Origin of the sequence: Sellimonas caecigallum (assembly GCF_019754295.1) — a bacterium.
Classification (GTDB): domain Bacteria; phylum Bacillota; class Clostridia; order Lachnospirales; family Lachnospiraceae; genus Sellimonas; species Sellimonas caecigallum.
The window spans coordinates 1-47,784 of the sequence record NZ_VIRV01000017.1 but is presented as its reverse complement, the minus strand read 5'-3'; the positions used below and the strand labels follow the sequence as shown (position 1 = coordinate 47,784).

The following is a 47,784-nucleotide window of genomic DNA, read 5'->3' as shown; positions in this document are numbered from 1 at the left end:
GTAATAAAAAGGAGTATCCTTTCTTTTCAGAAAGAATGCTCCTTTTTATTTCGCCATATTTCTTTTCTAAGATAAGCCAATGTCGTCTTCTCGCCCTTTTCTGCCAACATGATCAGAAGATGCTCAAGGACTTCTTTTGTGTGAGGATGCATAAACGAATCTGCCATTCCTTTGCGGTAATATTCCAGAGGACTCCGATCCGTATACTTTTCCTTCTTATAGATTTTGGAGGCAGCGATCCGATCCAGGAACATTTCGTAAATGTACCGGTCCGGCATCCTCATCCCGCAAAGCCCCTGCCCTGGTTCAAGCCCATAGTCAATCCAGTATTCGTAGTGGTGTTTATTGCGTCCTTTGTGGTGCAGCCACGCGCTGGAATATCCCTTTTTCTCTCGTTCCGCGTTATTTGGACTCCGATTTCCCTGATAATATTTGCAGCCCACAAGAAATTCTGTGGGGCTATATTTGGACAGGTCATGAAGAAGCCCCTGCTTGTAAAGGCCGACCCGGAAACAATATTTCATAACAAGATATTTGTGACGTGTAATTGTACAAAAATGTTTCCATACTTTCATTTTCTCACAATCCTCATTCCTGTCTTCTTTTCTGATTTCCATCGCTATCTCAGAATCGCCTCACGTATCACGATCAGACACAAAAGATGTAGCGGATACATAGAATAAAACAACCATTTCATCTTTCTTCCCTGCTCTCCTTTATATAGACTGATCGGTATCAGTGCTAACGCTCCAAACATCTGTATCCTTCCCATCAGAAGAATATTCACAGCAGCCACCAGGATGTTCTGTTTCATATTCTCATTGTTGAAACAATAAAAAATTAAAATCATCAGAAGTCCCATAGAATTATAATCTGTTGCAAGCGTTTCGGAAATAAGCATAATCAGAATAACCGCGATCCATCTCACTGCCAGATTGTTCACACTGATCCATAAGTAAAGCATCCACACTGCAAGCGTCAGAGTAAAAAACACATTCTGCCTGTCCGGATAAAAGAACGTGCCAAAGAATGCATAATCAAAAATGGGTTCCGACAAAAGAGCCAGAAGAAAAAGTCTGATTCCATACCGGAAAATGTTTGCCGTGTACATGAATCCTACTGCCGTCAAAAAGGCAAAAATCGGAAATGCCAGACGTCCAATTGCGGTAAAAACCCATATATCAGGGAAAAACATACGTCCTATGTGATCCACAATCATGGATACAATCCCGATCCATTTCAGGGCGAAACTTGTTATTTCCATCTTACTCCACTGTCTTTTCAGATTGTCCATCCTTCACTCCTCTGAAAACTGCAATGGAGCGTTCTGAAACCTCTGCTTTACGCTCCTGTTTCTTATCGATCGGCTCATTCAGGAAACCTTCTCGTTCTTCCGTCGAAAAAATCTGTTCCCAATGTTTTCCTTTTGAGAGCGAAGGAAGGGCAAACGAATGGCATTCCCAGTGCATATTGTACGCAATGTAGAGATCCTCTTCCCCATCTGCAGCTCCGCTGTAGTAGATGCCAATCTGACGGCTTGCAATGCCATCCGGCACCTGCCAAGCATTTTCTCCGTGATAGGAAACATCTGGTACACCGCAATGTGTTAAGTCAATACCACTGAACTCCCTTTTCGGATGAAAAATACGGTGCTCTTTACGAAAACGGATGAGTTCTTTTACGTATTCAAAGAGCCACTGCTCTTTTTCCAGTTTCTTCCAGTTCAGCCATGCTGTATCGTTGTCTTGGCAGTATACGTTGTTATTTCCGTTCTGAGAATTGGCAAACTCATCCCCCGCCAGTATACATGGTGTCCCTTGCGCAAGCAGAAGCAAGAAAAATGCGTTCCGCATCTGTTTTTCACGCAGTTTTATGACTGCTTTCTTTCTCGTCGCGCCTTCCACACCACAGTTCCAGCTATAATTGTAATCTGGCCCGTCCTGATTGTTTTCTCCATTTGCCTCATTGTGTTTTCCATCGTAAGAGACAAGATCGCACAATGTAAAACCTGTATGGTCAGTAATATAGTTATAAGAGGACTCATTCTGGGAAAGGTGCCTAAGCTGCCAGATCACGGATCCTACCATTCCCTCGTCACTTTTCAAAAATCTCCGCATTACATTTTGAAACTCATCCTTTTTGACGATCAGCTTTATGTTTGTCAGATATGCATCGCTGCGAATGACTTCCAGTGGCACAACAAATGGATTAACAATAAATCCATCTATATGATAGTCCTGACGATAATATTTCAGACATTCGATCATTTTCTGCTTAGACATCTTCTCAAAAAACGGAAGGTGCAGCACAACCTCGATTCCTGCCTTGTGGCACTCTTTTACCATCCGTTTCAATTCAGTAACCGGGTTCACATGGGCATACCTCTTTTTAGGTGCAAAGCAGTAGGCGCTTCCATATCCCCAGTAATTGGATACCAAGCGGATATGGTCTTCAAACTCATACACTGGCATACACTGTATCTGATTGATCCCAAGCTCAAGGAGATAGGGGATTTTTTCGATTATTCCTTCAAATGTTCCCTTATGCTTAACCTTGGATGCCGAATTTTTCGTAAAACCGCGGACATGAAGGCTGTATGCCACCACATCTTCATCCGGTAAGCAAAGCGGCCTGTCCCCCTCCCAGTCGAAGTCCGGGGACACGAGCACTCCGCGCTCTTTTGACTGTGTACTTCCGGACGTGTCGTCTTTGTAACGGCAGACCATATGTGCATATGGATCCACAACATCCTCTCCATCTATCAGATACAGATACTCGTCCCCTTCTCGGATTCCTTTCTGCAGACCTGAGGATCGGATATCTCCGTATAAAATATCCTCCTTCATCTCAATGGAACGGTATGGTCTTTCCTTTTTACTCCTGTACAGATTCAGAACACATCGTTTCCCTCTGGGTATCGCTACCGAAAACTCCACCCCTTCGTCCAGCCACACGACTCCAGCCGGTGCCGGTTTTTCTGTTGTATGATTCATTTTCCCATCCTTTCTGATTGACAGCTACTGCCATCCATCCACGCCGTACATATCTATATTGCTCTGATCGATAAACAATACATCTTCCAGCGTTTCTTCTTCATAGTCTTCTCCATTCATGATCTGGAGAGCCACTTTGGCCGCAGCTTTCCCGATGTTGATGGGCGATTGTGCAGCGCTTCCTGCGATCAGCGTATTTTTCTCTTTCAGCTCTCTTTTCAGATCCGGGGATCCGTCCACCCCGTAAATCTTCAAATCTGTTCTCTTCATCTCTTCTGCGGCTTCCATAGCGCCCAAAGCCATCTGATCATTTCCACACATGACGGCTGTGATTTCAGGCTGATTACGCAGGATCTTGGCCATTTCCGTCTTGGCATTTTCTTTTGACCCGGAAGCATCTGCCCGGGCCACTACCTCAAACCCTTTGCCAGCTATCGTCTCCTCAAATCCGGTAATTCGGCTGTTGATGGAATTCTGTGTCGTACATTCCAATATCACAACTTTTCCGCCTTCAGGGTAAGTCTCGATCAGTTTCTCCCCGCAGATCTGTCCTGCCTTGTAATTATCCGATCCCACATAGGCATCTACATCATCAATATTTTGTACCTGTGTGTCCAGATTAATAATTCGAATATCCGCCTCTCTCAATTCTTTCACAACCGGTGTAATGACCTCCCAGTCCACCGGACAGAGAAAAATGGCCTGGATCCCGTCTGATATCATTTCACGGATCTGCTGGATCTGTTTATTGGCATCTCCTCTTGGATCCTTTGTGATCAAAGTGCTGCCTTCCCCTTCGATATCTTCTCTGATAGAAGCTTCCAGCGTAGTATAATACGGATTCTCCATTGTGATACCCGAAAATCCGAATTTATATGCGGTCATCTCAGTCTCTTCTTCCTCGGACTCTTCCTTTACCGGATTGTCTTCCGGGCTCCCTCCTGCCGGCTTTTTACAGGCCGCAAGACTAAACATAAGGAGTATCACAAGGAATACAGCCGTCAATCTTTTGAATTTCATTCTGATTTCCTCCCGTTTCTGTCTGTCATATTTTAATTTTAACTTTTCTGCACACACTATGTCAATAGTTTTCCAAACCTCCTGCTTTTCCATGATTCTGCTTGCTTTTTTTGCCGTAGTCTGCTAGAGTAAAATTAGCATCTGTAACAATCAGTACAGAAGGCGTATGAACACAAAGGAGAGTATCATTATGGACGAACAGAATGTAACCGTTACCCTTACACTGGACAATGACGAAGAGCTGGAGTGTGAAGTTCTCACTATCTATTCTGTTGGAGAGCAGGAATACATTGCTCTTCTTCCATTAACTGAAGACGGAGAGGCAAACGAGGACGGCGAAGTTTATATCTACCGATATGAAGAGATTGACGACGAGCCAAGCCTTTCCAACATCGAAGATGATGATGAGTACGATGCAACGGCAGAAGCATTTGACGAATGGCTTGATGAGCAGGAATTTAACGAGATGCTCGAGGATGAAGAGGAGTAAAGAGTTCTTGGACAAAGCGGGAAGGATGGACATCTTTCCCGTTTTTTTGTCTGACATAAGATATTGTAAGCTGCTCTTTTGCCCTTGTCATGGCCACATAAAAAAGCCGCCTCTCCTCTTCCGTCTCCCCATCCCTGATGGCCTTCCGGTGTGGTACGATCCCTTCTTCTGCTTCAATGAGATAGACAAACCGGTATTCAAGTCCTTTTGCACCGTGCATCGTGAGAAAGGCTACCTTCCCTTCTGTAAAGCGATCTTCTTTTTCCATTTCTTTCAGATGGTTTGTATAGACATCTGTATACTTGATCCATTCCTGCAAAGATTCTTTTTTCTTCATACTCTCGGCAATCTCGTCCATAATTCCCAGAAGATCGCTCTGTTCCAGATTTTTTTCTTTTGCATACTCACACAAAAATTCCTGGTAACCTGTTTTCTTTCTCAGATACTGAAAGGCCGCATAAGGCGTCATCTTAGCTATCTCTCGGATATCTTCCTCCATCTGATCGATCCGGTCGATCATCCACTCCTTATCACAGTAAAACGTCCTTAAGTCCTCAAAATCTGTCCGCTCCTTTTCTAACGCTGTCCTGCTGATATAGCGATTTGGCCTGTTTATGACTCGGAGGAAGTCGTTCCTTTGCCGAATTCCCTGGGCGATGCGGAAATATGCTTTTATATCTTCCGCAATGAAATGTTCATATAGGTGGAATGCTTTCTCTTTCATAAAAAAAGGAATGCTGTAGTTCATAAAAGCAGACATGGTCATGGCAGCATCCTGTGTTGTCCGAAAGATCACAGCAATCTCCTCCGGCAATACTCCGGATTTTAGTTTTTCTTTTACCGCAGCTGCAACATAGTCCGCTTCCTCCGCCATATCGTACACTTCCTGCACATGAACCGGTTTACCCTTGTCGTGTACTGCCCGCAGATCTTTTGGAAACCGATTTTTATTGTTCTTGATTACTTTTCCAGATGCAGCTACAATGTGGGCGGCACTTCGGTAATTGATCTCCAGACGTACAATCTTCGCTTCCGGATAATCTTCGGAAAAATGTTTCATGATAGCCGGAGATGCCCCCCGGAATCCGTAGATAGACTGGTCGTCGTCTCCGACTACAAAAATATTCCTCCTTTGTCCGGCCAGCATCTTCACAATTTCATACTGAATCCTGCTGCAATCCTGAAATTCATCGATAAGAATATATCGGTATCGTTCCTGCCATTTTTTCAGAATATCCGGCCGCTTTTGAAACAGCTGATAGATCAAAAGCAGCATATCGTCAAAATCAATCTTTCCGGCCGCTTTTTTTCTCTTTTCATACGCGTGATAAACCTGACGGTCTTCCGGATCCTGCGTTATACCCTGGAATCCGCCATTATTCTTGACTTTCCCGATCATCAGCAGTACATCTTTATCGCCTATCCTTGTTCCGTTTGTCCGTTCCACATCTTTCACAGCTGCTTCTGCGATAGTACTTTGCTCATCTTCCCTCAAAATCTGCTCCGCGCACAAATCATAGACCTGCCGGAGCATACCGTAATAAATCCCGTGGAATGTGCCGAATGTTACTGATCCCGCCCCATGGATTCCTGTCTTTCGGAAACGTTCCTTCATTTCCTTTACGGCATATTTCGTAAATGTGATCACGAGGATTTCTTCCGGCGGTATGTGATGTGTCTCGATCATTTCGCAGATTCTGCCGGCAATAACTGTTGTCTTTCCGGAACCAGGACCTGCCAAAACCATACACGGTCCGTTTTTGTGGGCAATCGCCCGCCTTTGTTCTTCGTTATAAGTGGAAAGCGGGGGTTTTGTTCCCCCGCCGATTTTTTCTGTCATATATTATTTCTCCAACAATTCGATTCCCTTTCGGATTCTTCTTAGAGATTCTTCTTTTCCGATGATTTCCATGATTTCTGTGGCTCCTCCCGGTGTATTTTGCTTTCCGGACACCGCAGTACGAACCGGCCACATCACATATCCATTTTTGCATGCTTTGTCCGCCACATAGTCTTTCAGCACGGCAAACAGCGCATCATTGCTGTAATCTTCCTGCTTTTCCAGTATTGGGAGCAGTTCTTTTAACACTTCAAGTGATGTCTCCTCTGTCGTTTTCATCTTTTTGTGAGTGTACATGGCTGTATCGTATTCTGGAAGTTCCTCAAAGAAATCAATCTGTTCTCTGATATCAGGGAACACTTCTATCCTCGTCTTTACGAGGGCAGCAATTTTCTTCAGATCATAGTCTTTTGTCACTACTTCGCGGATATATGGCTCAGCCATCTCAAAGAAACAGTCGAACTCCATCATCTTCATATATTCCCCGTTCATCCATTTCAGTTTCTGAACATCAAATACCGCCGGGGATTTGCTCATATGATGATAGTCGAAAGCCTTTACAAGCTCCTCCAGGCTGAAAATTTCCTGGTTATCAGATGGACACCATCCAAGAAGCGCCACATAATTAACGATAGCCTCGGAAATAAAACCCTGTTCCAGCAGATCCTCATATGAAGAATGGCCGCAGCGTTTGCTGAGCTTTTTGTGATTTTCATCTGTAATGAGCGGACAGTGCACATACACCGGAGGCTCCCATCCAAATGCTTCATACAGGCGATTGTACTTTGGCGCAGAAGAAAGATATTCATTTCCTCTTACGACATGTGTGATATTCATCAGATGGTCGTCTACGACATTCGCAAAATTGTATGTCGGATATCCGTCGGATTTGATGAGGATCATATCATCCAGCTCTGCATTGTCTACAGTGATATCTCCATAGATATCATCGTGGAATGTTGTCGTGCCTTCTGTCGGCATGTTGATACGGATGACATACGGTTTCCCAGCTGCCAGATTCGCTTCCACTTCTTCTTTGCTAAGATGCAGGCAATGTTTATCGTATACACGGATCTCCGTTCCACTTTCTGACACAGATGTTTTTAAGGAATCCAAGCGTTCCTTGTCACAGAAGCAATAGTATGCGTCGCCTTGCTCGATAAGCTGTTTTGCGTATTTCAGATACAGGCCATTCTTATTTCGCTCGCTCTGCACATATGGCCCGTAACCGCCGTCCTTGTCCGGCCCCTCGTCGTGGATAAGGCCTGTCTTTTCCAAAGTACGGTAAATAATCTCCAGAGCGCCCTCCACAAAACGTTCCTGATCTGTATCTTCAATACGAAGCATGAAATCTCCGTCTTCGTGTTTCGCTATCAGATACGCATACAGTGCTGTTCTTAAATTCCCGACATGCATTCTTCCTGTCGGACTTGGTGCAAATCTTGTTCTCACTTTACTCATATCTCTTTTCTCCTGTTTCTATATTTTTTTATCATAACCGCTGTTTAGCGTCTCTTTCCATTATCCGTAAATTTTGTAAAATCTCTTATGATCAGACTTACAAACAGCACGACTAACATGCCGTATCCAGCATATGATTTGAGAGTCTCAGAATCTGAAAAAAAGGAAATGCTAAGCAGTACGATCATAACAATGTCTACGACAGCCATCGGAATGCCGAGCTTTCTCCCAAATTTCTTTTTGTCCAGGTTTTCTTTTTCTTTTTTGCTCATCTCACTGTATCCGGGTACCAGATCCAATGCTTTTCCGTTTATCAGCATGACCGTGGCAACTGTAAAAACTACAATGGACAAAATACCAAAAATGATGCTTACACCCATAGCTTACTTCTTCCTTTCTCCTTTTCGTATATATCTAAGGGAATCCTGCTTCCAGTCTCCTCTGCGGAATATTCTGAAAAATGTATCCATCAGAAAAATAGCAAGTGCGATCGCACCTGCGATTTCAAGCGTCTGAGCCAAATAATAGCTTGCCATCGCCCTGTCATTTTCCAGTATATGGTGCATGATCTGATAGATCCCGTTGCCTGGTACAGTAGGAAGTATCCCACCGATCAAAAACATTGTTACCGGCGTCTTCAAGATCCTGGCGAAAATATGGGAGATCAAACCTGCTGTAAGTGCGGACCAAAATGTGGCAATTACAACGTCTATCTGGCCAGCCGTGCAGATAAAATATACAAATCCAGATACAGCGCCGGATACTCCGGCCCAGATGAGATATTTTGTGGGCGAATTAATCATAATAGCATATGAATACACGGCTACGAAAACACCGATCGTTTTTATAAATACTTCCGTCATACGATTCCTCCTGTTATGAATTCTCCAAAAACAGACAAGGCAATCCCAATTCCCAGGGCAACAAAGGCCGCCTTCAGAAATGCTTCCAAAAGTCTGGCACATCCCGATATATAATCTCCCTGGAAGGTATCTCTTACCGCATTTGTAATAGCTACGCCAGGCACAAGGGGCATGATAGAACCGATAATGACGGTATCCAGATTCATTACATCCCCCATAATGCGTTTCATCACGAGAGCCGCAATCCCCACACTGACGGCATTTAAAATGTCAAGAATCAAATCCGGTATTCCGGCTCCTTTCCCGGCCAGCATAATCCCGGAAAGAAAAATTCCTACAATAATAGTAGCCAGCACATCATAGTATGTGCCGTCAAAAAAGACAGTAAATCCAATCGCTACTCCCGTGGGAGCAAGGATCGAAACCCACCTTGGATATGTAACCGACTTCACATCGTTTAAAAGACAATATGCCTCGTCCAGAGAAAGCTCCCCAGCACAGTATCTTCTTGAAATGTGATTGATCTGCTCGATCACGCTGAGATTTGTACTTCTTGTGTCCACACGCTGCGCCATACTGATCGGGGCCACATCTTCCCCACTGATTGATGCGCTGATCCCTGTCATAATGACAAGTATCTCTGTCTTTTCCAGGTTGGATGTCTTCAGAATATGGTGCATAGTATCCTCCACGCGATATGTCTCCGCCCCACTTTGAAGCATCAGTTTTCCGGCCAGCATGGCCGTATCCATCAGCAATTTATAGTCCATCCCTCTCATACCTTTTCCTAGTATATCATATTTCCATGAGACATCATACTATTTCTTCCGCAAAAAATCAACCCACTTGTTCAATCTTCTTTGAAGCAGTCTCGCTGCTTCATACAATAGTATAATTCCCAAAACGCAATCTCCCCGGCCAGGTGTATTCCTGTGCCGGGGAGATTGTGGATCTTCTCTTAATCCTCTTGCGGATTAGTTGATATATCCAGCTTTCTTTAATTCTTCTTCTGCTTTGGAAAGGTTTGCTTCAGATACACGAATGATCGGTCCTGTACATCCCATTCCGCTTTCAGCATAGATATTGATCTTCCAAAGTACACGTACCGCATCATCAAGATCCATAACTTCGATACCTGCAATCTGTGCTGTCACGATTTCCTTTGGAGGTTCTTTTACTTCTTCTTCAGCTGCAGCCGGTTTTGCAACCGTCTTATATGCAGCCAGAACTTCACTGAATCCAGCTTTCTTTACTTCTGCGAATTCTGCTTTTGCCACTTCAAACACCTTGTTGCGAACAAGTTCTGCTGCATAGCAAATTGCATTTGCGATGACCGGTGCTCCGGAAGCACGGGAGACGATCATAACTAATTCTTCGTAGCCTTCGCCGATTCCAGGTCCGTATCCGTAACCTGTTGCTTCAAAACTTCCTCCAGTGTTGAAAGAAGAAAGCATCTTTACAAGAATGTTTCCTGTCAGGGAATCCGTTACAAGGATATCCGGAGATGCCTGAAGCACATCATTTCCACGCATTACACATCCGCCGTCCGCACGTCCGGATTCAGCGAATTCAATATCATAACCTTTTTCTTTCAGTTCTTTCAGGGCTTTTTCTGTCTGACGGGCACCATCCACATTCAAAATACCTACTGTAGGTTTTTTGATTCCGCATGCCTTTGCTGTGATTACCCCGTAAACAGCATTTTTGATCATTCCTTCGATACGATCTGTACTGGATGTACCAGTCGTATTTGCGATGAACATTTCTTTGCCCCTTGCTGGTGTAACAACGCGTCCTACTGTTGACACGCCGATCGGGAATGGGAAATGCATTGTTACAGCTCCGTCTACTTCCTTATTTTTCAGCATGTCTTCCATCTTTTTATGGCCTTCTTCATCGTCAGCCACTTTGATCGTTGTTACTCCTTCTGCTTCCAGTGTACCGATGTAGTATACATCAACACCCTGTTTTGCAGCCATTACCGCTGCCTGCATGGAATTTTCTTCGCCATGTTCGCTTCCCATTCCGGTAAGAGCGATCTTCGGGCGCTTTCCATACTGTCCGCTTTCCAGACCCTGCGCCATTTCCATGAAGGTAGAGGCAATCATTTTTTCGATACTACTTGCCATTTTCTCCACCTCACTATTCTGCCATCAGAGTTTCAGCGAATTCTTTCATTGCTTTTGCGATCAGGCCTTTTACTTCTTCTTCAGATACTGTTCCAGCAGCATCGTTTCCTTCGTTTGCCTGGATCACAAAAGATACACCATCGAACAGGTTTGTCATACGTCCAAGGAAGAGACTTCCTTTACCGATGATCATTGCTTTCTTAATGTTTCCAGCCAGGATATCTTCACGTGCAACTCCGATGTACGGAACACCTGAAGGAATATGTCCCTGTGTCGGAGCCCATCCTGTAAGTCCGTGTTTCTGAATGAAATCCGGGAGTTCTTTTCTGTCGATATCACCGCGTTTTACTGCGAGAGCACCGATCATCTTGTAGTTAGCAAGCGGAACATCTCCTGCTCCAGCCGGTTTTGTGATATCCGGATTCTGCATTTCCGGTGAGAATTTATCGATATCTGTTACTTTCCAGCCTACTCTGTCAAGAGGATCTGTAACAAGACTTCCGATTACAGCCTGCGGAGCAGATCCTGTACCTACAGTATGACGTCCAAGTACATCCAGGTTGATTTCCGGGTTTACTCCGTCATTTTCAGAGATAACTACTGCAAATCCACCAAGGCAGTCTTCCAGGATCGGAAGGCCTTTCTTTACGTGGTCTTTACCGTTCATACCTAATTTTGCTGTACATCCTCCAGCAGTTACGACAACTGTCTTGTAAGCACCAGATTTTACGAGTGCAGCTGCTTCGATCAGAGCGTGTGTAGGTCCGGCACAGAATCCTCTGGAGTCAGAACCTGTAGCAGACACGAGTCCAGCTACTTCTGCGGCAGCTTTTGCGAAGTTACCGCCACCTCTCTGGTTCATATCTCCACATGCTTCTTCTGCACAGTCGATTACGTATTCTACGTCTTCTTTATTGATACCTGCATTTCTTACGGCATATAAAAGAGCAAGTACGCTGGAAGCTTTGCTCATCAGGTTTTCATGCATTACATGAGCGGAAAGGTTTACGTCGATATCATGAGCTGTTCTCACACATCCAACAAGCTCATTGTTGTGATATAATCCTTCTGCATGTTCATTTTCGATAAAATGCTTAATTTCATCAAGTTCATATCCTTCTTCAATCTTGGAGACGATATCTTCCGTGATGATCGGATCTGCAGCAAATGCATCTTTATGTGCACTTACGAAATTCTTGTCCAGTTTTACAACTTCGAACATGTCGCAAGCCTGAACTAAAAGAAGGAATTCTTCTTCAGGCATAATTTCGCCGTATTTTCCGTATCTTTCTGCTCCTTCTTTTTTCTTATCAAAATAAGGGAATTCTACCTGTGCCAGTTCATCCGGATGGGCATTTCCGATGTATACCTGGTTCGGCCAATAATTTACGCAATCCTCATAAGAGCGAAGATGGCCTCTTAATTCTTTCAAATATTCTGATTCCGGATTAACAACTCTTTCTGTTGTCTGTGTTGTTCCGTTGTATACTACCATTTCAGGAGTATGTACTAATACATAGCTTGCTCCTTTGATTACACTGTTCATTGTTAGTGTCCACCCTTTCTTTGAAGATAAAAGGCGGCGGACTCATTCCGCCCACCGCCTCATGGAATCCGAAATCTTCAGATTCTTCTTATAAGTATTTGCAGAATTCGTCACGGATAGCGGACATTTCGCTGACGATATCATCAACGTCCAGTACCATTTCCATCATTCCTACCTGTTCATCATAAACAGCTTCATCAAACTCTGCTTTTAATTCTGGTTCACATACGTGATATGTCGTGAGTCCAAGCTGGACCCCTGTCAATGGACCTGCGAATGTCGGGTCACCTGCTGTTACAGTTTCAGCTGCAAGACCAGCAGCTTCACCTTCAGCAGCACCAAGTACTACTACAAGGTTTTCTGCGCCGAATTCATCTGCGAATTCTTTAACCCTCTTCTGATTCTCAAGATCCATTGCGCCTGCGCTCGTTCAGACGAAACATTCTGTTGAAGAAAAAACAATTTCTCCTCCGGCTGTCTTTACGCATTCTGCGATAGCCGGTCCCGGAACACCATCACGGTCGCCAATAATAATGACTTTTTTACCTTCTAAAATTGCCATGATGTTTTTCCTCCTTCCCTTCATTTTAATAATATATGTTTTCAGATACTTTTATCCGAGGACACTGGCATGCCCTCCGTAAAGCCCATAGGGCAATTACGCATTGTTATGCTTTTCCTTAAGCGTAGTATTTTTTGATCATTTCTTCTACTGCTTCCGGAGTAGCGTCTTCTTTAACCAGTTCTTCTACCTTTTCGCCGCCTTTGTAGATAGCGATAACCGGAAGACCTAAGATCTTCTGTCCGATAGCAAGACGACGTGCTTTTGTTGTGTTTAAGGATGTGAATTTGATCTTATCGCCGTATTTTTCAGCGTATGCATGAATGTGCGGCATCAGAGCCTGACACGGAACGCATCCGTCTCCGAAAAAGTCAACTAAAACATATCCTTCAGCTTCCAGAACTTCTGGTCCAAATGTATTCTTATCTACTTCTAACATTGTTAAAAACTCCTCCTTATAAAAGATTATTCGTTAATATATTTTTCTGCCTGTGTAGCAGCGATCGCTCCGTCTGCAGCTGCTGTTACAACCTGGCGTAAGCTCTTGATACGTACATCTCCGGCAACAAATACACCTGGGATGTTTGTGTGCATATTTTCATCGCCTTTGATATATCCTCTTTCATCCATGTCGATGATTCCTTCGAAAATTTTGGAATTCGGGATTGTTCCGATAAATCCAAACACACCGAACATCCCGTCTTCTTCGTCAGCTTCAATCGTTGTAAGTTCGCCTGTCTTCACGTTCTTAACAACCATGGAAGAAAGAATTCCGTCTCCGTCGAGTTCTTCTACTACTGTATCCCATAAGAAATGGAGTTTGTCATTTTTAAACGCTTTTTCCTGAATGGACTTCGCTGCACGAAGTTCGTCACGTCTGTGGATAATTGTGACTTTTCTTGCGAATTTTGTCAGATACATAGCTTCCTCAACAGCAGAATCTCCGCCGCCGACTACAAACACTTCGAAGTCTTCAAAGAAGTTTGCATCGCATGTTGCGCAATAGGAAACACCTTTGCCCATAAATTCTTTTTCGCCTTTACATCCAATCGGACGTGCAAAAGCACCTGTTGCGATAATAACTGTCTTTCCAAGATATTCTGCCTTGGCACTTTTCAGTTTCTTTACTTCGCCTTCCAGCTCAACAGAATTGATTACATCTGTCACTCTTTCAGCTCCGAATTTTTCAACCTGTTCTGTCATTCTCGCAATTAAAGAAGGTCCGCTTTCACCTTCTACAATCTGTCCCGGATAGTTTTCGATTTCATCCGTGATTGCAATCTGTCCGCCGTCTTTACCTTTTTCGATGATGAGGGTAGACAGACGGCTTCTTCCTGCATACAGTCCTGCAGCCAAACCTGCCGGTCCTGCTCCCAGGATAATTACGTCATAAATTTTGCTCATAACGCTTTACTCCTTCTTTCTTTTTAGTCTTTATCTTCAGCATACAGGCAGGGGTTCCGCCTGTATGCCTATTTCCACATGACGTCAGAAAAGAGTCCTCTTTGGCTTAGTTATCGAAGATTGTCTGATCTTCTACTTCTGTAGTCAAAGCATTCAGTGCTTTTTCTACGATGCCTTTACGAAGCTCGTATTCTTCTTCTTTTGTAAGTGCCGGATTACCAAGCGGATGAGGGATGGCAATAGCCGGTACGATTCTGTTGGCACCAACTGTCATGGAGATTGGTGTTACAGTACAGATATGAACAACCGGAAGTCCAGCTGCTTCGATACCTTTAACGAGCGTTGCACCGCAACGCGTACAGGTACCTCATGTAGAGGTTAAGATAACTGCATCTACTCCGTCTGCTTTCATCTTCGGAGCAAATTCTTCAGCAAATGCTTTCGCAGAAGCAACGGCTGTTCCGTTACCTACTGTTGTATAGAATTTGTCATACAGTTTTCCGATCTTTCCTTCTTTTTCCATTTCACGGAGAACGTCTACCGGAAGTACGCGGTCTGCATCTTCGTTTGCATATACCGGGTCATATCCACCGTGAGCTGTTTCAAATGTTTCTTCTGTAAGATCATCCACACCAGCGATGCTGTATTCGCCGTATTTGGAAGCGTTGGAGCTTTCGATGTGGTCCGGATTTCCTTTCGGTACGATACCGCCAGATGTAACAAGAGCGATCGTAGCTTTGGAGAGATCTTTTACAGCCGGGTTCGGAGCAACTCTGTCGAATGTCGGCATCGGGTACTCTGTCTCGAACGGCTTGTCTGCTAATTTCTTAAGAAGCATCTTAACAGCACGTTTGGATCCTCTTTCTTCTTCGAAGAAGTTCACACGAACACCATTCGGCATATATCCTTCCTGGCAGGAAGCGCCGATTGCTTCTTTCTTAGCAAGTTTGAGAGCTAATGGAGCCATCTTGGAAACCGCGCCTCTCATACCTGCTGCAGAGTTCTTTGTAGATACTGTGTAGACTTTGTTCTTGAACATGTCTGCACCTGGGTTTTCTGTGTACATACCTGTAACAGCCGGAATACCAAGTTCTTCCTGAACTGCGTCGCAGATTGTTCCACATGCCACTCCGTAACGTCCAGCGTTGAATGCCGGTCCAGCTACGAATACGTCCGGGCTGTATTTCTTTACAACTTCAAGAATTTCAGCTTTTGCTTTGTCAAGGTTTTCGTTGAAATAAGAGTCACCGCAGATGATTGTTGCAACGATTTCTGCTTCTTCTCCGAATGCCTGTTTAAATGCCATACCTGGTCCGACAACTTCGCCTTCGCGAACTTCTACCGGGTAATCAGCTTTTTCTTCTCCACCAATATTAGCGAAGAACTGATTGATATAATGAACTACTTTTAACATCCTTTTCTTCCTCCTTCACTATCTGGCGCTTAAGTAACCAAATCCTGTTTCGTTTGTTGCACCTGTAATTGCCTGGATTTCTACTTCGATCGTTCCGTCTTCACGTAAGCTGTGTTCGTTACCACCAGCGATCGTGTTTACATAATCCAGTGTTCCGATGACTTTGTCAAGCTTCGGAAGTACGATTACCTGGTTTGCATTACCACCTGTTACAACAGCGTCAGCGGCTGCATCAGCGTCAGCAAGTGACTGGGATTTTCCATCGCGTCCTGCATATTCGTCTGTGATGATGACAGTCTTCACACCTTCTGCTTCGATCTTCTTGCAGTTCATGATAAGGTCTGTATCCGGGTTACCGAATCCTTCCTGAGATACGATGACAGCATCCAGATCAAGAAGACGGCAAAGTTTTGCTGTCCAGTCTGAGGAGCGCTGTTTATCTGCAAGATAAACGTTTTCGTTTGTAAGAATCTGACATACAAAGTTGATTGTCTTTCCATGTTCTTCGAACAGATCGTGAACAACCGGATTGTTTTCGTGAACATATGTAGGGTTCTTATCACATGCAGATACACAGTTACCGGAAACGATTGCTCCGTCCATTACTTCTGTCGGATTGATGATCGTAGAAAGAGTTTTCTTTGCATCCACTCCGTAAACATATGTATCATGCAGAAGTCCCTGACTCTGAAGCATCTGAACATATGCTACTCTCGGAAGTCCCGGAAGTTTTTCCATTCCTTCTTTGATTCCGTATGTTTCGTATACTTTTGTTTCATCCGGTGTGAGATTTCTTGCAAGTTCTCCAAGATATACAGCTACACGGAAACCAGCAAAGCGAACTGCTTTTTCATAGTCGTGCTGTTTGATTCCTTCAACCGGTTCACATACAACAACAAGGTTATTCAGTTTGGAGAATGGTGTGTAGTCTGCTCCAGGACCTGTCATATCAATGATACCTTCCTGGAATCCGACGATCTTACCTGCTGTAACAACAGCCATTCCTTTTAACGCATATGTTTTTCCTTCTCCTACTGTGTCAACTTTAGAGATAACGCCCGGGAAAACTCCTCCTCTTCCTTCTACTTTGACACGAGGTTCAATAACGTCTTTAACCGGAGTGATTCTTACACTTTCTCCTGGTCTTGCGATATCAAATTTTACACTTGCAATGTGCTCGTCCTCAAGGACAACTTCTTTTACAGCTTCTTCGGATACATAAAGAACACCGTCTTCGATTTTGGATTCAGCACCAAACTGGATGTCCTTAATAAAAATGTGACCCACTTCTAATTTCACTGTAATTCCCTCCTTCTAAAATGTGAATTGTATGCCCCAAAGTACACCTTGTACTTTATAGCCGTTGTCTTACCACGCTTCCGCTGACGGGAGCGCGCTGGATATCAGTGTATAATCAATCAGTCTGAAATCCTCATAAACCTGCGGTTTGTATTTATCCGACTTAAACTCGAACTTTTTGCAGGCTGCAATCGCATTTTCAATAATTTTCATTCCATCCGGATCTGCCCCGCTCTTAGAAACCGATACCATGACCGATTTGTAAGGCGTCTCATTTGGTTTTACGCTTCCGGATAACGGATGGGTAAGGAGACGATACCCCTTGTACACCTCATCTCTGACTTTTTTCAAAACATCTTCATAGGAAATTTCATAATATTCCACTTGATACTCATCCCCAAGTTTTTCCAGGACAAGCGGATTGTTTGTAATGATTCTAAAATCTTTCTTCATACTCTCTTCCTGTAAAAAAGGCGGCTTTGGTTCCGCAAACTGCTGAACTCAAGGCCGCCCTTCTGTCTTATGTACGTTCTGATTTAATGAAACTATACATGATTCAGAGTGTGGTCCTTTCCCCGATCCTTTTGCCTGAAAGTTTCACCTTTTCATACAAAGGCTTGCATCTTCGGCGGTTCTTGAAGTGAACTCTCTCGCAGGAAAAATCATCCCACTATTCATTTTTTATAATCATATGTGTCCTTCACAAATCTGTTTAAAGTATATCATAATTATTTATAGATTGCCAGCTTTTTATCAAAATTGCACATAGTTTTTTTCTATAAGTAATCACGCCTCGTCATACTGATTGCTTAGACTTATTTTCTTTTCTTTTTCTGTAACTCCGGATGCTTCGGCAGGAAGTTCTTAAAGTAATCATCATGAACTTTCTTGATCATACCGCTAAGAGCAAACAGAGCAATAATATTCGGTACAACCATCATACTGTTGAAGCAGTCTGCCATATTCCATACAAGGTCTACCTGTGCAAGTGATCCGAGCACTACACAGACGCACACAAGCACTGCATAAATCGGAACCGCTTTTGGTCCAAACAGATATTTGATGTTTGCTTCGCCAAAGAAATACCATCCAATGATCGTGGAGGATGCGAAGAAGAACATACAGATCGCTATAAAGATCTCTCCAAATTTCCCATACACCAGAGAATAAGCAAACTGGCTCAGTTCGGCTCCAGTGTAACCTCCATCGACAACAGCGTATGATTCCGGAAGTGCACGTGTCGTCACGATAACAAGCGCTGTCATTGTTAAAACGATGAATGTATCGATAAATACGCCAGTCATGGCTACAAATCCCTGTTGTACTGGATGATCTACTTTTGCAACTGCGTGTGCGTGCGGAGTGGAACCCATACCAGCTTCATTGGAGAAAAGTCCTCTTGCAACACCTTTTGTGATGGCAAGCTTGATCGTTGCTCCGACTGCTCCTCCGGCAATTGCGGACGGTGCAAATGCTCCTACAAAAATTTCATAGAAAGCTGTCGGGATGTTCCTCCAGTTGTAGAAAATAATGATCAGGGAGCCGACAATATACAATGCCGCCATAATCGGAACCATCCATTCTGTTACCTTCGCGATTCTCTTCATACCGCCTGTGAAGATGAAGAGACAGACAACAGCTACCACAACGCCTGTAATCCACTGCGGGATGCCGAATGCCGTGTGGAAGGAAGAAGCGATGGAGTTGGACTGTACCGCATTCCCCATGAACCCAAGTGCAAAAATCAGAAGCACAGCAAAAATTGCCGCCAGTACTTTCCCGAATGCGCCTTTAAAAGCTGCACGGATATAGTATACCGGACCTCCGGTTACTACTCCATCGGAACCTACTTTTTTGTATTTCTGTGCCATGATAGCTTCACAGTAGATCGTTGCCATTCCAAGGAATGCAGCAACCCACATCCAGAAAATCGCGCCAGGTCCACCGATTGCGATCGCCGTTGCAGCCCCTGCAATATTTCCTGTACCTACCTGTGCAGCGATTGCCGTTGCAAGCGCCTGGAAAGAACTCATACCGTCTTTTCCAGCTTCGCCTTTTTTAGAAAAGAGACCGCCGAATGTTCTCCTCATTCCTTCTGTGAAGCCACGAACCTGGATAAAACCAGTTCGGATAGAGAACCAGATGCCTCCAAAAACAAGCGCTACGATCAGGATGTAGTTTGAAAGATAATTTTGAATTGTAAGTACGATATTATTTAACGTATCCACAACAATCCCTCCTTTTCCTATAGATGTTTTGAATATTTATTCCTGACATATTAATGATACCACTTTTTCATCTATTTCACAAGAATCTTTCGAATTTCATATGTATTTTGTTGGAATTGCACAATTTTATCCTGTAACATATTTGTAAAAAATAAAACAAGCCCGGAAACGCCCTGTTATCGAGCATCCGCGCCTGTTTTACTTATTCAAATCTTTGCAACATATTTTTCTTTTATGCAATTTGCTATTTTTTTATCAATTTGTTCTGTGACACGTCCGCGATGCATTATACATTGATCTCTGCTTTCATTCCAAGTGTGTCTTTGTACTTGTCAAGAACCGGATTTACAACCTTTGATAGGAATGCATCCACCTGTTCTTTGGAGCGGCCAGTGTATCTTGCAGGATCCATGGTCTTTTTCAATTCATCCAGGCTGAGGTTAAATGCAGGGTCGGCAGCGATAAGCTCCAGAAGGTTATTGTCAAGACCTTTTTCTTTCACATTGCGGCCCGCTTCCATGGAAAGCTCTCGAATTCTTTCATGAAGTTCCTGTCTGTCTCCTCCCGCCTTCACTGCATCCATCATGATATTTTCCGTAGCCATAAACGGAAGCTCAGACATAAGACGTTTTTCAATTACCTTCGGATAAACAACGAGACCATCTACAACGTTCAGACAAAGATCCAGAATACCATCGATGGCAAGGAAACCTTCCGGGACGGAAAGACGCTTGTTCGCGGAATCGTCCAACGTTCTTTCAAACCACTGAGTCGCGGATGTGATAGCCGGGTTCAGTGCATCAACCATGACATAACGTGATAAGGATGCAATCCGTTCACTTCTCATCGGATTTCTCTTGTAAGCCATAGCCGAAGAACCAATCTGTGTTTTTTCAAACGGTTCTTCTACTTCTTTCAGATGCTGAAGGAGCCGAATGTCATTGGACATCTTATGAGCGCTGGCGGCAATTCCTGCAAGGACATTCAGCACTCTTGTATCCACTTTTCTCGAATATGTCTGTCCCGATACCGGATAACATGCTTTGAATCCCATCTTCTCAGCGATCATCGGATCAATCTTGTCAATCGTCTCCTGATCACCCTCAAAAAGTTCCAGAAAGCTTGCCTGCGTTCCTGTCGTACCTTTTGATCCGAGAAGCTTAAGCGTTCCACTGACATATTCCAGATCTTCGAGATCCATCAGAAATTCCTGAAGCCAAAGTGTCGCTCTTTTTCCCACTGTCGTTGGCTGTGCCGGCTGGAAATGAGTAAATGCAAGTGTCGGCTGCGCCTTGTATGTGTCCGCAAATTTGGCAAGTTCTGCGATAACATTGACCAGTTTCTTTTTCACAAGCTTCAGCGCTTCAGACATAACGATAATATCTGTGTTGTCTCCCACGTAACAGGAAGTGGCTCCCAGATGAATGATTCCTTTGGCTTTCGGGCACTGCTGTCCATAAGCGTAAACATGGGACATAACATCATGGCGTACAATCTTCTCTCTTTCTTTTGCCACGTCATAATTGATATCATCAGCGTGCGCTTTCAGCTCTTCAATCTGTTCTTCTGTGATCGGAAGACCAAGTTCTTTTTCTGTTTCTGCCAGTGCAATCCAGAGTTTTCTCCATGTGCGAAATTTCATATCCGGAGAAAAAATGTACTGCATTTCTTTACTTGCATATCTTTCTGATAATGGGCTTTGATATTTGTCGTTCACTGTTTCCGTACTCCTTTTCTTAATTAAACTCGTTTTGTGCATCCCTACTATACTACACTCAAAAGCGAAAAGCAATGTTTTCTCTTACTGATACCTGCGGTACTGGCGTTTCCATTTTTCCAAAAGTGTTCTGTCGCCGGATGACTTCTGCTCTCTTTCTGTTTCATTTTCCTTATTTTCAATCTCTTCTGCCGCAGACAGATACATCTCATTTGTCAAAATCAGATCCTGATAATCCTCTTCTGTCATATAGCGTGAACATGCATACAAATATGCCCGGAGCATCGTTTCGTCTCCACAAATCTTATATGCCTGCTCGTACATAGCAGCAGATTCCTTATAAAGAAATTCTCTGCCGTAGGCCGCTCCCAGGCAGCCGTAAACTTTTCCATAAAACCTCTCCATCGTCTCATCCCTCTTCTCCTGAAGGATTGACAGATAAACAAGGATAGCGGCCTCACATTCTCCACTCTCCAGAAGGTTGTCGGCTTTATACTTCCTGCGCTCAATTTCCTTTTGGTTTTTCAGACGATCCAGCACATTCTGTATATGTTCCATCTCCTGTTTGGTGTAGATCTTGGCATATCCGAGAATCTTTAAGACAAACTGTTCAATGGTTCCATGGCGCTGCATCAGTTCCAGAAGCTCTTTTGCCAGATCTTTCATATCAAGTTCCAGATACAGCCATTCGCAGATCTTCTCATTCATGATCGTATAATCGATCAGATAAAGGTTGTTGCAAAGATAGTAGCACAACTCTTCTATCGTATAAATTTTCCTGTGAATTCTCGTAATCTCATAAGGCTGTTCGGCCTTCTTTTTACGACAAAGAATTAAACTGCCCATTTGTCCCTCCCAGATATATCGTTTTTTCCGTCCGAAAGTCCGTTGCCGGAAAGAATTCTCCAAATCCCGCATCCTCGAAAATCAAGCGGCATGTGCGTTCATTGTCAAACTGTGTCTGTACTCGCAGCTTCATGGAATATTCTTTCCGCTTCGGCATCCCGTCAAAAGAGACCGTCTCCACTCTCCACTGCCCGGTAACAAGTGATTCAATATGTATCTCAATGTCATCCGTATCTTCCAGAAGAACTTCCCAATGCTGATCGTTTTCATACCAGTGGGAACCGAAAGCCACTACCGGATACCAGACATCTTCTCCGTCAATCCTCATCTTCAGACAAATCTGTTCTGTCAGCTTTGTCTCATCGAGATACGTCGGAACATCGCTGTCTCCTGTCTGCTTTTTCAGCCCGCAGTAGCACGCCCCTTTGCTGTAAAGATTGTTTCCCATGAATGCTCTTCTTCCGTTGCAGAGCACTTTCTGCGAATGCGGATACCAGTTATTTTCAAACCCTTCCCCAGTAAGATAAACAGAGGAGACATGCTTTTTGTCAAATACCCCTTCGATGAAATGCTTAAAACGTTCATCCGCATTTTTAGCCTTATCAACATTCAGCACCGGATAAACTGCTCTTAGTTCTTCCATCTCTGCTTCCGCCACTTTTTCCACACTGATGAAGCTTTCCCGCTCTCTGCGATACTCTGTGTTGAGCTTTTTCAGCATATACGCCTCGATTTTATCTCTGTCACAGTAAAACAGCGCCGACTCATACTGCCACAATTCCTTAGGCTGATACAGCATGTAATAACAGAAACTTTCCTTGTAATCCATAGCATACACAGCATCTTTGTCAACACCGGCATTTACAGCGGCCTTTGTCAGGAGAGTCCTCACATCTTTATCGATCCAAGGTACCGCAAAGCTCAAATAAGAGATTTTCTTTTTCCGGAACGTCTGGAGCGTAAGCTCCACAAACTTCTGCAAAAGCCAGGAAGCTTCGTAAATTGTCCCGTCTTTTTCTACTTTTTCTTGCCGCAGTGCTTTTCCATACAGATCCGAGACGACCCATCCCTTCTCCATCATGGCAGCACGCTGTGCTTCCCGACCAAACATCCAGGCTTCTTTATAATGCCCCACCATCAGGGGGATCTGATAATTGTCTGCGGCCACTTCCAGTGTCTTTAATTCATGTTTATCTTCGTCGTAATAACTGATCTGACACCCTTTTTCATTTAGATCATATCCAATGATATAACCGTTTCTTTCCATCGTCTCTCCCCCTTTCTAATATAGCATAAAGAACTCCCTTGCCAGCTTCTCCTCCCGCATATACTCTGCCATAGCCTGATCAAGTGCTTCTTTTGTAAGTTCAGACATATCGTTAAGCCTTCCGTATGTTCCATAAGCCGGCACTTCCTTTTGTATACGATATTCTTTGAAATCTGATACGGACACGCTTCCATCCGCCCGCTGTTCTTTGAATCGATATTCCATCTTTTCATCCTCATAGAGAACGAACTCCATCACATGAATATCCTCATACACAGCAGGCATAATCTCTTTTTGATATACATGCTCTCTTTTGTCCGCCTTTTCATAGCATATCCGATATTCAATAAACACAAGGCTGTCTCTGTGAGCTCGGTATTCCAGTATGATCTTGTCATACAGCATAACCTCTCTCAGAAGATTTTCACTGTATTTAAGATAGAACGGAAATACAATCTGCTTTTCACAAAGTTCTATCAGAAACTGTTTTACCATCTCCTCCGATGCTTTTTCCGCATCATGTTCTGAATAGTATTTCAGATAAGCGATCTTACAGATATCCGGAAGTTCTTCTCCATTCTTTATTTCCGCTGCAACAATATCAAAAATGCACTCTTTCACAAGGCGATCGCGGAGCAGATACTCTCTGGATATATAAGCTAAGTAAGCGCGCTTCAACCTGAAATATGCTGTCCCTGCGCAGTAATCTGCAAAAATCTCTTCTTCCTGGAACAGATTTTCTGAAAAGATCATCTGAGTAATGATTCGTTCTGCAATCTTATCGGTTGCGATTTCTTGTTCCCGCGCTGCGTGCCAGATCTTTTTCATATCTCTTGTAGCGCCGCAATAATACATGGAAAGGTATGTAAGGCTTACTTTGTCATATAATCCTCTCCTGAACATCTCAAAGCAAAGATACAAAAGGAATTCCTCTTCATCGTATCCCTCTTCACGGATCTTTTTGGTCAAAAAGCGGAACGCATCTTCTTCATCGAACATTTCCAGTCCGTATTCCCGGATATTGGAAATGGTTAGCTCCGGCTTTTCCTCTACCTCTTCTTTGTTTTCCTTATCTTTCTGTTTTTGTTTTAAAAGTTCCATAAAACGCATCTCATAGAAAAGTCTGGTCGTCTCATATGGGATTGAATCTGTATAATGCCGACCATTCAAAGATTCCCACACGATCCTGGAATCTTTGTCATAGAGAAAGATTCTTGCTTTTCCATCTGCCACAGCTACTCTCTGATAAATGTCTCCGTCTTTTTCAATGACCATTACCGACTTCATAAAAGGCAGATTCGTCTTTACCTCATACGCGTGGCAAATGTCATTCATAGCATCTATTCTCTCCGGAGTCATGTCCTTCTCCGTACAGAATCGTTTATAGATAATACGGAGCGCTTCGTTGATGTGTCTCTTCGTAAGCTGATCCCAGGCAAAGGACTCCATCTTATCCCTGTAAAATGTATAGATGTCGCTGCTCTCTTCCTGGAATTGAATAATGTTTGCGTAAAGAAATGCTGTCTTCTCATAAGTCAGGGTATTTCCATGCATGAAATAAAGGAGTACAGATTTCGGGAGCGGATCGCGTATCTTCCACTCATTGATCGTCATCATATAATATTCGTAAAGCTGTACGATTTTTATCTCCTGCTGTACAGCAAGCTCATACCACTTAAAACACTCCTCCTTGATCTGATTGCCCTTGATAAGCAGTGTACAGATAGCAGTGAGGATCATCGGATCCTTGTATTCATCGTAAAGGCGTTCCATCAAACGGAAAAGATGTCTGTCATATGCCTTTTGCTGACCCGCCAGGTTAGCCGTATAAAGAGCAAGTTCTCTTGTAAAAAGTCCATATCTGGATGCAAAATCAAGCACACGGATTTCAAACATGCCAAGTTTTTTAAGGGAGGAAACATTTTCTCGGTAACACTTAAATGCCTGGAAATAAAGAAGTGTGTTCCTCGACCGGTTGGCATAGAAGTGCTTTTCCAACGCTGCCAGCCGCCTTGTGATGTTTTTATATTCCGGATCAATATCACAGAGCATGCAGAGGACACCCCACATATAAGGGCGCTTCAGATACACTTTTCTCAGCTCTTCTGCCACATGTCCGATCTGCCCTGCATTCTTTTTCAAAAGAACACTCAGATACAGATAGTAGGTACTTGTTTCCGGTTTTCTCGCCATATCAAACCGACTGTAACTGTAATTGTCAAGTATCTCCGCTGCCTGCTCCGATTGACCGCTCTCCAGATAAGCATTGGCTTTGATCAGAGAACAGAACTGAGAGTCTGCCCCCAAATTTTCCATCTGCCCGGCAAGCTGTACCGTATCTTCCGCCCAGCTGATGAGGTCGCTTTTCCCTGTGATAGTGGAAAAGTATCCTTTGATGATCTGAGAGAGGTAAAAAGTCTGTTCGTGCTTCGGAGTGTGAACCCCCTCCCGGCATGCCTCAATCTCATATACGATCTGTTCATACGGTGTGCGGAAAATGATCCTTCCGAAATTCTTTCCCGCATGCAGTGCATGCGGTGTGATAATATACGGAAAGCCGTATGTGTTGCCAAGAAAATCATCTGTAGAAAATTCTTTTCGGGATATCTGGATAAACCCACCTTCCGCAAAAACCTGAATCGGCATATAGCCCCATGTGTTTTTTGTAATAATAATATTCTCCCGGATGGCTTCATTTGGGCAGTCAAATTTTTTGCCATATTCTGAAAGCGACAGAAAAAGACATTCTTTCTGTTTGATTCCTACGAGGAATTCCTCTACCGCCTGCTCGCCCAGAGACCATTTTCTCATATTATTGTAAAGAGCCACCACTCTTGGATTCTCATACCTTAATATCTCATAGAAACTCATAGACCGGAAAAGACGCTGCGCTTCCATAAAATCCTTCATAGCCAGGAGTTTAAAATCTTTCATATTCTGCACTTTTCCATGGGATGTCATCAAATACGGCCGCTCAATAACCGCTGTAAAGGAAAGCCGATACTCTCCGCCGTTGCAGACAACAGTTAAATACCCATTTTCGACATATCCCGGCTCCAGCCCTTTCGCATCGTACGTAAAAGAAATCTCTACCGAGCTTCCCTCGAATCCGCTTTCCTTTAATTTCATCCGGAACGAAGAAGTGTACACAAGACCTCTCACGACCGCATCGTTTTTACTCTCGATCGTAAAGCTCCCCTGATATACTTCTCCCTCTCCGATCAGAAGGATCAAATTTGTCTCTGAAAACCGAACATCCGGCTGTGTTTTCCGAAAATCTCCATTTGAAAATCGTTTTATCTTATTTTTCAAGCCTGCCACCTACTTCTTGCATTGCATTTTTTGCAAATCATACTATAATTGAAATTATATCATTATTCGACTTCATCTTGCAATCCCCGCAGGGAAATTTATCGACAAGGAGATTTTATTATGAAAACAACAAATCCATTTCACGGCAGCGATCTGGAAAAGATCGAAGAAATCTACCATATCCCAAAAGAAGAGATCGTCTGTTTTGGGGCAAACGTCAATCCACTTGGTTTCCCAAAACAAGTAAGTGATGCAATCTCCCGGAAATTATCCTCTCTTCTTGAACGCTATCCAGACCGGGAATATCGTTCGCTCCGGGAAGCCATCGGAAACTACTGCGGGCTCTCCAATGAATATATTCTTGTGGGAAATGGTTCTACAGAACTGCTCTCTCTTCTGATTGAATCCCGCAGCATCCGCCATGCCCTTCAGATTGGACCTTCTTACTCGGAATACGAGCGCGAGCTTTCTCTGTCCGGCTGTTCGTATTCCGAGTATTATCTGGATCAGGATACCCTCTTCCATCCTGACATTCATGATATTATCCAGGCAATAAAACGTGAGAACGCGGACTTTTTGATACTTTGCAATCCCAACAACCCTACCGCTTCTTCTTTTTCCACAGAAGAGCTGAGAGTTCTTCTTGCTGCCTGCCGCAAGGAAGGCACGTTTGTCATGGTCGATGAAACTTACGCTGAGTTTTCCCAGGCATACGCACTTGCTATGCCTCTGATCCCGTATTTTGACAATCTCATGGTTATCCGCGGCGTTTCGAAATTTTTTGCAGCTCCTGGGCTTCGTCTCGGATACGGCGCATGCTCCAATGTGGAATTTCTCTCTTACTTGCGTAAAGTCCAAAATCCCTGGAGTGTCAACAGCGTCGCGGCATTTGCCGGAGAAGTGCTTTTTTCAGATAGTTCATTTATCCAAAAAACAAAAGCCCTCATATCATCCGAGCGCGACCGCATGATACAAAGACTTTCCGAAATACCGGAGCTTACCGTCTATCCCAGCGACGCTAATTTCATACTCGTAAAGATCAACGATCCTGCACATTCCGCTTTTTCCCTCTTTGACTGTCTGATCCGCCAGAAACTGATGATCCGAGACTGTACATCCTTCCCTGGTCTAAGAGGCGAATTTTTCCGCTTCTGCATCATGCTCCCGGATGATAACGACCGGCTTCTGGATGCGATCATTCGTTTTTTCCACTAACTTCAAAAAGACAAATGGCGGCGTATGCAAACGCCGCCCCATCACATCGGTATTTCCTTCTATTTCGTCACGATCTTATAATATTCCCGCGCCGTGATTTTAAATACAACAATGTAGATTACCGCAAATGCGAGAACCGTTCCCGCAGTGCATGCAATGAACAGGTTTGTATTTGTCAAGTTCATGAGTATCAGAATCTTGTCCATAAGCCGGAAGGCTGCTATGACATGTATGACGGCAAAACAAAGAGGGATGAAGAATACCAGACGAACTTGACCATTTATACTTTTCTTGATCTCCTTTTTGCTCATCCCGACTTTTGCCATGATCTGATAGCGTCTCTGATCTTCATATCCTTCCGAGATCTGTTTGTAGTAAATGATCAGCACAGTCGCCATCAAAAAGAGGCTTCCGAGGAAAAGACCAAGGAAAAGAAAGCTTCCATATAAGGAATGGAAATCCTTTTCGAAATCATCTCTCAGTTCTCCCGCTGCCGAAATCTTTGATTCATTTGTCAGGCGAGTCTGTATTGCGTTTGCAGCCGCTGTCTTGTTTTCCTTGCTTCCTTCCAGGTCAAATCCATATACGTAAGACGGAGTACTCCCCTTTCCGTACTTTTTGATCAGTTCATTTAAAATACTTTCATCTTTTACAAACAGATAGTACTGGTCCATATACGGGAACGCCTCTTTTTCAGCCATGGCAAGGGTGTCGGTCTCTTTTTTGATTCGGTATGTCTGATCGCCCAAAGTCAGCTCCTCTTTCCCATAATTTTCTTCGGAAACAGTAAACAGGACTGCTTCTCCGTCTTCCAGCTTCACATTTTCTCCGTTCATCTCGTTATAGTAGCTTACCGGAGCAACCTCCATAATCGCCTTATCCGGATAAAAACTTGCTCCAAGGCTTTCCGGTATAAATTTCCCGTCTTTTTTCTGAGCCGTCACATCCACGTACTGACAGCGAAATGCGTTCTCTCGCGTAAGCCCATACCTGTTTATCTCTTCTGTCACGATATTGTCGATCTTTCGAATCGCATCATCCGTTCCGTCATAGGATGTCAGCATATATTCTTTCGGGAAACGATTCCCCATAATATTCTCCATTCCCATATTCAGACTCACTGTAGTCGATACCGTCACAAGCACCATCGTACTGAGGATACAGATATTAGCAAGTCCCACTGCATTTTGCTTCATCCGGTAGATCATCCCTGACACAGAATGGAAATGTCTCTGATGATAATAAAATTTTTTATTTTTTCTCAGAAGTTTCAGGACAAAAATACTTCCCGCCACAAACAAAGCATATGTTCCCAGGACTACAAGAAGGACGGCGATAAAAAATATGGTAATGGCTGTAACCGGGTTTTCGACCTTATTTGCGATCACATATCCTGCGACAAGCATGATCAGCCCTAATATTGTCATGAAAACCTTCGTCTTCGGCTCTCTCTCCCCTACGTTCCCTCCATGCAGCAGTTCAATCGGATTCGTATGACGGATCTGCAGCAGATTAAAAAGCAGTGTAACAAAAAAGATTGTGCCAAAAAGAAGGACTGTGACAGTGATTCCCTGGATGGATATTTCATACTGAAAGGATGTGCCATATCCAAGAATACGGTACAGAATAAGGAAAATCAGTTTCCCCATCAAAATGCCGAAAAGAACTCCGAGAATGATACTTCCCGCTCCAATAAACAGCGATTCCCACAGCATCATAACCGCAATATTTCTCTTACCCATGCCAAGTACATTATAAAGGCCGATTTCTTTCTTCCTTTGTTTCATAAGAAAGTTATTTGTGTAAAACAGGAAAATGCAGGCAAAGATGGCAACGATCATAGTTCCAAAGCCAAGCACGCTGCGTACACTGTCATCGCCCGGCATATCATCAATCCCCGTATTGATGGCGATCATGTATATATCGTAGAACATCATCACAGTGAGGATACTCGTAATCATGTACGGGATATAGGATTTTCGGTTCTTTTTCAGGTTCGACACTGCAAGCTTAACATAGATTCCTTTAAACATGATGCTCACCTCCTGTAGTCAGCACCGTGAGCGTATCGGAAATTTTCTGATACAATTCTTCATTTCGAAGTTTCCCTCTGTAGATCTGATGAAATACTTCTCCGTCCTTGATAAAGAGGACTCTGTTCGCATTGCTGGCTGCCTTGACACTGTGGGTAACCATGAGGATCGTCTGTCCCGTATCGTTGATCTTTGTGAACTGTCTTAACAGTTCATCGGAAGCTCTGGAGTCCAACGCTCCTGTCGGTTCGTCCGCAAGGATCAGCTGCGGCTTCGTGATCAATGCTCTGGCCACCGCTGTCCTTTGTTTCTGTCCTCCTGACACTTCATATGGGAATTTGTTCAGGAGTTCATAAATACCAAGACTTTTGGCAATGGGAATCATCCTCTGTTCCATTTCCGGGTATTTTTTTCCTGCAAGGACAAGCGGAAGAAAAATATTGTCCCGGATAGACAATGTATCAAGGAGATTAAAATCCTGGAAGACAAATCCCAGATTCTGACGGCGAAACGCTGCTATTTCCTTATCTGGTACAGTTGAAAGATCCCGCCCTTTCAACTTGATGCGTCCGCCCGTCGGTTTATCCAGTGCAGCCAGGATATTGAGAAGCGTCGTTTTTCCGGAACCAGATTCCCCCATTATCGCAACGTACTCTCCATCTTCCACGGAAAAGGTCACATTCCGCAAAGCCTCCACTTGATTCCCTCCAAACCGGGTTGTATATATCTTTTTTAAATTTTGCACTTCAAGAATTGTCATTGATTCGTCCACCTTTCTAAATGTCTTTCTTATCTTGTTCTGATACTATTATAAACGAAGCAAATCCATTCTTTCCATCGCTTCATCTTACAATCCAGGCGGAAACCTTACAATTTTGAAAGATATATGAAAAAACATTGGGCAAAGCTTCATAAATCCTGCTTTGCCCAATGCGATCGACAGACGTTTTTCTCACAAAGTCTGTCCATGCTCTATTTATTTTAAAATCATCAATTCTTTTGGGAAGTGTGTAAGAATCTCTGTTCCTGTCTCAGTGATCAGAACGGTATCTTCGATCCTGACTCCTCCCCATCCTGGAATATAAATCCCCGGTTCCATCGTAATGACACATCCCGGCTCCATGATACGTGTGCCGTAATTGCCAAGAAATGGTTCTTCGTGCAGGTCAAGCCCTACACCATGGCCAATACCTGCGTAGTAATATTCTTCGTACTCTTTTACTGTTTTTCTGATCTCTTCATCCGGTTTTGTCGCATGAACCCCAGGCCCCATGAAACGCAGTCCTGTCTCCTGCCCTTCTTTTACAAGATCGTAGATCTGTCTTTGTTTCTCAGAAGGCTGTCCTACTACAAATGTACGGGTTGTATCGGAGATATAACCGTTGTATTTTGCTCCGTAATCTACCAGAACAAAATCTCCTTCTTCCACTTTCTTATCATCTGGTTTTCCATGGAGCATGGATGTCTTTGCTCCGGAAATCAGGATTGTCTCAAAACCGATATCCTGAGCCCCATGCATTTTCATGCTGAACTCAAGGCGAGCGCACAATTCTCTTTCAGACACACCTGGCTTGATATAAGGTACAAGTTCTTCCAATGCTTTATCTGCAATCTGACAAGCGATTCTTGTGTTTTCAACTTCTTCTTGTGATTTTGTATAACGCAATGCTTCTACTATATCACAGGTTGGGATCAGCTCGATTTGTTCTTCTCCCAGCTTTTTCTGGATCGACTCATATTTGTCATATGTAGTAAAGCATTCCTCAAATCCCAGTTTGCGGATACCTGCCTTTTTGCAAATGTTGCGAAGAGCTTCCGGGATACTTCGGTTAAAATTATGCCAGTTCACAATTTCAAAATCCGGGCAGGCTTTTTCTGCCATCTCTGTGAAACGAGTGTCTGTGATAAGATATCTTCCCTCCGGAGAAATGACAAGATATGCCAGTTCATCCGGATATCCGCTCATGTATTTTACATTTGCTTCCTTTGTAATATAAATACCATCAAGATCTTTTTTTTCGATGATTTCCAATAATCTATCTACTTTACTCATATTCATTTCCTCCATTCTCTCTTTATCGTTGATTTCCGGCCATTCGATCAAGCGTTTTGTTTAACGCAAACAAAAGGAAACCGATCACAAGAAGACATACCGGAATAATAATAAATACCTGAAGCATACCCAGTTGTTCGATAATCATTTCCACATATCCGGAAAGTTTGTTTGCGACGAACATACTTGCAAACCATACCCCCATCAAAAGAGAAGAGTATTTCGCCGGAGCCAGTTTATTTACCATTCCATATCCAACCGGAGCAAAACACATCTCTCCAATACTCTGGAAAGTAATAAAAGCAATGACAAACAATACACTCGCCTTTGCTCCCTCTCCTGGTACTTCCCCTGTCTTCATTACTGACACGATCATAAAGAGGAACGCTGCTGCCAGGAATACAAATCCCAGACTCATTTTTTGAGATATATTCAAATCTCCGTGTTTTGTTTTTGACAATTTCAGCCAGATGGCAGCCATAATCGGTCCGAGGATCACACAAAGCAATCCGTTGTAAGAGTCGATCCATGCTGTCGGGATCTGGAAACTTCCGATCTTAAGATCAATAAATTCCTGCATGTACAGGGCAATGGACATCGATGCCTGATTGTAGGCAATCCAGAAGAAAATAGTGAAAAATGCCAAGATCAAAATGACCCACATTCTTCTCTTTTCCGCACTTGTAAGAGGAATTTTTGCCATCTCTTTTTTCTCTTTGAGATTTTCTTTTGCCGTTGCAGATAAAGAGAAATTTTTCAGAAAGAACTTCTGTCCGATAGCAAAGAACGCTGCGCCTGCCCAGATTACAAGTGCCGCAACAAGAAATACCATACGGTATCCGTACATCACGATCTCGCCGCCTTCTTTTTGTGCAAACCACTGATTTGCAACAAGTCCACACAAAAATGGCCCGAGCAGCACACCGATATTCGTAAATGTATATGCCATAGAAAACGCTCCGTCTTTTCTAGGATCGTCATCCTCAAAAAGACTTCCGATCAATGTCTGGGAAGTACTTTTGTACAGTCCGCTTCCCACAACACAAAGCGCGATTGTCATCTGAATCGCTGTTTTACTGTGCGCGGAAAATGCAAGATAATAGCCGCATCCTGAAACGATCATTCCGAGAATCACACAGAGTTTCGGCCCAAGGAAACGATCGCTTATCCACCCTCCTACAATCGGGGATAGATAAGAAAATGCCATAAGAGAAGCAAGAAGAGAAGTAGCCTCCGCATTGCTAAGTCCAAGTCCCCCTTTTGATACGGATTCTGCTATAAAAAGCAGCAGTACAAGCTTCATCCCATAATAGGAGAAATTGGTAAATGATAACACTGAGCCGCAAAAATACAATGCCTTTGGATATTTTTTGGCGGCAGATGCTGTTGAATGTTCCATTGTTTTGCTCCTTTCAATCTGCCAGAATTTCTTCTGAACTGCATTTATTTGTCTGGGCCCATTCACAGAAAACACAAATTTCTTCTGTTTTCATGCAGTTTTTTAGTACATATGTACATAATAAGATATTGTCTGTGATTTCACAAGCGCAAAATTCTTATGGCATCCTTCAGTTATCCTTATAGTTCTTCCACAAATTTTAAAAGTTCTTCCATTGTCCCCTGATAATCTGTTTCGATCGCAAGATTCATCGGGTTTTCCATCGTGTCCGTCACAAGATAAGTCTGAACTCCCAGTTCTCTTACTACAAGATCTTCACCCACATCATTCCCAACCATGAGGCATTCTTCCGGATTCAGCTCATATCGATCCAACAGCTCTTTAAAGTACCGGACATCCGGTTTACAGTACCTGTTGTCTTCATAGGTCGTAATCGCTTCAAAATCCTCTTTTTGGAGTCCAGCCCATCGGATCCGATTGAAAGTGGCACACTGCGGAAACACCGGATTTGTCGCCAGGTATACAGAATATCCTTTTTTCTTTGCAGACTTCACAACCTTGTCCGCAATCTCAGTCGGCATCGTTGCTTTCATCGCCTCATTGAAACCATTCCCGTAAAAATCCAGCGCAATCTCCTCTGCTTCTTTCACTGAAATCGGAAGAGCGTCTTCCATATGGCTCCAAAATGCTTCCCTGTTGGTCCTGCTTCCGTCATTTTTTACCATTGCCTTATAGCCCTGCCAGACTTTCCCGATAAACTCTTTTGGGTCCAGTTGTATCCCCCGTGCAATATACGCTTTTGCCAGAAGAGGCATATAAAATGATACAAATTGTTCCTGATTCATCGGAAGCAGCGTTCCGTCCAGATCGAATAAAATATGTTTGACGCTCATCGTCATTTCCTCCTGTCTATTTCCATTTTTCTAAAAGGGCATCCAAATGCTCTTCCAAATCTTTTACAATATATCCATTTCTTCCCTTTCCTTTAAAAAAGCCACCGTTTCTCCATTCTCCAAAACTGTCCGGCAAAGCTCTGTATTCTGACACCATAAGCTGTATCCGGTATTGGAATTCTTCCCACTCCATCAATGTAAACGGGTGTTCTTCGGCAGCATGGATCCAGACTGTTCCTTTTTGATAATCCGGATAAACACCGGAAAATCCTTTGGCCTTCAGCCTTTCTTCCAGTCTCTCCCTCTCTTTTTTCATCTTTTCGCAGTATGATGCATCGTACTCGCGATCCGGATATGTACCGGAAGCTTCCGCGGTCTTTTCCCATATCACACGATAAAGCCTCTCTCCGGATGGCTTTTCCATCTTTTTGATGATCTGCCTCTTCAGAAATGCAGAGGGCCATCTTTGGTATTGTCTCACAAGTTTTGCGAAACCTGGATCCTTTGCCTCTATGGCCAGCTCTTCCATCCGCATCGCTCCTTGCATTGTATCCGGATAGTCTTGATCAAGGGATTCCCGAATGGGAGAAAAATATCGAAAGGGTGCGAATTCCATCAGAGAAATCAGGCTGAGTTCCTGCTCATTGCACACTTCCTTTCCAATATAACGGTATTTGTCGTAGACTGTTCCGATCATGTATACAAGCTGTCTCCATTGTTCCTGTCCCTTGACCCAGAAGTGTCCGATCCTATGGTATTGATAACAGTGCTGTACTTTTTCGATCGCCCGAAACCAGATGGTAAATACATTTTCGATACCCTGGCGGACAACCATACAGTACTCCTCTTTTTCTTGCCTTACGGCAGCTTCCGTTTTCCCGGACATCTCTGGAAGATACCGGCCAGTCATCCTACAGTCTTTCAATACAAGGTAACATTCAATGGCATCGTTCATCATATAAGGAATCAATATCTCATCCTCATTTTCATACATCTCAAATACTTGCTGGCGGAAGATTTCTTCCAGCATTCCAAACTCTTCTTTTCCCATCGCTGTTATGGTCTGTCTCCTATCGTTTTGCTTTCCGGTAGCCGGCATCTTTTGCTTCCGCTTCAGAATGGAAGATTTTCAAATATTTGGAGTCTGCCATCTCCTCGTAAGCTGCCTGTCCAGGACAGTGATATATCTTCGATCGGGTATTACCCCGGATTTCCATGCTCTCTTTCCTGGTGTCCGCCTTTTCTTCCCGGCTTTCCCCGGTGGCATAGTCGATTTCGATATTGGGCTGTACGTTGTATACAAAAACATGAAAAGAAATCGATTCCCCTTGATCTTCTACCGAACGCGCCTCCATCTCCACTCCTTTTGCCACCAGATTTTCTCCTTCAAAAATTGGCGTGACACGGTACATGACATGGTTTCCTGTCTCTTTCACATAGTCGGCCACCATATTCTCGAAAGGGAGCATTCCCTCCACATTCATATATCGGGTTCCCGTGATGAGATTCTTCTCATTGGCATTTTCCGCAGTCAGCTGATATCCCAGAAGATGGCAGCGATTATAGAGATATTTCCCGTCCACATTGTCATACTTGACAGTATGCCATCCGCTTGGCTTTACCTGGCCGATTCCCTCTCTTTTTTGTGTCGGCATGATATCTTTCCCCACACTGGCTGTTGCCTGACCGCAGCGTCCCAGAGAGTCCAGCTCGCTGTAGGATTCAAAAGATTGATCTGTAATCTCCTCCTCTGTGAATCCCGGCTCATTTTCATCTATGACAATGTAAGGATCTCCCTTATACTGCGGGACTTCCTCTGCGGAGTCCGGAGTCACGTTTTTGTCTGTCTCCTGCAGTTCTTCATAAACTTGACTTTTCCATTCCTGGTTTCCCTGCCCTGTTTCTGCAGCAGCACATCCTCCTGCAAAAATAATGCATATGCTGATCATAAGACAGAGAAACGGTCTGCCCCATCGTTTTTTCATGTCAATCTCCCCTTGTATTTATATATGTAATCTCTGTGATCTTTTCGTGCGAATACCCAGGATATTCATTCCGGGCAATCTCTTTCCATTCTGTCAGAGGAATGTCCAGATAAAAATCTGCCGGATATCTCCGATTCCAGTAACATACGATCAGAGATTCCATTTCTGATTCGTACTTTCGGAGACTGCGGTTCTCTACAAAACAGTACTCTCCGTCCCCCGCCTTTTCAAGAAACGCAGAATCCGTCCGAAAATTATCACATGCCATGTCGGAAAACAAACTTTTCGAATACGGATCCATCCATAACACCGTTTCCCCCGAAAGTTCGATAATACGATTTACCACTATTCGGTCTCTGCTGAGCCTTCTTTTGTGAAACATCATACCAAGGCGGTCATCTGCACATACGATTATCTTCATCTGCATCCCTCCTGATTTTACTCTACCTCCAGCGGCTCTCTGTTCAGATCCAAAAATACCTTTGTTCCTTTCCCAACTTCCGATTCGATCCGTATCTGATGATTCAGCTTATCCAGGATCGACCGGCAAAGGTAAAGTCCCAGTCCCGTTGACTTTTTATCTCTGCGCCCGTTGTAGCCGGTAAATCCCTTTTCCATGATCCTGGGCAGATCTTCAGGGGCGATTCCTATACCGCTGTCCTCGATCACAAGGATTCCTTTTTCTTTCATATAAATCGAGATACTCCCCTCCTTTGTATACTTGAGCGCGTTGGACAAAAGCTGCTCCAAAACAAAGAGAAGCCATTTTTCATCTGTGACCACACTTTGTTTTATTTCTTCCATCCGAATGCCGATTTTCTGCAGGATAAAAAGTCGGGAGTACTTCTTGACTGCCTGTCTTACTATACTGCCCACATCGTACTCCTGAAGAATCATATCTTTGGAAATATCTCCGATTTTCAGGTAGGAAAGGGCCATCTCCACATATTGCTCTATCTTGAACAGTTCCATGGACAGGGCATCGTAATGTTCTTTTTCTTCTTCCGTGCGGATTGTCTGTTTTCGGGACTGAAGCAGAAGGCGCATTGCCGCGATGGGCGTCTTGATCTGATGCGCCCAAAGGCCGTAGTAGTCCATCATTTCTTTCATCGTAATGTCATGGTCTTCCAGTAGATGAAACATATCATCCTGCATTTTTTCGATCATTTCTCGATACCACGCTTCCAGCGCACCGGGATTTGAGTAAAACATCCCTTTGTGCCATGTTTTTTGATCACACAGTCTCTCCAGTTCTTTCCAGCTGGAAATATATCGAAAAAAATCAAGAAGAAGGAGGATTGCCACAAATGTACCGGCAAAAGCCGACACATACGAAAGCGCACTCATCGGAATCCGGTATAGATAGCCTATCCCGAACAATGAGCCGCAGCAGATAATCAGAATGGAAAAGACGAGTCTCCTGTCTTGAAAATAACCTTTCAGCATAGTTTATTCCTCCATCATATATCCGATCCCTTTTTTTGTGACAATCCCATCTTTCCATCCCGCTTTATCAAGCTTTTTCCGAAGTCTCGTCATGTTGACGGTCAGAGTATTGTCATCGATAAAACTGTCGTCTTCCCACAACCTGGAAATGATATCTTCTCTGGATACGATCTTTCCCGCATGTTCCATCAGACACTGGAGGATCCTATATTCATTTTTTGTCAGATCGATCTTCTCTTCTTTGTAAAGCACGCTTGCATCCCCAAGATTTAAAATGAGGCCCTTGTGTTCCATGATACTTACATTTCCCTGGAATGAATAACTTCTTCGGAGAATGGCTTGTATCTTTGCAGTAAGAACATTTAAGTCAAACGGCTTTTCGATAAAGTCATCTCCTCCCATATTCATAGCCATCACAATATTCATGTTGTCGGATGCAGAAGATAAAAAGACGATCGGGACTTTAGAAAATTCCCGTATCTTGCTGCACCAGTGAAATCCATTATAAAATGGAAGCATGATATCCAGAAGAATCAGCTCGGGAGAAAACTCCGCCGTTTCTTCCGCAATATTTTTAAAATTTTCTGCACATCTGACAGTATATCCCCATTTTTCAAGATGTTCGGCCAGTGTTTTTGCAATGGTCTCGTCGTCTTCGATGATCAGTATTTTGTACATATCCGCCCTTCCTTTCATCCTGTCCAAAGTACCACAGAGACCCCTTTCGGAACTTTTCCGGAAGAGGTCTCTGCCTTGCCGTTTTGCGGCTTTATTCTACTTTTGCGATGTCGATCAGTGTCAGTTCTTTGATATCTGTATTTTCCAGGCTTGTCACAAGTGCCCGCGCCGTATCCATGGCTGTAAGCACATTGACTCCGGTCTCAATGGCACTTCTGCGGATCAGGAAGCCGTCTTTTGCATGGTCTGCTCCCTGCGGAGGTGTATCAATGACTAGATCGATCTCATGCCCCAGGATCAGGTCCATCAAGTTCGGGGATTCCTGCTCAATCTTGTTGACCGCAATGGCTTTGACACCATTTTCTTTCAGAGCAGCAGCCGTCCCTTCTGTTGCAAAAATGCGGTATCCGAGAGCTTCAAATCTTCGTCCGATTTCCACTGCCTCTTCTTTGTCTGCATCCCTTACTGTCATGATCATATTTTTATATTTCGGAAGGCGAATTCCTGCGCCGAGGAATGCTTTGTAAAGTGCTTCGTTGAATGTCTTTGCAATTCCTAAACACTCTCCCGTGGATTTCATCTCCGGCCCAAGGCTGATATCGGCATCCCGGATCTTCTCAAAGGAGAATACCGGCATCTTGATGGCAATGTAGTCTGCCTCTTTCTGAAGCCCAGGTGTATATCCAAGCTCGCGGATCTTATGTCCGATAATAACTTTTGCCGCCAGCGGTACGATCGGGATACCAGTCACTTTACTGATGTACGGCACTGTCCGGCTGGAACGTGGGTTTACTTCGATGACATAGACATCCTCCCCGCATACGATGAACTGAATATTGATCATGCCGATGACATGGAGAGCTTTCGCCAGACGTTTTGTGTACTCTTCGATCTTCCGTTTTGTGACCGCTGAGATACTCTGGGCAGGGTAGACGGAAATACTGTCGCCGGAATGGATGCCCGCTCGCTCGATGTGTTCCATAATACCTGGGATCAAAATATCTTCTCCGTCGCATACCGCATCTACTTCGATTTCTTTTCCAACCAGATACTTGTCTACCAGAATTGGGTGTTCCTGTGTGATACGGTTGATAATTCCGATGAATTCATCGATATCATGGTCATTGATGGCGATTTGCATGCCCTGTCCTCCAAGGACATAGGATGGCCTTACAAGCACCGGATAACCAAGCTCTGCAGCCACCTTTTTTGCTTCTTCTGCAGTGAATACCGTTCCGCCTGACGGCCTAGGGATCCGGCATTTGGAGAGAATTTCATCAAAAAGTTCCCTGTCCTCTGCCGCATCCACATTTTCTGCAGATGTACCAAGGATCGGCACACCCATCTTCATGAGCGCTTCTGTCAGCTTGATCGCCGTCTGTCCGCCAAACTGTACGACTGCTCCATCCGGCTTTTCGATGTCTACGATACTTTCCACATCTTCCGGTGTAAGCGGCTCAAAATAGAGCTTATCCGCAATGTCAAAGTCAGTACTTACCGTCTCCGGGTTATTGTTGATGATGATCGTCTCGTATCCTTCTTTCTCAAACGCCCACGTACAGTGAACAGAGCAAAAGTCAAATTCGATTCCTTGTCCGATTCGGATCGGCCCGGATCCAAGCACAAGGACTTTCTTTCTGTCTCTTGTCTCCTCCACTTCATTTTCGCTTCCAAATACGGAATAGTAATAAGGAGTGGACGCAGCGAATTCTGCTGCACATGTATCTACCATTTTATATGCGGCGACAATCCCATTTTCTTTTCTCATGTCATGGATCTCAGTCTCTGTTTTTCCCGTCAAAGCAGCGATCACATTATCTGGAAATTCAATCCGTTTTGCTTCTTTCAAAAGCTCCGTCGTAAGAGGACCTTCTTTCAGAGCCTTTTCCATCTCTACCAGGATAGCCAGTTTATCAATAAACCAACGATCAATCTTTGTGATGGAATACAATACATCATAGGAAACTCCTCTTCTGAGAGCCTCCGCGATCATCCAGATCCTTCTGTCGTCCATCTCATGCAGTCTTTCCAGAAGTTCCTCATCAGAAAGGTCAGAAAAATCGTAGGACATCAGACTATCCACATGCTGTTCCAGAGAACGGATCGCCTTCATCAAAGCTCCTTCAAAATTGTTGCAGATACTCATGACTTCCCCTGTAGCCTTCATCTGAGTAGTCAGCGTCCTCTTAGCGCTGATAAATTTATCAAACGGAAGACGCGGAATCTTTACAACACAGTAATCGAGCATAGGCTCAAAGCTTGCATATGTCTTTCCTGTAATTGCATTTTTGATCTCATCCAGCGTATACCCAAGAGCAATCTTTGCCGCCACTTTGGCAATCGGATATCCGGTAGCCTTGGAAGCAAGCGCTGACGACCGGCTGACACGTGGATTAACTTCGATCACACAGTATTCAAACGTATCCGGATGAAGGGCATACTGTACATTACATCCTCCTGTGATATTCAATTCACTGATGATATTCAATGCGGATGTACGGAGCATCTGGTATTCTTTATCTCCCAGTGTCTGGGAAGGAGCTACGACAATACTGTCCCCTGTGTGTACTCCTACCGGGTCGATATTTTCCATATTACATACAGTAATACAGTTTCCGTTTCCGTCTCGCATCACTTCGTACTCGATTTCTTTCCATCCTGAAATGCAGCGTTCCACAAGGACCTGACCTACTCGAGATAAACGAAGTCCGTTTTCCAGGATCTCTACCAGTTCTTCCCTGTTATCTGCAATTCCTCCGCCGCTTCCGCCAAGGGTGTAGGCTGGGCGCAGTACAACCGGATAGCCGATCTTCTCAGCGAACGCTACACCATCAGGAACATTTTCCACGACGAGGGAAGCTGCTACCGGTTCCCCGATCTTTTCCATGGTAGCCTTGAATTCCAGACGATCTTCCGCTTTTTTGATCGTCTCCGCGGTCGTACCGATCAGCCGGACATTGTGTTCCTTCAAAAATCCTGCTTCTTCAAGCTCCATTGCAAGATTCAGCCCGGCCTGGCCGCCCAATGTAGGGAGCACGCTGTCCGGTTGTTCTTTTTTGATGAGCTCTTCCACCACTTCAACTGTAAGCGGCTCGATATAGACACGATCGGCGATATCTTTATCCGTCATGATGGTAGCCGGGTTCGAGTTGAGAAGTACGACTTCAATCCCCTCCTCCTTCAGCGAACGACATGCCTGTGTCCCTGCATAGTCAAACTCTGCCGCCTGTCCTATGATGATCGGACCAGATCCGATCACAAGTACTTTTTTGATATCCTGATTTCTTGGCATTATTTCGCACCTCCCATCATTTCTATAAACCGGTCAAAAAGATAGCCCGAATCCTGTGGTCCCGGACATGCTTCCGGATGGAACTGCACGGTAAAAATATTCTTTCCTGTATACTGAAGACCTTCGTTTGTCCCGTCATTGACATTCACAAATGCAGGTACAGCCACACTTTTGTCCAGTGTCTGATCATCTACAACATATCCATGGTTTTGGGAAGAAATGTAAACACGATTCGTCCTGAGATCCTTGACCGGATGATTGCCACCTCTGTGTCCGTACTTCAGTTTGTGTGTCTCCCCGCCGTTTGCCAGAGCCATGAGCTGATGGCCAAGACAGATAGCAAATATCGGGACATCACTTTCATACAGTTTCTTTACTTCAGCGATAATATCCTCACATGTCTTCGGGTCTCCAGGTCCATTTGACAACATGATACCGTCCGGATTGGAGGCAAGAATTTCGGATGCTTTCGTGTGTGCCGGATAGACGGTAACCTCACATCCTCTTTGATTCAAAGACTTTGCAATATTATTTTTGGCGCCGTAATCCATAAGAGCCACTTTGTAGCCCTTTCCAGGAAGAACATACTTTTCACTGCATGTCACTTTGGATACCACATCTCCTACTTCATACGCTTTTAGTTTCGGAAGGATCTCTTCAAGATCAAACGCTTCGTTCGTCGTGATCATCCCATTCATCGTCCCCTTTTCGCGGAGAATCTTCGTGAGAGCTCTCGTATCGACACCTGCGATTCCCGGTATATCCTGCTTCTCAAGAAAATCCTGGATAGTCCCCTCACACCGGAAATTGCTCGGCATACGGGAAAGTTCCCTCACAATATATCCGTCCGGCCACGCCTTTTTTGACTCCATGTCCGGAGTAATACCGTAATTGCCAATCAACGGATAAGTCATCACAACCGCCTGCCCGGCATAAGAAGGATCGGTCAGTACTTCCAGGTAACCTGTCATTGATGTGTTAAAGACGATCTCACTGATCATCTCTCTTTTCGATCCGATACTCGTACCTTCAAATACAGTTCCGTCTTCCAAAATCAGAAATGCTTTCATATCTCCACCTTATCCCTTCGTAATATTTGCACATAGAGAAAGGCGCATAGAGTGTCTTTTCCGATACTCGAGCGCCCTCGTTCTCAAATTGTAAAGATTTTATCACATATAAATTTACTTTGCAACGCTTTTGCCCATTTTTTGATTTTTTATCCATATTGCCAGTAAACTGTGACCTTGTAAAGACGAGGATCTTCCTGGTAAGAATATCTTACACTTGTGAGTCCATAACGCTTTGCCAGGTTTCCGGCCGCTTCTTTGATGTCTTCCCCAACGATCTTTTTTCTTGCTTCCTCATAAGATTTTTTATCCGAAAATTTGAATACCGAGGTAACATTTCCCTCCGCGATGTCCTGGTTCAACTGTCTTTTGATGCGTTCCTGATCATACCTCTGATAATATTTTCCTGCTTTGACGTAATAGTTGGCATCAAGGGATACACAGGCCGGCATCTCCACATTGTCATCCAGACTGTGGGTACGGAACAGTTCTTCATCGCTACAGCAAAGATAATCGTACTGAATTTTCTGTTCTTCGGAAATCTCTGGCATCCCCTCATCCTGCCGGAATACCGGATCTCCCCATGTGGTATCCACATAATAATACTTTCCGTCGCACTGTACGAGATTCCACGCGTGTGGCTGCCCCTCACTCTTACCCGTCACATACGTACAGAAAACACCCAGTTTTTCCAGCAGATACTGAGTCGCTCTTGCATATCCTGCACAGACGGATCTTTTGCCTACAAGCGCACTGTAAATATTCTGGCTATCCTTGACTCCAGTCTCATAATCTACAGAACGAATCAGATATTCGTACACGTATTTGATACGTTCGTATTCACTGTCTTGCTCCGGACGGTAATTTGCGATACAGGCTTCGGCCTCCCTTTGAATCTCTTGTTCCATAGCCTCTTTCTCCTGTCCTTTGTACGTATAAACCGGAGCGAAAAGAGAATATCCGCCCTCGCCATTCTTGTATGATGTAGTCTGAGCCTGGCCGCTGCACCAGAAGATGTCAGGGAAATCATTCAGCACTAGTCCAAAGATCTCATTGACCTTTTTTGCATCTGTCAGCGAGACACGTATCTCCTCTTTTCCGCTCTGGATACCTTCTAATATCTCCTTATAGCAATCCTTCTCTTTTTTATCCAATTTGGAGAAATAATATTTTACTTCAAGCTCTACACCGCGGATTTCCACTGGCACTGACACTTCTTTTTCTTCTAATGACACAGCCATTTCCTCCGAGGCCATCTCTATCTTGCCGCATCCTTCCGCTGCAGACAGGACAACAGCAAGAAGAACGAAAGACGTCATGACGGCTGCTTTCTTTTGAACATTTTTTTCTCTTTTTCTCATGCTGATCTCCGTAAATAGCTCTTCTATTTTATATTATAAAAAATTTTTCTTTTCAGAACAACGTTTTCTTTCCTTTTTTAGACAAGTTCCGCTATCCTTGACACGCCGACATATATTTCAGATATCTTATACCATGTCCGGTAGTCCACGTCTCCTGTTTCCGGAAGACCAAATACTTCCTGAAATTTTTTTACGCTCGCTTCCGTAGCCGGTCCATAAACCCCATCTACTGTGACCTTCGGGATTGCAGGGTAGGCACCGGCAATCACATTCAGCTGTTCCTGCATCTGTCTGACCTTTGACCCGGAAGATCCGATTTCCAGCGTATACCCTGGCCAGGAAGACGGTATTCCAGAGATTTCCTGTGCAGTGTTGATATACATATCACTGCCATAATAGTAGCGCAAAATCTCAATAGCAGAATATCCTTGATCTCCAAGAGATTTGGATCCCCATTGTGTCATCCAATTCGGACAGCTAACCTGCTTTCCGTCACAGTATTGTGTCAGAATCGGCTGTCTGACATTTGGCCTGGAAAGATAAGAACCAAACAGCTCATCAACCACTTCGGAAATGGTGTCGAATACATTTCTCTGCGGAATCCACTTGTGGTCAAATGCCGTAGAAGATGTGATTGTAAAATCATATCCCTGATTTCTGTACCAATTCGTTATTGGTGATTCGGGGTTGCGGTAAAAATTCATCTAGGTTAATTTTAAACCGGATAATCACCTGATTCTCAGTAATATCAATCCGTTCGATTAATTTATTTACTAGTACACGTTTATCGGGTGTATCCGCCTTTAAAAAGACTTCTCGCCATGTTGGAATCTTAGTACGCAGTGTTTCCCAATCGGTAATAGATGCCGAAGTGTTTTGAAGTTCTTTTTCTAATTCAGCTATCTGTGCAGTTTGTTCTTGTTCTTTTCTTTTTTGCTTTTCAATAATATGTACCAATTCTTCAAGAGACAATGGATATTCGCCAGTGATTGCCTGAGGAATCTTATCTTCTAGTACATCAATATTACTTCTTATTTTACTAAGCTCTGCTTTTTCCTGTTGTAATATCTTTTTTTGTTGTTCTTTTTCCTTGTTTTGATTATCCAGAATTTCTTCAAATACGTTTTTGTTTTCTTGCAGCTTACCAATGTATTCTGCAAGAGCCTCAAATACAATCGGTTCGATTTTGCTTGCATGAATCAATTTCATTTTTTCATGAGGAACTCCCTGCCAAACATTCTGACATCTATAAATTGCTTTTCTGGATGTTCTTCGTTCACCAGTTGCTTTAATTGTCCAATAATCATATTTTGTTCCATTTGTCAGCTTACACCCACAATAACCACAATGAGCCACGTCTATCAAAGCAAGCATACCGTCATTACGTGAAATCACAGTCGCATTCTCATTTTTCGCACTCTTCTTATACTTTTCTCCTCGGTCTTTTCTTTTTTTCTGTACCTTTTGCCAGAGTTCCCTGTCTATAATAGTAATTGCATCATTGGGTTTCTCCGCGAGAATCCAGTTTTTACTTTCCAGACGAATATATTTACCATCTATGTGTTCTCGCCTTTTATACGCCGTATAACCGGCATAAATAGGATTTGTTAAAATACTGGTAATTGTTCCACTTTTCCAAACATCATTTGGTGCCATTTTTCTATACTTTTCATCTGAATTTAAGATAGTTGCAATTTTGTATGACCCAAATTCTTTATAAAAAGATAAGTTGTAAATATATTTTACTATATTTGCCTGCTCAGGAACAACTACAAGATGTTTCAATGCTCTTTGATGTTTGCTGTATTCACCAGAAAATTCCAGAGTATATCCATAAGGAGCCTTTCCCCCCATAAATTTGCCTTGCTGAACCAATTTTTGTGCAGTATCTTTTACCCTCATACCAGTATCAGAACTACTCTTTTGTGCCATACCGTAGCGCATAGTCAACATAATAATTCCGTTCACATCATTAATATCTTTTGGTGATAGTAGACCGTCACTTACTGTATACACATCTACTCCTGCTTGTTTCAAAGATAAGATGTAACCTGGTATCTCCAGAACTCTTCTTCCCAATCGGTCATCTTTGTAAGCAGCTAGGATATCATATTCTCCATGCTCTGCATCTTTTAAAGCCTCTTGTAAAACATCTCTGTCTGCTACAGAATTTTTATATCCACTGTTACTTCCTTCAAAATATTCCTTAGAATCCAACTGCCAATCCTGATGTTTTGCAATATACTCCGACACAATTTTTCTTTGAACTCCTAAATCACCATCAGCTTCTAACTGCTGGTCTGAACTTACTCGAAGTAACACTCGTACTCTTTTTATTTTACTTTCCATATTTTAGTTCTCCTTTTGGTAAAAAGGGGTAAAGAATTAATTTTACCCCAAATCAATTATACAATTTTCAGTAACTGTTCATGGAGTAGACTTGACATTAGCTGTTTTATCTCTCCATTAATACTGTCTTTGCATTTTGATTCATTCGGAAATTCTACAATGACCTTAAAACCATTATAATCTGTCTCAAATTTTTTATATTCTGTTTCTTCCATAGGACTCTCCAAACATAATTCGTTTACCATATCTTTATTTGAAGAAGGCTCGTCACATTCCATTATCTGAGACATATTAATTATATAATCTTCTTTAGTCTGAAATAAAGATGAGTCTTTAAGAATTTCTTTCTGCATCGCGCACCTCCATATGAATAATGTTGATGCCTTTAGATTTTGCGAAATAACCGCGCGGAGAAAGACAGTCTGAAATCAGTCCGCTATATCGTATATAACGACTTATTTTTTCAATGGTGTATATGGGAAATGGTTCCAAATACGTAATCCTTCTAAAATTTCAGGTTTTTTCTTTAGTGCCCGTTTAAACATTGTAAACTGACGTCTTAATGGAACAAGCCGTGGATTTATAGCAATCCCCACACTAGTTTCTTCGTCTTCCCATACTCCTCCCCGTATCTCGAGGAAGTAACCGCAATGATGACAACAGAAATTTTCTTTTTTCAATGGTTTATTCTCAAACATTTGTTTCCATATAACATAAGTGTCCTTGTGCCCACATATAGGGCAGATTCTTTTTTCTTTTCTCATAATTCTTTATCCCTTTCCAATTTCATTTTTATTTTTTAGGTTTATAACGAAAATGGTCTGTAATACACAATCCCTCTAAAATCTTACGATTCTTTTTTAGTGTTTTTCTGATTATATTTATTTGCCTTTTCAATACGATTTTTCTTGAATCAAATGTAATTCCTTCAACCATATCTTCGTTTTCACGTTTACGACAGAAAAAACCACATTCATGACACAGAAAAATTTCATTTTCTACGGAGACATTGTCAACTATTCCTTTCCATATGACATAAGTGTCTTCGTGTTTACATACAGGACATATTTCCTTTATGTCTAGCCATATTGATATACCATACCTCCCTATTAAGTCAAGTCTTTTTCCCTTGAAAATTAAGGATTTTTTCGATATATCATCAATAAATATCTCAGAAGAAGGAGCCACAGGAATGGACATTTCTCTGTATCTGGTACGAAAATAGTGGCTTTGGGGTATACGAAATAAAACGTCTTTGTTTTCGTTCTACATGGCCTTGTGTATACCCATCCATCTACGGCAGCGAACCTCCCGTGTCTACCAGGATCATCAGCCCTCAAGAGCCGAGTCCTAACTTCTCTCGTCCCGCCTGTCCATAACCAGGGTGTCAGCTCAGCTCCTAACCAGGATCACATGCCCTATGGTGATTATTCCTGCCGACTACTGGCTCATTCTTTGTATGTTTTATTACTGACTTTCTTCCTTCCTGCAATAGCACTTTTCAGTGGACGTTTTCCTATTACATTCCGATTTTTACACTTCCAGCTACCGTGGCTGGTTTGAATATTCAAGCATTCTTTTCTCAAATACTCACACCAACCACGATATACTGTTTTCTA

General features: G+C 43.4%; 40 protein-coding genes, 1 pseudogene and 1 riboswitch. Of the genes and pseudogenes, 2 read left to right on the top strand and 39 right to left on the bottom strand.

Annotation, left to right across the window (positions count from 1 at the left end; all coding sequences use genetic code 11):
- Nucleotides 1-26 precede the first annotated feature (26 nt).
- The 4 genes from FLB61_RS10595 to FLB61_RS10580 are packed head-to-tail and all read right to left on the bottom strand — an operon-like array spanning nucleotide 27 to nucleotide 4,013.
- Nucleotides 27-575 carry a DUF5662 family protein gene (locus tag FLB61_RS10595; protein ID WP_087202554.1) on the bottom strand — a complete coding sequence of 183 codons (549 nt, stop codon included), beginning with the start codon at nucleotides 573-575 and terminating at the stop codon, nucleotides 27-29.
- 44 nt (nucleotides 576-619) lie between these two features.
- Complete coding sequence (locus tag FLB61_RS10590) at nucleotides 620-1,294, bottom strand: TraX family protein (protein WP_221920105.1); 675 nt, start codon at nucleotides 1,292-1,294, stop codon at nucleotides 620-622.
- A complete protein-coding gene (locus FLB61_RS10585; protein ID WP_221920103.1) occupies nucleotides 1,266-2,993 on the bottom strand; it encodes an alpha-amylase family glycosyl hydrolase in 1,728 nt (575 codons plus the stop codon). Before FLB61_RS10585 ends, FLB61_RS10590 begins: the two co-directional genes overlap by 29 nt.
- A 24-nt stretch (nucleotides 2,994-3,017) precedes the next feature.
- Nucleotides 3,018-4,013, bottom strand: a complete 996-nt coding sequence (locus FLB61_RS10580) for a sugar ABC transporter substrate-binding protein (protein WP_221920101.1) — start codon at nucleotides 4,011-4,013, stop codon at nucleotides 3,018-3,020.
- A gap of 166 nt (nucleotides 4,014-4,179) precedes the next feature.
- On the opposite strand from FLB61_RS10580, the gene FLB61_RS10575 reads away from it, so the two are divergent.
- On the top strand, nucleotides 4,180-4,503 hold the full coding sequence (locus tag FLB61_RS10575; protein WP_221920100.1) for a DUF1292 domain-containing protein: 324 nt from the start codon (nucleotides 4,180-4,182) through the stop codon (nucleotides 4,501-4,503).
- On the opposite strand, the gene FLB61_RS10570 is transcribed toward FLB61_RS10575, so the two are convergent.
- The 18 genes from FLB61_RS10570 to FLB61_RS10485 all read right to left on the bottom strand — a co-directional run bounded on the left by FLB61_RS10570 (nucleotide 4,472) and on the right by FLB61_RS10485 (nucleotide 26,400).
- Nucleotides 4,472-6,343: an ATP-dependent helicase gene (locus FLB61_RS10570; protein WP_221920099.1), complete on the bottom strand. Its 1,872-nt coding sequence runs from the start codon at nucleotides 6,341-6,343 to the stop codon at nucleotides 4,472-4,474. The two genes, FLB61_RS10575 and FLB61_RS10570, sit on opposite strands and share 32 nt — an antisense overlap.
- A gap of 3 nt (nucleotides 6,344-6,346) precedes the next feature.
- A complete protein-coding gene (gene gltX / locus FLB61_RS10565; protein WP_221920098.1) occupies nucleotides 6,347-7,804 on the bottom strand; it encodes a glutamate--tRNA ligase in 1,458 nt (485 codons plus the stop codon).
- A 44-nt stretch (nucleotides 7,805-7,848) separates the two neighbouring features.
- Nucleotides 7,849-8,184, bottom strand: coding sequence for a DUF3784 domain-containing protein (locus tag FLB61_RS10560; RefSeq protein ID WP_087202457.1), 336 nt, complete (start codon nucleotides 8,182-8,184; stop codon nucleotides 7,849-7,851).
- A 3-nt stretch (nucleotides 8,185-8,187) separates the two neighbouring features.
- The gene (locus tag FLB61_RS10555) at nucleotides 8,188-8,667 is read right to left on the bottom strand and encodes a threonine/serine exporter family protein (RefSeq protein WP_221920097.1); all 480 of its coding nucleotides are present in this window, start codon (nucleotides 8,665-8,667) and stop codon (nucleotides 8,188-8,190) included.
- A complete protein-coding gene (locus FLB61_RS10550; protein ID WP_087202558.1) occupies nucleotides 8,664-9,437 on the bottom strand; it encodes a threonine/serine exporter family protein in 774 nt (257 codons plus the stop codon). Before FLB61_RS10550 ends, FLB61_RS10555 begins: the two co-directional genes overlap by 4 nt.
- 204 nt (nucleotides 9,438-9,641) lie before the next feature.
- Nucleotides 9,642-10,796 (bottom strand): glycine/sarcosine/betaine reductase complex component C subunit alpha, encoded by a 1,155-nt coding sequence (gene grdD, locus FLB61_RS10545; RefSeq protein WP_087202460.1) that lies wholly within the window; start codon nucleotides 10,794-10,796, stop codon nucleotides 9,642-9,644.
- A 13-nt stretch (nucleotides 10,797-10,809) separates the two neighbouring features.
- Entirely contained in the window at nucleotides 10,810-12,342 is a 1,533-nt protein-coding gene (grdC, locus tag FLB61_RS10540) for a glycine/sarcosine/betaine reductase complex component C subunit beta (protein ID WP_087202462.1), read from the bottom strand.
- Between the two features lie 88 nt (nucleotides 12,343-12,430).
- Entirely contained in the window at nucleotides 12,431-12,904 is a 474-nt protein-coding gene (gene grdA, locus FLB61_RS10535; RefSeq protein WP_087202464.1) for a glycine/sarcosine/betaine reductase complex selenoprotein A, read from the bottom strand.
- Nucleotides 12,905-13,022: 118 nt separating this feature from the next.
- On the bottom strand, nucleotides 13,023-13,343 hold the full coding sequence (gene trxA, locus FLB61_RS10530) for a thioredoxin TrxA (protein ID WP_087202465.1): 321 nt from the start codon (nucleotides 13,341-13,343) through the stop codon (nucleotides 13,023-13,025).
- Between the two features lie 26 nt (nucleotides 13,344-13,369).
- A complete protein-coding gene (gene trxB / locus FLB61_RS10525) occupies nucleotides 13,370-14,308 on the bottom strand; it encodes a thioredoxin-disulfide reductase (protein ID WP_087202467.1) in 939 nt (312 codons plus the stop codon).
- Between the two features lie 106 nt (nucleotides 14,309-14,414).
- Nucleotides 14,415-15,722: a glycine reductase complex selenoprotein B gene (gene grdB / locus FLB61_RS10520; protein ID WP_087202469.1), complete on the bottom strand. Its 1,308-nt coding sequence runs from the start codon at nucleotides 15,720-15,722 to the stop codon at nucleotides 14,415-14,417.
- An 18-nt stretch (nucleotides 15,723-15,740) separates the two neighbouring features.
- Nucleotides 15,741-17,021: a glycine/sarcosine/betaine reductase component B subunit gene (locus tag FLB61_RS10515; protein ID WP_162607730.1), complete on the bottom strand. Its 1,281-nt coding sequence runs from the start codon at nucleotides 17,019-17,021 to the stop codon at nucleotides 15,741-15,743.
- A gap of 69 nt (nucleotides 17,022-17,090) precedes the next feature.
- Nucleotides 17,091-17,474, bottom strand: coding sequence for a GrdX family protein (locus FLB61_RS10510; RefSeq protein WP_087212291.1), 384 nt, complete (start codon nucleotides 17,472-17,474; stop codon nucleotides 17,091-17,093).
- Between the two features lie 113 nt (nucleotides 17,475-17,587).
- Nucleotides 17,588-17,686, bottom strand: a riboswitch (glycine riboswitch).
- A gap of 150 nt (nucleotides 17,687-17,836) precedes the next feature.
- Nucleotides 17,837-19,249, bottom strand: coding sequence for an alanine/glycine:cation symporter family protein (locus FLB61_RS10505; protein ID WP_221920096.1), 1,413 nt, complete (start codon nucleotides 19,247-19,249; stop codon nucleotides 17,837-17,839).
- Nucleotides 19,250-19,535: 286 nt separating this feature from the next.
- The gene (purB, locus tag FLB61_RS10500) at nucleotides 19,536-20,966 is read right to left on the bottom strand and encodes an adenylosuccinate lyase (protein WP_330620601.1); all 1,431 of its coding nucleotides are present in this window, start codon (nucleotides 20,964-20,966) and stop codon (nucleotides 19,536-19,538) included.
- An 84-nt stretch (nucleotides 20,967-21,050) separates the two neighbouring features.
- Nucleotides 21,051-21,812, bottom strand: a complete 762-nt coding sequence (locus FLB61_RS10495; RefSeq protein WP_087202475.1) for a hypothetical protein — start codon at nucleotides 21,810-21,812, stop codon at nucleotides 21,051-21,053.
- Nucleotides 21,787-23,079: a DUF5716 family protein gene (locus FLB61_RS10490; RefSeq protein ID WP_221920095.1), complete on the bottom strand. Its 1,293-nt coding sequence runs from the start codon at nucleotides 23,077-23,079 to the stop codon at nucleotides 21,787-21,789. The genes FLB61_RS10495 and FLB61_RS10490 overlap by 26 nt, the downstream gene beginning before the upstream one ends.
- A gap of 15 nt (nucleotides 23,080-23,094) precedes the next feature.
- Nucleotides 23,095-26,400, bottom strand: a complete 3,306-nt coding sequence (locus FLB61_RS10485) for a DUF5717 family protein (protein WP_334300401.1) — start codon at nucleotides 26,398-26,400, stop codon at nucleotides 23,095-23,097.
- Nucleotides 26,401-26,511: 111 nt separating this feature from the next.
- Here FLB61_RS10485 and FLB61_RS10480 point away from each other — a divergent pair, with 111 nt between their 5' ends.
- Nucleotides 26,512-27,606 (top strand): pyridoxal phosphate-dependent aminotransferase, encoded by a 1,095-nt coding sequence (locus FLB61_RS10480; RefSeq protein WP_221920094.1) that lies wholly within the window; start codon nucleotides 26,512-26,514, stop codon nucleotides 27,604-27,606.
- 59 nt (nucleotides 27,607-27,665) lie between these two features.
- Here the strand turns inward: FLB61_RS10480 and FLB61_RS10475 are convergent, their stop codons facing one another.
- From FLB61_RS10475 to FLB61_RS10395, 17 genes and pseudogenes are all read right to left on the bottom strand, one after another.
- The gene (locus FLB61_RS10475) at nucleotides 27,666-29,639 is read right to left on the bottom strand and encodes an ABC transporter permease (protein WP_221920093.1); all 1,974 of its coding nucleotides are present in this window, start codon (nucleotides 29,637-29,639) and stop codon (nucleotides 27,666-27,668) included.
- The gene (locus tag FLB61_RS10470; protein ID WP_221920092.1) at nucleotides 29,632-30,399 is read right to left on the bottom strand and encodes an ABC transporter ATP-binding protein; all 768 of its coding nucleotides are present in this window, start codon (nucleotides 30,397-30,399) and stop codon (nucleotides 29,632-29,634) included. The genes FLB61_RS10475 and FLB61_RS10470 overlap by 8 nt, the downstream gene beginning before the upstream one ends.
- A gap of 216 nt (nucleotides 30,400-30,615) precedes the next feature.
- Nucleotides 30,616-31,692 carry a M24 family metallopeptidase gene (locus FLB61_RS10465; RefSeq protein ID WP_221920091.1) on the bottom strand — a complete coding sequence of 359 codons (1,077 nt, stop codon included), beginning with the start codon at nucleotides 31,690-31,692 and terminating at the stop codon, nucleotides 30,616-30,618.
- 22 nt (nucleotides 31,693-31,714) lie between these two features.
- Nucleotides 31,715-33,091, bottom strand: a complete 1,377-nt coding sequence (locus FLB61_RS10460; RefSeq protein WP_221920090.1) for a peptide MFS transporter — start codon at nucleotides 33,089-33,091, stop codon at nucleotides 31,715-31,717.
- Nucleotides 33,092-33,270: 179 nt separating this feature from the next.
- Entirely contained in the window at nucleotides 33,271-33,984 is a 714-nt protein-coding gene (locus FLB61_RS10455; RefSeq protein WP_087202489.1) for an HAD family hydrolase, read from the bottom strand.
- Nucleotides 33,985-34,000: 16 nt separating this feature from the next.
- Nucleotides 34,001-35,083: a DUF3878 family protein gene (locus FLB61_RS10450; protein ID WP_087212196.1), complete on the bottom strand. Its 1,083-nt coding sequence runs from the start codon at nucleotides 35,081-35,083 to the stop codon at nucleotides 34,001-34,003.
- Nucleotides 35,055-35,969, bottom strand: a complete 915-nt coding sequence (locus FLB61_RS10445) for a DNA/RNA non-specific endonuclease (RefSeq protein WP_221920089.1) — start codon at nucleotides 35,967-35,969, stop codon at nucleotides 35,055-35,057. Before FLB61_RS10445 ends, FLB61_RS10450 begins: the two co-directional genes overlap by 29 nt.
- 1 nt (nucleotide 35,970) lies before the next feature.
- On the bottom strand, nucleotides 35,971-36,390 hold the full coding sequence (locus FLB61_RS10440) for a hypothetical protein (RefSeq protein WP_087212199.1): 420 nt from the start codon (nucleotides 36,388-36,390) through the stop codon (nucleotides 35,971-35,973).
- A gap of 17 nt (nucleotides 36,391-36,407) precedes the next feature.
- Complete coding sequence (locus tag FLB61_RS10435) at nucleotides 36,408-37,415, bottom strand: sensor histidine kinase (protein ID WP_221920088.1); 1,008 nt, start codon at nucleotides 37,413-37,415, stop codon at nucleotides 36,408-36,410.
- A gap of 3 nt (nucleotides 37,416-37,418) precedes the next feature.
- Nucleotides 37,419-38,093: a response regulator transcription factor gene (locus tag FLB61_RS10430; RefSeq protein WP_087202502.1), complete on the bottom strand. Its 675-nt coding sequence runs from the start codon at nucleotides 38,091-38,093 to the stop codon at nucleotides 37,419-37,421.
- A 91-nt stretch (nucleotides 38,094-38,184) separates the two neighbouring features.
- Complete coding sequence (gene carB, locus FLB61_RS10425; RefSeq protein WP_087202504.1) at nucleotides 38,185-41,385, bottom strand: carbamoyl-phosphate synthase large subunit; 3,201 nt, start codon at nucleotides 41,383-41,385, stop codon at nucleotides 38,185-38,187.
- Nucleotides 41,385-42,455, bottom strand: a complete 1,071-nt coding sequence (locus tag FLB61_RS10420) for a carbamoyl phosphate synthase small subunit (RefSeq protein WP_087202507.1) — start codon at nucleotides 42,453-42,455, stop codon at nucleotides 41,385-41,387. Before FLB61_RS10420 ends, carB begins: the two co-directional genes overlap by 1 nt.
- A gap of 149 nt (nucleotides 42,456-42,604) precedes the next feature.
- On the bottom strand, nucleotides 42,605-43,816 hold the full coding sequence (locus tag FLB61_RS10415; RefSeq protein ID WP_087202509.1) for a transglutaminase domain-containing protein: 1,212 nt from the start codon (nucleotides 43,814-43,816) through the stop codon (nucleotides 42,605-42,607).
- A 77-nt stretch (nucleotides 43,817-43,893) separates the two neighbouring features.
- A pseudogene (locus FLB61_RS10410) lies at nucleotides 43,894-44,487 on the bottom strand (peptidoglycan-binding domain-containing protein); the annotation flags it as partial.
- Nucleotides 44,459-46,165 carry a recombinase family protein gene (locus FLB61_RS10405; RefSeq protein ID WP_221920087.1) on the bottom strand — a complete coding sequence of 569 codons (1,707 nt, stop codon included), beginning with the start codon at nucleotides 46,163-46,165 and terminating at the stop codon, nucleotides 44,459-44,461. The gene FLB61_RS10405 and the pseudogene FLB61_RS10410, both read right to left, overlap by 29 nt.
- 56 nt (nucleotides 46,166-46,221) lie before the next feature.
- A complete protein-coding gene (locus FLB61_RS10400; protein ID WP_087152504.1) occupies nucleotides 46,222-46,518 on the bottom strand; it encodes a hypothetical protein in 297 nt (98 codons plus the stop codon).
- Nucleotides 46,519-46,620: 102 nt separating this feature from the next.
- Nucleotides 46,621-46,929, bottom strand: coding sequence for a hypothetical protein (locus FLB61_RS10395; protein ID WP_087212215.1), 309 nt, complete (start codon nucleotides 46,927-46,929; stop codon nucleotides 46,621-46,623).
- Between the last annotated feature and the right edge of the window lie 855 nt (nucleotides 46,930-47,784).

Excerpts from the sequence above, each read along its gene's own strand:
- FLB61_RS10575 (WP_221920100.1), top strand. The coding sequence starts at position 4,180 with ATGAACACAAAGGAGAGTATCATTATGGACGAACAGAATGTAACCGTT.
- FLB61_RS10465 (WP_221920091.1), bottom strand. The coding sequence starts at position 31,692 with ATGAGTAAAGTAGATAGATTATTGGAAATCATCGAAAAAAAAGATCTT.
- FLB61_RS10590 (WP_221920105.1), bottom strand. The coding sequence starts at position 1,294 with ATGGACAATCTGAAAAGACAGTGGAGTAAGATGGAAATAACAAGTTTC.
- grdC (WP_087202462.1), bottom strand. The coding sequence starts at position 12,342 with ATGAACAGTGTAATCAAAGGAGCAAGCTATGTATTAGTACATACTCCT.
- FLB61_RS10440 (WP_087212199.1), bottom strand. The coding sequence starts at position 36,390 with ATGAAGATAATCGTATGTGCAGATGACCGCCTTGGTATGATGTTTCAC.
- grdD (WP_087202460.1), bottom strand. The coding sequence starts at position 10,796 with ATGGCAAGTAGTATCGAAAAAATGATTGCCTCTACCTTCATGGAAATG.
- FLB61_RS10495 (WP_087202475.1), bottom strand. The coding sequence starts at position 21,812 with ATGGGCAGTTTAATTCTTTGTCGTAAAAAGAAGGCCGAACAGCCTTAT.
- FLB61_RS10420 (WP_087202507.1), bottom strand. The coding sequence starts at position 42,455 with ATGAAAGCATTTCTGATTTTGGAAGACGGAACTGTATTTGAAGGTACG.
- FLB61_RS10475 (WP_221920093.1), bottom strand. The coding sequence starts at position 29,639 with ATGTTTAAAGGAATCTATGTTAAGCTTGCAGTGTCGAACCTGAAAAAG.
- carB (WP_087202504.1), bottom strand. The coding sequence starts at position 41,385 with ATGCCAAGAAATCAGGATATCAAAAAAGTACTTGTGATCGGATCTGGT.
- FLB61_RS10570 (WP_221920099.1), bottom strand. The coding sequence starts at position 6,343 with ATGACAGAAAAAATCGGCGGGGGAACAAAACCCCCGCTTTCCACTTAT.
- FLB61_RS10510 (WP_087212291.1), bottom strand. The coding sequence starts at position 17,474 with ATGAAGAAAGATTTTAGAATCATTACAAACAATCCGCTTGTCCTGGAA.
- FLB61_RS10595 (WP_087202554.1), bottom strand. The coding sequence starts at position 575 with ATGAAAGTATGGAAACATTTTTGTACAATTACACGTCACAAATATCTT.
- gltX (WP_221920098.1), bottom strand. The coding sequence starts at position 7,804 with ATGAGTAAAGTGAGAACAAGATTTGCACCAAGTCCGACAGGAAGAATG.
- FLB61_RS10580 (WP_221920101.1), bottom strand. The coding sequence starts at position 4,013 with ATGAAATTCAAAAGATTGACGGCTGTATTCCTTGTGATACTCCTTATG.
- FLB61_RS10405 (WP_221920087.1), bottom strand. The coding sequence starts at position 46,165 with ATGGAAAGTAAAATAAAAAGAGTACGAGTGTTACTTCGAGTAAGTTCA.
- FLB61_RS10430 (WP_087202502.1), bottom strand. The coding sequence starts at position 38,093 with ATGTACAAAATACTGATCATCGAAGACGACGAGACCATTGCAAAAACA.
- FLB61_RS10470 (WP_221920092.1), bottom strand. The coding sequence starts at position 30,399 with ATGACAATTCTTGAAGTGCAAAATTTAAAAAAGATATATACAACCCGG.
- FLB61_RS10560 (WP_087202457.1), bottom strand. The coding sequence starts at position 8,184 with ATGGGTGTAAGCATCATTTTTGGTATTTTGTCCATTGTAGTTTTTACA.
- FLB61_RS10455 (WP_087202489.1), bottom strand. The coding sequence starts at position 33,984 with ATGAGCGTCAAACATATTTTATTCGATCTGGACGGAACGCTGCTTCCG.
- FLB61_RS10490 (WP_221920095.1), bottom strand. The coding sequence starts at position 23,079 with ATGGAAAGAAACGGTTATATCATTGGATATGATCTAAATGAAAAAGGG.
- FLB61_RS10550 (WP_087202558.1), bottom strand. The coding sequence starts at position 9,437 with ATGGACTATAAATTGCTGATGGATACGGCCATGCTGGCCGGAAAACTG.
- FLB61_RS10400 (WP_087152504.1), bottom strand. The coding sequence starts at position 46,518 with ATGCAGAAAGAAATTCTTAAAGACTCATCTTTATTTCAGACTAAAGAA.
- FLB61_RS10395 (WP_087212215.1), bottom strand. The coding sequence starts at position 46,929 with ATGAGAAAAGAAAAAAGAATCTGCCCTATATGTGGGCACAAGGACACT.
- FLB61_RS10480 (WP_221920094.1), top strand. The coding sequence starts at position 26,512 with ATGAAAACAACAAATCCATTTCACGGCAGCGATCTGGAAAAGATCGAA.
- trxA (WP_087202465.1), bottom strand. The coding sequence starts at position 13,343 with ATGTTAGAAGTAGATAAGAATACATTTGGACCAGAAGTTCTGGAAGCT.
- FLB61_RS10460 (WP_221920090.1), bottom strand. The coding sequence starts at position 33,091 with ATGGAACATTCAACAGCATCTGCCGCCAAAAAATATCCAAAGGCATTG.
- FLB61_RS10585 (WP_221920103.1), bottom strand. The coding sequence starts at position 2,993 with ATGAATCATACAACAGAAAAACCGGCACCGGCTGGAGTCGTGTGGCTG.
- FLB61_RS10445 (WP_221920089.1), bottom strand. The coding sequence starts at position 35,969 with ATGAAAAAACGATGGGGCAGACCGTTTCTCTGTCTTATGATCAGCATA.
- trxB (WP_087202467.1), bottom strand. The coding sequence starts at position 14,308 with ATGAGCAAAATTTATGACGTAATTATCCTGGGAGCAGGACCGGCAGGT.
- FLB61_RS10555 (WP_221920097.1), bottom strand. The coding sequence starts at position 8,667 with ATGACGGAAGTATTTATAAAAACGATCGGTGTTTTCGTAGCCGTGTAT.
- FLB61_RS10450 (WP_087212196.1), bottom strand. The coding sequence starts at position 35,083 with ATGCCGGCTACCGGAAAGCAAAACGATAGGAGACAGACCATAACAGCG.
- FLB61_RS10435 (WP_221920088.1), bottom strand. The coding sequence starts at position 37,415 with ATGCTGAAAGGTTATTTTCAAGACAGGAGACTCGTCTTTTCCATTCTG.
- FLB61_RS10415 (WP_087202509.1), bottom strand. The coding sequence starts at position 43,816 with ATGAGAAAAAGAGAAAAAAATGTTCAAAAGAAAGCAGCCGTCATGACG.